This window comes from Manganibacter manganicus, from assembly GCF_002075885.1.
Classification (GTDB): domain Bacteria; phylum Pseudomonadota; class Alphaproteobacteria; order Rhizobiales; family Rhizobiaceae; genus Mesorhizobium; species Mesorhizobium manganicum.
In genome coordinates, this window is record NZ_MDET01000024.1 from 1 (window position 1) to 41,686 (window position 41,686).

The 41,686-nt window shown below is 61.8% G+C and carries 37 protein-coding genes and 1 tRNA gene; 28 read left to right on the plus strand and 10 right to left on the minus strand.

Annotated elements, in window-relative coordinates:
• Positions 1 to 27: 27 nt before the first annotated feature.
• Positions 28 to 1,181 (minus strand): IS3 family transposase gene (locus BFN67_RS15700; RefSeq protein WP_245295242.1). Its coding sequence is split into 2 segments (ribosomal slippage): positions 28 to 929 and positions 929 to 1,181, totalling 1,155 coding nucleotides; the frame shifts between segments, so codons are not numbered across the junction.
• A gap of 185 nt (positions 1,182 to 1,366) precedes the next feature.
• Between BFN67_RS15700 and BFN67_RS15710 the strand changes: the two genes are divergently transcribed.
• Both BFN67_RS15710 and BFN67_RS15715 read left to right on the plus strand, forming a co-directional pair.
• Positions 1,367 to 1,651, plus strand: coding sequence for an usg protein (locus BFN67_RS15710; RefSeq protein WP_080920519.1), 285 nt, complete (start codon positions 1,367 to 1,369; stop codon positions 1,649 to 1,651).
• Positions 1,652 to 1,800: 149 nt separating this feature from the next.
• Complete coding sequence (locus BFN67_RS15715; RefSeq protein ID WP_080920547.1) at positions 1,801 to 2,907, plus strand: branched-chain amino acid ABC transporter substrate-binding protein; 1,107 nt, start codon at positions 1,801 to 1,803, stop codon at positions 2,905 to 2,907.
• Between the two features lie 61 nt (positions 2,908 to 2,968).
• Here the strand turns inward: BFN67_RS15715 and BFN67_RS15720 are convergent, their stop codons facing one another.
• The gene (locus tag BFN67_RS15720; protein WP_080920520.1) at positions 2,969 to 3,364 is read right to left on the minus strand and encodes a hypothetical protein; all 396 of its coding nucleotides are present in this window, start codon (positions 3,362 to 3,364) and stop codon (positions 2,969 to 2,971) included.
• A 109-nt stretch (positions 3,365 to 3,473) separates the two neighbouring features.
• A complete protein-coding gene (locus BFN67_RS15725) occupies positions 3,474 to 4,136 on the minus strand; it encodes a YggS family pyridoxal phosphate-dependent enzyme (protein ID WP_080920521.1) in 663 nt (220 codons plus the stop codon).
• A gap of 143 nt (positions 4,137 to 4,279) precedes the next feature.
• Here BFN67_RS15725 and leuS point away from each other — a divergent pair, with 143 nt between their 5' ends.
• Positions 4,280 to 6,916, plus strand: a complete 2,637-nt coding sequence (leuS, locus tag BFN67_RS15730) for a leucine--tRNA ligase (RefSeq protein ID WP_080920522.1) — start codon at positions 4,280 to 4,282, stop codon at positions 6,914 to 6,916.
• Positions 6,903 to 7,460, plus strand: coding sequence for an LPS assembly lipoprotein LptE (locus BFN67_RS15735; RefSeq protein WP_080920523.1), 558 nt, complete (start codon positions 6,903 to 6,905; stop codon positions 7,458 to 7,460). The genes leuS and BFN67_RS15735 overlap by 14 nt, the downstream gene beginning before the upstream one ends.
• Before the next feature lie 67 nt (positions 7,461 to 7,527).
• Here BFN67_RS15735 and fsa read toward each other — a convergent pair whose 3' ends face one another.
• Positions 7,528 to 8,181: a fructose-6-phosphate aldolase gene (gene fsa / locus BFN67_RS15740; protein ID WP_080920524.1), complete on the minus strand. Its 654-nt coding sequence runs from the start codon at positions 8,179 to 8,181 to the stop codon at positions 7,528 to 7,530.
• A 91-nt stretch (positions 8,182 to 8,272) separates the two neighbouring features.
• On the opposite strand from fsa, the gene BFN67_RS15745 reads away from it, so the two are divergent.
• Complete coding sequence (locus tag BFN67_RS15745) at positions 8,273 to 10,456, plus strand: primosomal protein N' (RefSeq protein WP_080920548.1); 2,184 nt, start codon at positions 8,273 to 8,275, stop codon at positions 10,454 to 10,456.
• 331 nt (positions 10,457 to 10,787) lie between these two features.
• Here the strand turns inward: BFN67_RS15745 and BFN67_RS15750 are convergent, their stop codons facing one another.
• Positions 10,788 to 15,575 (minus strand): NAD-glutamate dehydrogenase, encoded by a 4,788-nt coding sequence (locus tag BFN67_RS15750; protein WP_080920525.1) that lies wholly within the window; start codon positions 15,573 to 15,575, stop codon positions 10,788 to 10,790.
• Positions 15,576 to 15,719: 144 nt separating this feature from the next.
• On the opposite strand from BFN67_RS15750, the gene BFN67_RS15755 reads away from it, so the two are divergent.
• A complete protein-coding gene (locus BFN67_RS15755) occupies positions 15,720 to 16,283 on the plus strand; it encodes a peroxidase-related enzyme (protein ID WP_080920526.1) in 564 nt (187 codons plus the stop codon).
• Between the two features lie 18 nt (positions 16,284 to 16,301).
• Here BFN67_RS15755 and BFN67_RS15760 read toward each other — a convergent pair whose 3' ends face one another.
• A complete protein-coding gene (locus BFN67_RS15760) occupies positions 16,302 to 16,916 on the minus strand; it encodes a LysE family translocator (protein ID WP_080920549.1) in 615 nt (204 codons plus the stop codon).
• 135 nt (positions 16,917 to 17,051) lie between these two features.
• On the opposite strand from BFN67_RS15760, the gene BFN67_RS15765 reads away from it, so the two are divergent.
• The 6 genes from BFN67_RS15765 (at position 17,052) to BFN67_RS15790 (ending at position 22,795) form a co-directional block, all read left to right on the plus strand.
• Entirely contained in the window at positions 17,052 to 17,447 is a 396-nt protein-coding gene (locus tag BFN67_RS15765; RefSeq protein WP_080920527.1) for an AGROH133_08824 family phage infection protein, read from the plus strand.
• Between the two features lie 244 nt (positions 17,448 to 17,691).
• Complete coding sequence (locus BFN67_RS15770; protein ID WP_080920528.1) at positions 17,692 to 18,252, plus strand: F0F1 ATP synthase subunit delta; 561 nt, start codon at positions 17,692 to 17,694, stop codon at positions 18,250 to 18,252.
• Positions 18,252 to 19,781, plus strand: coding sequence for a F0F1 ATP synthase subunit alpha (gene atpA / locus BFN67_RS15775; protein ID WP_080920529.1), 1,530 nt, complete (start codon positions 18,252 to 18,254; stop codon positions 19,779 to 19,781). Before BFN67_RS15770 ends, atpA begins: the two co-directional genes overlap by 1 nt.
• A 35-nt stretch (positions 19,782 to 19,816) precedes the next feature.
• The gene (locus BFN67_RS15780) at positions 19,817 to 20,692 is read left to right on the plus strand and encodes a F0F1 ATP synthase subunit gamma (RefSeq protein ID WP_080920530.1); all 876 of its coding nucleotides are present in this window, start codon (positions 19,817 to 19,819) and stop codon (positions 20,690 to 20,692) included.
• A 66-nt stretch (positions 20,693 to 20,758) separates the two neighbouring features.
• Positions 20,759 to 22,357, plus strand: coding sequence for a F0F1 ATP synthase subunit beta (gene atpD / locus BFN67_RS15785; RefSeq protein ID WP_080920531.1), 1,599 nt, complete (start codon positions 20,759 to 20,761; stop codon positions 22,355 to 22,357).
• 30 nt (positions 22,358 to 22,387) lie between these two features.
• Complete coding sequence (locus BFN67_RS15790) at positions 22,388 to 22,795, plus strand: F0F1 ATP synthase subunit epsilon (RefSeq protein WP_080920532.1); 408 nt, start codon at positions 22,388 to 22,390, stop codon at positions 22,793 to 22,795.
• 287 nt (positions 22,796 to 23,082) lie between these two features.
• Here BFN67_RS15790 and BFN67_RS15795 read toward each other — a convergent pair.
• A tRNA-Ser gene (locus BFN67_RS15795) sits at positions 23,083 to 23,172 on the minus strand.
• 488 nt (positions 23,173 to 23,660) lie between these two features.
• Positions 23,661 to 24,335, minus strand: a complete 675-nt coding sequence (locus tag BFN67_RS15800) for an outer membrane protein (RefSeq protein ID WP_080920533.1) — start codon at positions 24,333 to 24,335, stop codon at positions 23,661 to 23,663.
• Positions 24,336 to 24,796: 461 nt separating this feature from the next.
• Between BFN67_RS15800 and BFN67_RS15805 the strand changes: the two genes are divergently transcribed.
• From BFN67_RS15805 to BFN67_RS15815, 3 genes are all read left to right on the plus strand, one after another.
• Positions 24,797 to 25,420 carry a 50S ribosomal protein L21 gene (locus BFN67_RS15805; RefSeq protein WP_080920550.1) on the plus strand — a complete coding sequence of 208 codons (624 nt, stop codon included), beginning with the start codon at positions 24,797 to 24,799 and terminating at the stop codon, positions 25,418 to 25,420.
• Between the two features lie 89 nt (positions 25,421 to 25,509).
• A complete protein-coding gene (gene rpmA, locus BFN67_RS15810; RefSeq protein ID WP_080920534.1) occupies positions 25,510 to 25,779 on the plus strand; it encodes a 50S ribosomal protein L27 in 270 nt (89 codons plus the stop codon).
• A 121-nt stretch (positions 25,780 to 25,900) separates the two neighbouring features.
• A complete protein-coding gene (locus BFN67_RS15815; protein ID WP_080920535.1) occupies positions 25,901 to 26,494 on the plus strand; it encodes a GNAT family N-acetyltransferase in 594 nt (197 codons plus the stop codon).
• A 21-nt stretch (positions 26,495 to 26,515) separates the two neighbouring features.
• Here BFN67_RS15815 and BFN67_RS15820 read toward each other — a convergent pair whose 3' ends face one another.
• On the minus strand, positions 26,516 to 27,376 hold the full coding sequence (locus BFN67_RS15820) for an endonuclease/exonuclease/phosphatase family protein (protein ID WP_080920536.1): 861 nt from the start codon (positions 27,374 to 27,376) through the stop codon (positions 26,516 to 26,518).
• Between the two features lie 119 nt (positions 27,377 to 27,495).
• Here BFN67_RS15820 and obgE point away from each other — a divergent pair, with 119 nt between their 5' ends.
• The 12 genes from obgE to BFN67_RS15880 all read left to right on the plus strand — a co-directional run bounded on the left by obgE (position 27,496) and on the right by BFN67_RS15880 (position 39,877).
• Positions 27,496 to 28,539: a GTPase ObgE gene (gene obgE, locus BFN67_RS15825; RefSeq protein ID WP_080920537.1), complete on the plus strand. Its 1,044-nt coding sequence runs from the start codon at positions 27,496 to 27,498 to the stop codon at positions 28,537 to 28,539.
• A complete protein-coding gene (proB, locus tag BFN67_RS15830; RefSeq protein WP_080920538.1) occupies positions 28,539 to 29,675 on the plus strand; it encodes a glutamate 5-kinase in 1,137 nt (378 codons plus the stop codon). The genes obgE and proB overlap by 1 nt, the downstream gene beginning before the upstream one ends.
• Before the next feature lie 3 nt (positions 29,676 to 29,678).
• On the plus strand, positions 29,679 to 30,965 hold the full coding sequence (locus tag BFN67_RS15835) for a glutamate-5-semialdehyde dehydrogenase (protein WP_080920539.1): 1,287 nt from the start codon (positions 29,679 to 29,681) through the stop codon (positions 30,963 to 30,965).
• A 57-nt stretch (positions 30,966 to 31,022) separates the two neighbouring features.
• A complete protein-coding gene (locus BFN67_RS15840) occupies positions 31,023 to 31,610 on the plus strand; it encodes a nicotinate-nucleotide adenylyltransferase (protein WP_080920540.1) in 588 nt (195 codons plus the stop codon).
• Positions 31,611 to 31,691: 81 nt separating this feature from the next.
• Positions 31,692 to 32,132: a ribosome silencing factor gene (gene rsfS, locus BFN67_RS15845; protein ID WP_425349790.1), complete on the plus strand. Its 441-nt coding sequence runs from the start codon at positions 31,692 to 31,694 to the stop codon at positions 32,130 to 32,132.
• A gap of 73 nt (positions 32,133 to 32,205) precedes the next feature.
• A complete protein-coding gene (gene rlmH, locus BFN67_RS15850) occupies positions 32,206 to 32,688 on the plus strand; it encodes a 23S rRNA (pseudouridine(1915)-N(3))-methyltransferase RlmH (protein ID WP_080920541.1) in 483 nt (160 codons plus the stop codon).
• Between the two features lie 91 nt (positions 32,689 to 32,779).
• The gene (locus BFN67_RS15855; RefSeq protein ID WP_080920542.1) at positions 32,780 to 34,054 is read left to right on the plus strand and encodes a murein hydrolase activator EnvC family protein; all 1,275 of its coding nucleotides are present in this window, start codon (positions 32,780 to 32,782) and stop codon (positions 34,052 to 34,054) included.
• A 1-nt stretch (position 34,055) separates the two neighbouring features.
• Positions 34,056 to 35,381, plus strand: coding sequence for a S41 family peptidase (locus BFN67_RS15860; protein ID WP_080920543.1), 1,326 nt, complete (start codon positions 34,056 to 34,058; stop codon positions 35,379 to 35,381).
• Between the two features lie 91 nt (positions 35,382 to 35,472).
• Positions 35,473 to 36,645, plus strand: coding sequence for a divergent polysaccharide deacetylase family protein (locus BFN67_RS15865; protein ID WP_080920552.1), 1,173 nt, complete (start codon positions 35,473 to 35,475; stop codon positions 36,643 to 36,645).
• Positions 36,646 to 36,696: 51 nt separating this feature from the next.
• The gene (locus tag BFN67_RS15870; RefSeq protein WP_080920544.1) at positions 36,697 to 37,215 is read left to right on the plus strand and encodes an RNA pyrophosphohydrolase; all 519 of its coding nucleotides are present in this window, start codon (positions 36,697 to 36,699) and stop codon (positions 37,213 to 37,215) included.
• A 182-nt stretch (positions 37,216 to 37,397) separates the two neighbouring features.
• Positions 37,398 to 38,534 (plus strand): alanine racemase, encoded by a 1,137-nt coding sequence (gene alr, locus BFN67_RS15875; RefSeq protein WP_080920545.1) that lies wholly within the window; start codon positions 37,398 to 37,400, stop codon positions 38,532 to 38,534.
• A gap of 86 nt (positions 38,535 to 38,620) precedes the next feature.
• Entirely contained in the window at positions 38,621 to 39,877 is a 1,257-nt protein-coding gene (locus BFN67_RS15880) for a D-amino acid dehydrogenase (protein WP_080920546.1), read from the plus strand.
• A 60-nt stretch (positions 39,878 to 39,937) separates the two neighbouring features.
• On the opposite strand, the gene msrB is transcribed toward BFN67_RS15880, so the two are convergent.
• Positions 39,938 to 40,342, minus strand: a complete 405-nt coding sequence (msrB, locus tag BFN67_RS15885; protein WP_080920553.1) for a peptide-methionine (R)-S-oxide reductase MsrB — start codon at positions 40,340 to 40,342, stop codon at positions 39,938 to 39,940.
• 163 nt (positions 40,343 to 40,505) lie between these two features.
• On the opposite strand from msrB, the gene BFN67_RS15895 reads away from it, so the two are divergent.
• A protein-coding gene (locus BFN67_RS15895; RefSeq protein WP_245295242.1) for an IS3 family transposase occupies positions 40,506 to 41,659 on the plus strand; the annotation gives its coding sequence in 2 pieces (ribosomal slippage) (positions 40,506 to 40,758 and positions 40,758 to 41,659; 1,155 coding nt in all).
• Positions 41,660 to 41,686 lie beyond the last annotated feature (27 nt).

Genomic DNA, 41,686 nt, shown 5'->3' on the forward strand with positions numbered 1-41,686 from the left:
CGATCGTTGGACAGGATCTGGCATAAATTAAGCTACTCTCTGCACCTGCTGATCGGGTTGGGTTTCGTCTTTTCTCAGCCAATAGACCACGGCGGGCGGTCTGCCGCCAAGGGCTGAATGTGGGCGTTGGTGGTTGTAGAAGGTCATCCATTTCCGGATGCCCGCCCTCGCTTCTGATCCGGTCTCCCAGGCATGCAGGTAGACGCACTCGTATTTCAGGGTCCGCCACAACCTTTCGATGAAGATATTGTCGAGGAACCGACCCTTTCCATCCATCGAGATGCGCACGCCGGTGTGGCGCAGGCGATCGGTCCAGGCGAAAGAGGTGAACTGGCTGCCCTGATCGGTATTCATGATTTCCGGCAGCCCGAACTTGTAGATGGCCTCGTTCAGCGCCTCGACGCAGAAATCGGCCTCCAGCGTGTTCGAGATGCGCCAGGCTAGGACCTTTCGGGTGTGCCAGTCCATGATGGCAACCAGGTAGAGAAACCCGCGCCGCATCGGCACATAAGTGATATCGGCGCACCAGACCTGGTTGGGCCGCTCCACGCGCAGTCCCTTCAGCAGGTAGGGATAGGTCTTGTGCCCCTTCGCCGGTCTGCTGGTAGTGGGTTTCTGGTAGATCGGCATCAATCCCATGAGCCGCATCAGCCGGCGTATCCGCTTCTCGTTCACCAGATGGCCGTCGTTGCGCAAATGCCAGGTCATCTGCCGGACACCGAAAAAGGGCGTTTCCAGGAACTGTTCGTCGATCAGCCGCATGAGGGCCAGGTTCTGCGCGGTCTCCCCCTTCGGGGTGTAATAGAAGGACGAGCGTGAGATCGACAGCAGCTTGCATTGCCGAGTGATCGACAATTCCGGATGATCCGGCTCAACCATGCCGCGCCTCACTTCCCGCCCCAGGGCTTCAGCTTTCTTTCCAAAAAAGAGTTGGCCACCGCCAGCTCCCCGATCTTGGCGTGGAGCTCCTTCACCTGCTCCTCGTCGATCTCGGGCTTTTTCCGGCCATTGCGTTCGAACACACCCGAGGCGCCTTCGAGCAGAGCGCGTTTCCACTGGTGAACCATCGTCGGATGAACTCCGAACCGGCTTGCCAGCTCGGCTGCGGTCTCTTCGCCCTTCAAGGCTTCCAGGGCGACCTTCGCCTTGAACTCAGGCGCGTGCTGCTTGCGTTTCGACATCTCTGATCTCCTTTTCGTCGAAGATCAGCAGACCGCAAATCATAGCTTATGTCAGTGTCCGAATTTCGGGGGGTAGCTCAACGCCCTGAAAAGCGAGAGGCGAAAACCCTATGTCAAGATAACGTTAACCATGCGAGCGCACAGTCGTTGAGGGAAGATGATGGGCTGGTGCTTGCGAGGCGGCCATGCGCGATCTTGTTGACGGCAATGGAGAGATGGAGTTGATGCTCCGGGGCTATGGCCTGACCACGGCGAAGATCCTCTATCACTATCCCGACCATCCGCATTTGTTGCAGACTTTCGTCTGGCAAGATTATGATATCGCGCCGAAATTCCCGGCCCTGGTTTCCTTCATCGAATTCTGGAATGCCAGTCTTGATGGACCGCTGCATTCCGTGAGCTATACCCATCAAAGACTGATTGCCCCCAATGAGTGGCGCAAGGTGGACGGCGAATTTCTTCTTCACTGAGTTCTGCATGATCAGGCCGTCATTTGCAGTGGCCGGAATAGCCGGAAGGTTGCCCGGCTCGGCTGGTGGATTGCAAAGGTTGCACAGGGAGGCTATGGCCATTCCAGAGCTTCCGCCTGCCATTACGGTCGGCGGTTATGGAGGATGCCATGAACAAGAAATTCCTGGCGGGTGTTTCGCTCGCCGCAACCCTTGCCTTCACCTCGGCCGCCTGGGCCGACATCACGATCGGTCTGGTCGCACCGCTCACCGGTCCGGTTGCCGCCTATGGCGATCAAGTCAAGAATGGCGCGGAAGCTGCCGTGGACGCGATCAACAAGAATGGCGGTATTCTGGGCGAAAAGGTCGTACTTAAACTGGCAGACGATGCGGGCGATCCCAAGCAGGGCGTTTCGGCCGCCAATAATCTCGTCGGTGACAGCGTACGTTATGTTGTCGGCCCGGTGACGTCAGGCGTCGCCATGGCGGCCTCCGATGTCTTTGCCGAAAACGGCGTTCTCATGGTGACGCCGACCGCGACCGCGCCCGACCTCACCAACCGCGGCCTGACCAACGTGCTGCGCACCTGTGGCCGCGACGACCAGCAGGCGGAAGTTGCCGCACAATACGTCCTCGATCATCTGAAGGACAAGAAGATTGCCATCATTCACGACAAGGGAACCTACGGCAAAGGCTTGGCTGACGCCTTTAAGGCTGCGCTGAACAAGGGCGGTGTGACCGAGGTGTTATATGAAGGCATTACGCCGGGCGAAAAGGATTATTCCGCAATCGTCGGCCGGTTGAAGAAGGACGGCGCCGAGGTGATCTATTTCGGCGGTTACCATCCCGAAGGCGGCCTGATTGCCCGTCAGTTGGCTGATGGCGGTGTGAAGGCACAGATCATCGGCGGCGAGGGTCTTTCCAACACCGAATACTGGGCGATCGGTCGGCAGGCGGCACAGGGCACGCTGTTCACAAACGCTACCGATGCGCTGAAGAACCCTGATTCTGCCGAGGCCGTAGCAGTCCTAAAAGAAAAGGGCGTTCCGCCGGAAGCATTCACGCTCAATGCCTATGCCGCCGTGCAGGTCATCAAGGCAGGGATTGAACGGGTCGGCAAAGCTGATGATTCTGCCGCTGTCGCCACCGCACTCAAGGATGGGAAGACGGTCCAGACAGCCATCGGCCAACTCACTTATGGCGAGAATGGCGATTTGTCTTCGCCTAGCTTCTCCCTGTTCAAATGGGATGACGGCAAGATCGTCTCGGCTGAGTGAACCTGTTTTAATCTACCGAATTTCAAAGGTCGGGTGCTAGCCCGGCCTTTGTATTTTCACGTTAACCGGTCATAACCAGAGCGACGATGGCGAAGCCCATCATGCTGAAGGCAGCGGCGGCAAGTGGCAGCAGTATCTCGATGCAGGCGTCTCTGGCCGGAACTCGGCCGGACCCGGTATCGAAGTCGCCATCGATCCAGTCATCGAAATCCCGAGTGGCCTTCGGCATCCAGATGTGGTGGTCGTGCCATTGCCGGCCAGCTACGGCTTGCAGCGAAATTGCTACGGTGAAAAACGCAGTTATGACGGCCAACAGATAATCGACGCCGCTCGCATCGGCGAACCCTATCCATGTCCATAGGATGAACCAGATCGCCAAGGCGACCATAATCGAATAGATGCGCGGATGCAGCCCGTTGGAAATGTGGTGGCTGTGGGAAGCGGGATGATAACTCATGACGCCCTCCTTTCATTGATGAAGGGGCGGCCATGTCGGGTCGCTCATGGTACTGATGGAATTAGGTCACACCCCTCGCGTGGCAATGCGCCACCACCACACGGGTGCGTTACCTGTGGCCGAAGATGGCGGAGCCGACACGCACGCTGGTCGCCCCGAAGGCAACCGCAAGTTCATAGTCTCCCGACATGCCCATCGACAATTTCGCGAGGCCGGCCTTCTTGGCGAGTTTGCCAAGCAGGGCGAAATGCGGACCGGGATTTTCATCGGCGGGTGGAATGCACATCAACCCTTCGATGGCGAGGCCGTGAACCTCGCGGCAGCGCTGGACGAACGCAACCGCCTCATTGGGCTGAATGCCAGCCTTCTGCGGTTCGGAGCCGGTGTTGACCTGCACGTAGAGCCGTAATGCGCGGCCCTGTTTTTTCATCTCCCTGGCGAGTTCGCCCGCAATCTTTTCGCGATCGACCGTTTCGATCACATCGAACAGGGCGACGGCATCCTTGGCCTTGTTGGACTGCAACGGACCGATCAGGTGCAATTTCGTGTCCGGAAAATCCGTCTTCAGGTCCGGCCATTTCGCCTGTGCTTCCTGCACGCGGTTCTCACCGAAGACATTTTGACCGGCTTCCAGAACCGGACGGATGGCTTCGGCATCGAAGGTCTTGGAAACAGCGACGAGCGCGACGGAACCGGCGGCGCGCGTGGCTTCGTTTTCTGCGGCGTCGATTTTCGCTTTAACTGCATTAAGTCGCTCGACTACCTCAATCATCGTCCGATTCCGCTGTTTTTGATCGTGGTTGTCGCACCATAGTTGACGGGTTCGTCAAACCATGGTGAACACCCAGACCATGCTTCCTGAACGGCCAGGCTGGAAGGCCGCATTTTCCTATGCTTTTAAGTGAAAAACGTCCTATGGCAACCGAACGATACAATGCGCGAACGTCCGAACCCAAATGGCAGAAGGCCTGGGATGCCGAAAAGCTGTTCGAGACGAAGAATGACGATCCGCGCCCGAAATATTATGTGCTCGAGATGTTTCCCTATCCATCGGGGCGCATCCATATGGGGCATGTGCGCAACTATACGATGGGCGATGTGGTGGCGCGTTTCCGCCGCGCCAATGGCTGCAATGTGTTGCATCCGATGGGATGGGACGCGTTCGGCCTGCCGGCAGAGAACGCCGCGCGTGACAACAAGGTCAATCCACGCGACTGGACCCATGCCAATATCGCCACGATGAAAGGCCAGTTGAAGACAATGGGCCTGTCGCTCGACTGGACGCGCGAAATCGCGACCTGCGACCCCTCCTATTACAGGCACCAGCAAAAGATGTTCCTGGATTTCTGGCAATCCGGGTTGGTTGAGCGCAAGGCTGCCAAGGTCAACTGGGACCCGGTCGACATGACCGTGCTGGCCAACGAACAGGTGATCGACGGACGTGGTTGGCGCTCGGGCGCGCCGGTTGAACAGCGCGATCTGACGCAATGGTTCTTCAAGATCACCTCGATGTCGCAGTCGCTGCTCGATGGACTCGACACACTCGATCGTTGGCCGGAAAAGGTTCGCATCATGCAGCAGAACTGGATCGGCCGCTCGGAAGGGCTTTTACTCCGTTGGGCACTGGCGGAGGACACCGCGCCTGCCGGTGAAAGCGAACTGGAGGTCTATACGACGCGCCCCGATACGATCTTCGGTGCATCCTTCATGGCGGTTGCGGCCGATCATCCGCTGGCCAGAAAGGCAGCGGAAACGAACCCGCGGCTCGCCGCCTTCATTGATGAAGTACGGCATATGGGGACCTCGGTTGCTACTTTGGAAACTGCTGAGAAGCGGGGCTTCGACACCGGCATTCGCGTCATACATCCTTTTGACAAGAATTGGACGCTGCCGGTTTATGTCGCCAATTTCGTGCTGATGGATTATGGCACCGGCGCCATTTTTGGTTGTCCGGGGCACGATCAGCGCGATCTCGATTTCGCCAACAAATACGGCTTGCCGGTTACGCCCGTGGTCAAGCCGGAAGGTGTCGATGCCGCCAATTTCCAGGTCACTGAAGAAGCCTATGGCGACGATGGCACGATGATCAACTCCCGCTTCCTCGACGGAATGACACCTGATGCGGCTTTCAACGATGTGGCAACGCGCCTGGCCGGCGTCATAATCGGTGGCCGGCCACAGGCTGAGCGCAAAGTGCAGTTTCGCCTGCGCGACTGGCTGATTTCGCGCCAGCGCTATTGGGGTTGTCCGATTCCCGTGATCCATTGCGACGATTGTGGCGCTGTGCCGGTGCCCAACGACCAATTGCCGGTGGAACTGCCGGTCGATGTCAGTTTCGACAAGCCAGGCAACCCGCTCGACCATCATCCGACATGGAAGCATACGGCATGCCCGAAATGCGGCAAGCCGGCACGACGCGATACTGACACGATGGACACATTCGTCGATTCGTCATGGTATTTCGCCCGCTTCACGGACCCGTGGAACGCGACGGCGCCCACTACCCTGGCGTATGTGGACGGCAAGAATGGATGGCTGCCCGTCAGCCAGTATATTGGCGGCGTCGAGCACGCGATTCTGCACCTGCTCTATTCGCGTTTCTTTACCCGCGCCATGAAGGCGACAGGCCATGTCAACGCGGTCGAAGAACCGTTCGAGGGCCTGTTCACGCAGGGAATGGTGGTGCATGAAACCTATAAGGGACCGAGCGGCTGGGTGACGCCCGCCGAAGTGAAGATCGAGGAGGTCGACGGCAAGCGAAAGGCCTCTCTGCTTGCCGATGGAACGCCGATCGCCATCGGGCCGATCGAGAAGATGTCGAAATCGAAAAAGAATGTCGTCGATCCCGATGATATTATTGCCAGCTATGGCGCTGACACGGCGCGCTGGTTCATGCTGTCAGATTCGCCGCCCGAGCGCGATGTGATCTGGACCGAAGCCGGCGTGGAAGGAGCTCACCGTTTCGTGCAGCGCATCTGGCGCCTGATCTCGGAAGCTGCATCTTTACTGGAAGGTGTCGAACCGGCCGCTGCTGATGCGGGCGCAGGCGCCACGATCTCGCAGACCGCACACAAGATGCTGAAGGGGGTTGGCGAAGACATAGAGCGGCTCCACTTCAACAAGGGTGTTGCGCGCATCTATGAACTTACCAATGTGCTGTCACCTGCGGTAGCCGAGATTGGCACTGGTGTCGGGGATGCGTCCCACAAGGCGGCGGTACGACAGGCGCTGGAATTCCTGGTTGTCATGATCGGGCCGATGATGCCGCATCTGGCTGAAGAGTGCTGGGCCGCTCTTGGCGGCAAGGGTGGCCTTGTGGCCGCTCAATCATGGCCGATCTTCGATCCGACGCTGGTGATGGATAATGAGTTCACCTATCCGGTGCAGATCAATGGCAAGAAACGCGGCGATTTGACAATTGCTCGCGACGCAGATCAAGCTGCGGTCGAAAAGGCCGCGCTTGGGCTCGACTTCGTTCAGAAGGCGCTCGAAGACAGAGCGCCGCGCAAGGTGATTATCGTTCCGCAAAGGATCGTCAATGTCGTTGCCTAGCACCCCAGCGATGCGCCGCATCGCCTTTTTCGGAATGTTTGTCTCTCTCTCGATGGTTTCGGCCTGCACGGTCAGGCCGCTTTATTCCAATACGCCTCTGTCGCCTGGCTCGACCGTGACGCCGGCCGAGCAACTTGCCTCGATTTCCGTGAAACCTGTAACGACACGCTACGCCCAGCAGGTGCGCAATAATCTTATCTTCGGCCTGACCCGCGGCGCCGGCCAACCGGCCGTATCAGCCTATTCGGTCGATCTTGCCGTCAAAGAGCGGATTGAGACGACACTGGTCAATCAGGCAGGCGAGGATGAGGACCAACCGCGTGCCGGCGCGGTGGTGCTGACTGCCACGTACCGCCTGAGCGATGCCAAGTCCGGCAAGCAGATTTCTACCGGCACACGCTCCATGTCGGCCTCGTTCGACCGGCCGCTGCAGGAATACGCCACCTATCGTGCCCAGATCGATGCCGAAAACCGAGCGGCGCGCGAACTGGCAGAAATCCTGCAACTGTCCCTCGCACAGGATTTGGCACGGCACGGAAGCTGAGTGTCGCATCCGATCGGCCTTCGGGGAGGGTGCCGATGCCTCGACCCGGAAGGCCGTGATTTCCATATCAGGCGATCGTCTGGCCAGTCTTGGCCCAGTCGGCGAGGAATTGTGCAAGGCCCTTGTCGGTCAGCGGATGGTGGACCAGTGCCTTGAGTGTTGCCGGCGGAACGGTCGCCACATCGGAGCCGAGCATGGCAACCTGCTTGACGTGGTTCACGGTGCGAACCGAGGCGGCCAGGATCTCGGTCTTGTAGTCATAGTTGTCGTAGATCGTGCGGATCTCGGAGATCAGTTCAACCCCGTCGATGCCCATGTCGTCGATGCGGCCGATAAACGGCGAGATGAATGTGGCGCCGGCCTTTGCAGCCAAGAGGGCCTGGTTGGCCGAGAAACAAAGCGTGACATTGACCATGTGGCCGTCCGAGCGCAGCGCCCGGCAGGCTTTGAGGCCGTCCCAGGTGAGGGGGACCTTGATTGCAATGTTGTTGGCTATTTTGGCCAGAACCTTGGCCTGGGCCATCATCTCGGGATATTCGGTGGCCGTCACTTCGGCGGAAACCGGACCCTTGACGATCTCGCAAATCTGCCTGGTCACGTCGGCGATCTTGCCGCCGGATTTCATGATCAGCGACGGGTTGGTGGTCACGCCATCGAGCAGCCCGAGATCGTTAAGTTCTTGAATTTCCTTGATGTCGGCGGTATCGACGAAAAATTTCATGGTTCAGACTCCTTGGATAATCGATGCGAGCCTCAGGCGAGGGCACCGTTGCTCTTTGCTCTAGACCAAAGTCGGGGCAAGGTCACGCATGATGGATGAAGATTCGCCCAACAATACCGCTGCGCCAGTGTTGATTCCGATGCCGGCAGAACGCGCCTACACCTATGCGGTTCCACCGGGAATGCGTGTCGTGCCGGGCTCGATCGTCCAGGTGCCGCTGGGGCCGCGGCAGGTGGCCGGCGTCGTCTGGGACGGCGCGGGTGAGCAGATCGCCGCAAAAAAACTCAGACCGATCAATCAGTTGTTCGATTGCCCGCCAATCGATCGCCCGATGCGCCGCTTCATCGACTGGGTGTCGCACTACACGCTTTCGCCTCCCGGCATGGTGGCGCGCATGATGTTGCGTGCGCCTGAAGCATTCGAGCCGGAATGTTGGACTGAAGGGCTACAAAGGACGGCATTGTTGCCTGACCGGATGACGGCGGCGCGCTCGCGCGTCCTCGATGTCGCGGCCGATGGGCTGGCATGGACCCGCTCCGGCCTTGCCCATGCGGCCGGCGTGTCCTCCACCGTCATCGATGGCCTGAAGACGCAGGGTGTGTTCGAAACGGTGATGATCCCGCCGCGCCCGGTGGTGGCCGCACCCGACCCGGCCTATGCCCGCGCCGAGCTTGTCGGCGACCAGAGCGAGGCGGCTGCGTCGCTGCGCGCCAGCGTCGCGAAAGGCGCCTTCGACGTCACGCTTCTCGACGGCGTGACAGGCTCCGGCAAGACGGAAGTCTATTTCGAGGCGGTTGCGGCGGCGCTCGAAAAGAGCAAGCAGGTGCTGATCCTGCTGCCGGAAATCGCGCTCACCCACGCATTTCTCGAACGGTTCCAGGACAGGTTCGGCGCCAAGCCGGCTGAATGGCATTCCGATCTCGCGCCGAAGACCCGCGAGCGTGTCTGGCGGCAAGTCACCGAGGGCACGGTCAGGGTGGTGGCCGGCGCGCGGTCGGCGCTCTTTCTGCCGTTCAAGGAACTCGGCCTGATCGTCGTCGATGAGGAGCACGACCCTGCCTACAAGCAGGAAGATCGCGTTTTCTACAATGCCCGCGACATGGCCGTCGTGCGCGCGCACATCGCCGGCTTTCCGGTGGTGCTTGCCTCCGCCACGCCCTCGGTCGAAAGCCGGGTCAATGCCGATCAGGGCCGTTACAGACGCGCCGTGCTGTCCGGCCGTTTCGCCGAGGCGGCGCTTCCGAGTCTTCGGACCATCGACATGCGGCGCACCCCGCCGTCACGCGGCGGTTTTCTTTCGCCGGTTCTGGTCGGCGCGATGAAGGAGGCGCTGGAAAGGCAGGAGCAATCGCTGCTGTTCCTCAACCGGCGCGGCTATGCACCCCTGACCCTTTGCCGGGTATGCGGGCATCGCTTCGGCTGTCCCGTCTGTTCGTCCTGGCTGGTGGAGCACCGCTTTCGCGGCCAACTCGTCTGCCATCATTGCGGCCATGCCGAGAAGACGCCGGAGGTCTGCCCCGAATGCGGAACTTTCGACCATCTTGTCGCGTGCGGGCCGGGCATCGAGCGCATTGCCGAAGAAGTGGTCGGCCATTTCCCCGATGCTCGCACCATCGTGCTGTCGTCGGACATGATGGGGGGCGTGCGGCGGTTACGGCTGGAACTGGAAGCCATCGCCAAGGGCGAGGCCGATATCGTCATCGGCACGCAGCTTGTCGCCAAGGGCCACAATTTCCCCAACATGACGCTGGTCGGCGTGGTCGACGCCGATCTCGGCCTTGCCAATGGCGACCCGCGCGCGGCCGAACGCACTTTCCAGCTTCTGAGTCAGGTGACCGGCCGGGCCGGGCGCACGGGCAAGAAAAGCCTCGGCCTGCTCCAGACCTACCAGCCCGATCATCCGGTGATGCAGGCAATCGTGTCGGGCGATGCGGAGCGGTTTTACGAACGCGAGATTGCCGAGCGTGAGAGGGCGGGCCTGCCGCCCTTCGGCCGCCTTGCCGGTGTGATCGTCAGCGCCGCCAGCCGCGCGGAGGCGGAAGGCCATGGGCGCGGCTTGCGCCGGTCCGCACCGCAGGTTGCGGATATCCATGTTCTCGGGCCTGCCGAGGCGCCATTGTCGCTGATTGCCGGCCGGTATCGCTTTCGCCTGCTGGTGCAGGGAGAACGGCGGGCCGACATGCAGGGCTTCATCCGGCAGATGCTGAGCGAAGGGCCGAAGCCGCGCGGATCGATACGCGTCCAGGTCGATATCGATCCGCAGAGCTTTTTATAAGCCGGCAGGAAAGCAGCGACGAGCTTGTTTTGCGTGGTTCGAGGCTCCGCTTCGCTGCGCACCTCACCATGAGGGACGTGATGCCTGCTTTCCTTGTTCTGAGGTGTGACCGCCCCGCCCACGGAGCCCGCAGGGCGAAGGTGGACGTGAGTCTCGAAGTACGTACTCGTTTCCGCCTCCCAGGCAGTGCAATCGCATATGCGCGACGGCCCTCATCCTGAGGTGTGAGCCTGAAGGGCGAACCTCGAAGGGCGCACTCGTTCTCCCCCTTGCAGGCAGAGCCAGCCTGCCGCGACTGCCTTGCATAAAACGGGGCTTCGAAACGAACCTTCTATAGCGCTGTCAGGTCGCTCATCAGGCCGGACGCAACCGAAAGGCGCGAAACGGTGATGTCGCCGCCTTCGGTCAATGCCTGCAACCGCGCCTTGATGCGCGCCACATGCTCGCCGCCCGCTTCAAGCCATGCCGCGACGGGCTCGGCAGCGCCGGCGTGGGCCGTCAATGCCGCAACCGCTATGCCGCGCCTGGCCGCGTCGATCGTGTCCGTCGCGCGCGACAGGGCGAGCTGGTCGTAATAATCGGCGGTGCTGATCGCGTGCGCCGCGTCCGCAACGCGAGGGATGCGGAAGGCCTCGCTGACGGCAAAGAACGCCTTGGCCGCCTCGATGATATCGGCATCGGCAAGTTTCGCGGTCAGCGCGATGTCCGGGATCAGCTCGGCGATATCGGCCAGCGCCAATTGCTCGGCGAGTTTTTCCGGCGTGCCGCCCTTGAACAGGCCGTGCCGCCTTTCCTCGATGCGTTGCTGGGTGAAGGCAGGCAGCAGCGTGGTGAGTTTAGGCTCCAGCGCCTTGCGGGCTGCCTGCAAGGCGGCAATCCGTTCGGCAAGTGGCGCCCGGCTGGTATCGTTCTTCAGATACCAGCCGCTGGTGACATAGATCAGGCGGCTGACCGTCTGGTAAAGATCAAGCTGGATCTGTCCATCGATCGCATTGTCGAGCGCGTCGATCTCACGATAAAGCGCCGGCAGGGCGAAACCGTCGCGGATCAGCGCAAAGGTGCGCGCCACGTCGGCGGCGCTGCGTCCGGTCATCTCCCGCAGGCGGTTGACGAAGGACGGGCCGCCGCGATTGACCAGATCGTTGGCGACCACGCGCGCGATGATCTCGCGGCGCAGCCGATGGCCGTGGATCTCGGCGGCGAATTTCTTCGCCATCTGGTCGGGGAAATATCCCATCAGGTCGCGGTCGAAATGCGGATCGTCCGGCATGTCGGAGGCAACGAGATCGGTCAGGAGCACGAGCTTGGCATAGGCCATCAGCACGCCGAGTTCGGCCCGCGTCAGCGGCTCGCCGCGCGTCTGCCTTTCAGCAAGCGCGGCTGGCGAAGGCAGGGTCTCGACCTTGCGGTCGAGCAGGTTCCGCTCCTCCAGCGCCGCCATGAAACGGACCTGATGGACGATGTCGGCCAGGCCTTTCTTGTGCGTCAGCGAAAGCGCCAGCGTCTGCTGGTAGTTGTTGGCGAGCACAAGCCGGCTGACCTCGTCGGTCATCTCGCCGAGCAGCTTGTCGCGGGCCGGTCGTGCGAGCGTTTTCTTGCGCATCGCCGAGGCCAGGGCGATCTTGATATTGACCTCGACATCGGAGCAGTTCACGCCACCCGAATTGTCGATGGCATCGGAATTGCAGGCGCCGCCCTTCAGGCCGAACTCGATGCGGCCGCGCTGGGTGACGCCGAGATTGGCGCCTTCGCCGATCACCTTGGCGCGCACGTCCTCGGCATTGATGCGAATGGCGTCGTTGGCGCGGTCGCCGACGCTCTGGTTGCTTTCGCCCGAGCCCTTCACATAGGTGCCGATGCCGCCGAACCACAAAAGATCGACCGGCGCTTTGAGGATGGCGCTCATGATTTCGGCTGGCGTGGCGGTGGTCTTGTCGATGCCGATCGCAGCGGCCGCAGCAGGGGAGAGGGTGATCGATTTCTGCGAGCGCGAAACGATGATGGCGCCTTCGGACAGCTTTGTGCGGTCGTAGTCCTGCCAGCTTGAACGCGGCAGCGCGAACAGGCGTTTGCGTTCCGCCATCGAGACGGCCGCATCGGGCGCCGGGTCGATGAAGATGTCGCGATGATCGAAGGCGGCGATCAGCCGTGTCGCGTTGGACAGCATCATGCCATTGCCGAACACGTCGCCCGACATGTCGCCGACGCCGACGGCGGTGAACGGCTCCTTCTGGATATCGCGGTTCATCTCGCGGAAATGCCGCTTGACCGCTTCCCAGCCGCCCTTGGCGGTAATGCCCATCTTCTTGTGGTCGTAGCCGGCGGAACCGCCCGAGGCGAAGGCGTCGTCGAGCCAGAAATCGTGCTTCTGGCTGATCGCGTTGGCGGTGTCGGAAAATGTCGCGGTGCCCTTGTCGGCGGCGACGACGAAATAGGGATCGTCCTGATCGTGGCGCACCACGCCTTCAGGCGGCACGACGTGATCGATCTCGATATTGTCGGTAATCGACAGCAGGCTCGACACATAATTGACATAGGCCGCGCGCCCGGCCTCGAACACGGCGTCACGATCGCCGCCCGCCGGCAGGCGCTTGGGGTAGAAACCGCCCTTGGCGCCGACCGGGACGATCACGGCGTTCTTGACCTGCTGTGCCTTGACCAGCCCGAGCACCTCGGTGCGGTAATCCTGGGCGCGGTCGGACCAGCGCAACCCGCCGCGGGCAACAGGGCCGAAGCGCAGATGCACGCCCTCGACCTCGGAACCATAGACGAAGATTTCCCGCCATGGCCTGGGCTCCGGCAGCCCCTCGACATGCTTGGGGTTGAGCTTGATCGCCAGCGATTGTCCGCGTTCCTTTTTGCCGGCAACGAAATGATTGGTCCTGAGCGAAGCTTCGATCAGATTGAGGAAACGGCGGACGATGGCGTCGTCGTCGATATTCGGCACATCTTCCAGCGCGTCCTTGATCTTGGCTTTCAGATGGCGTGCATGGACCGAGCCTTCGCCCTGCGCGTCGGGGCCGAAGCGGGCGACGAACAGATCGTGCAGGCCCTTGGCGATTTCCGGATACCGGTTGAGCGTCGCGGCGATGAACCCCTGGCTTTGCGGGATGCCGGCCTGCTGGAGATAGCGGCCATAGGCGCGCAGCACGAGAATTTCGTTGGCCGACAGGCCGGCGGTCTGGGCAAGGCCGTTATAACCGTCATTGTCGATATCGCCGCGCCACACGGCGAGGAAAAGTTCTTCGAACAGTGCGCCGTCGTCGGCAAGATCGATGGGGCGGTCATAAACGTTCTCGAGTTCCATATCGTGAAGGAAGACCTTGGCCGGTGCTTCGCCGATCTCGAAGGTGCGCTCGCTGATGACGCGGAAGCCGGCATTTTCCAGGATCGGCACGCGCCGTGACAGCGAAACCGGACTGCCATGGTGATAGATCTTCAGCGATGCCTGTCCGGCGCTCTGGCTGGCATCCCGGTAGAAGTCGATGGTAATCGGATTGTCGGCACCGATCCTGCCGATACGCTCGGCATCGACCAGCGCCACGGCGGCGGAAAAGGAATCGCGGTAGCTTTCGGGGAAAAGGGCAGCGACTTGTCTGTGTGCCGGGTCGGTGCCGGTTTCTTCGGCCGCCTCGGCCAGCGCGTCGTGCCATGTACGCACGATATCGCGGATTTCCGCCTCGATTTCCGCCTGCTCGATCTTCGGCGTCTTGCCGCCGGATCGGCCGATGATGAAATGAATGCGGGCCAGGCCGCCTTCCGGAAACGCCGGGTAATAGGCCGAGAGCCGGCCGTCGAACACGGTCTTGAGATAGGTGCCGATTTTCTCCCTGACGACCGAATCGTAGCGGTCGCGCGGCACGAAGACGAGCGCGGAGACGAAGCGGTCGAACTGGTCGACGCGCACCAGCGCGCGCACGCGCGGCCGGTCGATCAGGCCGAGAATGGCCTCGGCATGCTTGCGCAGGATCGGCCCCGGAATCTGGAACAATTCGTCGCGCGGATAGCTTTCCAGCACATTGATCAGCGCCTTGCCGGAATGATCGCCGGGGTTGAAGCCGGACTTGGCGATGACGTTTTCCGCCTTGGAGCGCAAATAGGGGATCTTCATGACCGAGCGCGTATAGGCGGTGGAGGTGAACAGGCCGACGATGCGCAATTCGCCTGAAAGCTCGCCCTTTTCGGTGTAAGTCTTGATGCCGATGTAATCGAGGTAGATGCGCCGGTGGACCACCGACTTGGCGTTGGCCTTGGTGACGATGAGCGCCTCGGGGCCATGCAGGAAGGCGCGGATTTCGGGCGTCGTGGTGACGGCTTCCGTACCGCGCCTGAGCACCAGCACGTCCGGATCTTCCAGGACGCCGAGGCCGGGCCGGTCGTCGCGCTCCAGCGTGCCGCTCTTTTCGCCGCCGCGATATTGGTATTCGCGCATGCCGAGGAAGGTGAAATTGTCGTCGCGCAGCCATTCGAGGAAGGCGATCGCCTCGCTCACATGGTCCTTCGCCAGCGGGATCGGCGCATAGCGGAATTCCGAAATGGCACGGTCGAGGCGCGCCAGCATCGGCTTCCAGTCGCGGACGGCGGCGCGCACCTGCGAAAGAATATGGTGCAGCCTTTCGGCAAGCGCCCGCGCCTGTTCTCCATTGAGGCGTGCGACGTGAACCTGGATCACGCTCAGCCGGTCGCCGGCGTCCGCCTTCGCCACGCTGTCGTCGCCGAGGATTTCCTCGACGCCGGCCTTGCCATGGCGCACGCGGAGCACCGGATGCGTGACCAGAAGCGGCTCGCCGGCGCTCTCGGTGATTTCACCGAGGACCGAATCGAACAGGAACGGCATGTTGTCGTTGACGACGGTGATGACGGTGACGGGCCTGCCGTCGCGCTGCACGCCGGCATCGGCCTCGACGGTGACGACGTTCTTGCCCTTGCGATGGCTGTCAACCGCAGCGCCGGCCAGGGCCGCGGCTCGCTGCAGATCGGCGGCATGGTAGGGGGCGATGTCTTCGGCGGGGGTGCGGGCGAGGAGAAAATCGGCCAATGTGCTTTCGGTTTTCGGCGATCCGCCGGCATTCGACGGATTTTCTTTTTTCGATTTGGCTGCGGATTTAAGATTGCCCATGAGAAGACTGCTCCCTGCCGTCACTTGCATTGATGCATCGTAGCCAGATGGCGTGCAATTTGCGACCGGGGTTTGACGGCACGAAAAGAAAAATAACGATTAGATTTTGAAGGCTTGCGGGAAAACCGCCACAGGAGACCGAAGATGACCGCAAAAGTGACCGCGCTCGACCTGCCGCAATCCGAACTCAGCGACGGCACCAGGGCCTATTTCGCCAAATGCGAGGAAAAGCTCGGCCTGGTGCCCAATGTGCTCCTTGCCTACGCGTTCGACGAGAAGAAGCTGCGCGCCTTCACCGACACCTACAACGATCTGATGCTGGGCGAATCCGGCCTGTCCAAGCTGGAACGCGAGATGATCGCGGTGGCGGTCTCGTCAATCAACCACTGCTATTATTGCCTGACCGCGCATGGCGCCGCGGTGCGCCAGCTTTCCGGCGATCCGGAGCTTGGCGAGATGATGGTGATGAACTGGCGCGTCGCCGATCTTTCGGAGCGGCAGCGCGCGATGCTGGAATTTGCGGTGAAACTGACCGAAACGCCGGCGAAGATGGTCGAGGCCGACCGCGAGGCGCTGCGCAAGGCCGGGTTTTCCGAGCGCGACATCTGGGACATCGCGTCAACCGCGGCCTTCTTCAACATGTCGAACCGGCTCGCCTCGGCCGTCGATATGCGGCCCAACGCCGAATATCATACGATGGCCCGCTGAATCAGGGGCCCGGTAGGATCAGGAGCGCGCCGCGATCGCCGCCGCCGCTCCGGCCATGACGCCGGCGCTGATCCGATTGGCGATGCGCATGGCGTGCGGGCTTTTCAACAGCCGGCGCGCCTGGGTCGCGGCCACGACCCATGTCAGGTCCGTCGCCATCAGCACCACGAACATGGTCGCCGTCAGTTCCAGCCAGCCGACCATCGACACCGCGTGCAGGTCGATGATGGTCGGCAGCAGCGCCAGATAGAAGATCATGATCTTGGGATTGCCGAGCGTCACGGCCATGCCGGCCAGGAACAGCCTTGCGGGCGAGTCCTCGCGTGGAAGATCATCCGCCTTTGCCTCGACCGGCGCCGTCCACATCTTCCAGGCAAGATAAGCGAGATAGACGACACCGACCCATTTCACCGCCACGAAGGCGTAGTGGAACGTCTCGGCAATCACGGCAAGGCCGAACACCGCGCAGGACAGCCAGATGCCTTCGCCGATCCACAGGGCGGCGAGGAAGGGCAGCACGTCGCGGTAACCCCTGGAGATCACCCGCGCGACGAGCGCCGCGATCGATGGGCCGGGCGAACCGGCAGCGACGAACAGGGCGGCGGCGAAGATCAGCAGGGAGGAGAAATGCATCGGTGGCGCTCCAACTTTCTGCTCGGCCATCTAGCATATTTGCCTCGTCATGTCGCCCGCCCCGTGTCCGCTCCGCGCTTGACTTCGCCCCGTCGCGCCGTTCAATGCGAGCGAACACAATTCGAGGGGACCGACATGGGATTTTCGTTTCCATGGCCGATGAGCCAGGGCGAGTGGATGGCGTGGATCAGCGCCGTCGTCACGCTGGTTTTCGGTCTGGCGCTGTTTCTCGCGCCGGGTCTGTGTTTCCGCTTGCTGCGCCTGCAGCCCAGGCCGGAAAAGCCGGCCGCGATCGCCGAAGGGCGCGGCCGCATGGCCGGTTTTTACCTCGGTGTCGGCCTGTGCTGCGTGCTTCTGGCCCAGCCGCTTCTCTATATGGCGCTCGGTTTTTCCTGGCTGTTCACGGCCTTCGGGCGGATGCTTTCGATGATGTCGGACAGAGCCGGCACGCCGTTCAACTGGATTTCGCTGGTCGTCGAACTGGTTCTGGCCACGCTCGCATTGCTCTTCGCCTTCGGTTTCGTTGCCTGAAGACGGGTATCCGGGCGTGAGAGCCAGCGTTTGGTTTCGGCATGCGACAAAAGTGCGTGCCAAGCATTGCCATAGGCGGATTGCGGTCTTGGAAGGCGTATGCTAGACGGCAATCGACTTTCGGCGGGGATAGCGGAAGCCGCTCCCTCGCGCTTGGAAAAAACGCACTAAGGTCAAAGATTTAGCCAGAGTTTCCACTCGCGCAAACAATCTGCGGCCTGTCGAAAAAAGAGAAAGACGGACCGTGGCCCAGTCTTCATCGCCGATCTCCGCTGTTGCCGATCGCTATGCGCGTTCCCTGTTCGAGCTTGCGCTCGAGGCGAAATCGCTGCCGAAGGTCGAGAGCGACCTGGCGCGCTTTGAATCCATGCTTGCCGACAGTGCCGATCTGCGCCGCCTGATTGAAAGCCCGGTCTTCTCCTCCGAGGAGCAGGCCAAGGCGATCGGCGCCATTGTCGCCAAGGCGGGAATAGCCGGGCTGGCCGGCAATTTCCTGAAAGTCGTCGCTTCCAATCGCCGCCTGTTTGCGGTCCCCGGCATGATCCGGGCGTTTCGCCGCATCCTGTCGGAGCATCGCGGCGAGGCGGCGGCCGAAGTCACGTCGGCGCATGCGTTGTCGGCGGCGCAGCAGAACGAACTCAAGGCTGCGCTCAAGAGCGTGGCCGGCAAGGACGTGGCGATTTCGGTCACGGTCGATCCCTCGCTTCTCGGCGGGCTGGTGGTGCGTATGGGCTCGCGCCAGATCGATACATCGCTTAAAACCAAACTCAATTCGCTTAAGCTTGCACTGAAAGAGGTCGGCTGATGGACATCCGCGCCGCGGAAATCTCCGCAATTCTGAAGGACCAGATCAAGAATTTCGGCAAGGAGGCTGAAGTCTCCGAAGTCGGCCAGGTGCTGTCGGTGGGTGACGGCATCGCGCGTGTCTACGGCCTCGACAACGTCCAGGCCGGCGAGATGGTGGAATTCCCCGGCGGCATTCGCGGCATGGCGCTGAATCTCGAGGCCGACAATGTCGGTGTCGTTATTTTCGGTAACGACCGCGACATCAAGGAAGGCGACACGGTCAAGCGCACCGGCGCCATCGTCGACGCCCCCGTCGGCCCCGGTCTTCTCGGCCGCGTCGTCGATGCGCTCGGCAACCCCATCGACGGCAAAGGCCCGATCAAGGCGGTCGAGCGCCGCCGCGTGGACGTCAAGGCGCCCGGCATCATCCCGCGCAAGTCGGTGAACGAGCCGATGTCCACCGGCTTGAAAGCCATCGACGCGCTGATCCCGGTCGGCCGCGGCCAGCGCGAGCTGGTCATCGGCGACCGCCAGACCGGCAAGACCGCCATCATTCTCGATACGATCCTGAACCAGAAGTCGGTGCACAAGAGCGGCCCAGAATCGGAAAAGCTCTATTGCGTCTATGTCGCCGTCGGCCAGAAGCGTTCGACCGTCGCGCAGTTCGTCAAGGTTCTGGAAGAGCGCGGCGCGCTGGAATATTCCATCATCGTCGCCGCCACGGCTTCCGACCCGGCGCCGATGCAGTTCCTGGCGCCTTTCACCGCCTGCACCATGGGCGAGTATTTCCGCGACAATGGCCAGCACGCGCTGATCGGCTATGATGATCTTTCCAAGCAGGCCGTGGCTTATCGCCAGATGTCGCTGCTGCTGCGCCGTCCGCCGGGCCGCGAAGCCTATCCGGGCGATGTTTTCTATCTGCATTCGCGCCTGCTCGAGCGTGCCGCCAAGCTCAACGATGACAATGGCAACGGCTCGCTGACGGCGCTGCCGATCATCGAAACGCAGGCCAATGACGTGTCGGCCTATATCCCGACCAACGTGATCTCGATCACCGACGGCCAGATCTTCCTGGAAACCAATTTGTTCTTCCAGGGCATCCGTCCGGCCGTGAATGTCGGTCTTTCGGTGTCGCGCGTTGGGTCCGCCGCCCAGATTAAGGCGATGAAGCAGGTTGCCGGTTCGATCAAGGGCGAGCTTGCGCAGTATCGTGAAATGGCGGCCTTCGCGCAGTTCGGCTCCGATCTCGATGCCGCCACGCAGCGTCTTCTCAATCGCGGCGCGCGCCTCACCGAGTTGCTCAAGCAGCCGCAGTTCTCGCCGCTCAAGACGGAAGAGCAGGTGGCGGTGATCTTTGCCGGCGTCAACGGCTATCTCGACAAGCTGGCTGTCGCCGATGTCGGCCGCTTCGAGCAGGGCTTGCTCGCCCATATGCGCGCCGACGGCAGTGCGATCCTCGATGCGATCCGTACCGAGAAGGCGTTGTCGGACGATCTGCGTGCCAAGCTCAAGGCGGAGATCGACACCTACGCCAAGACCTTTGCCTGATTGGGACGAAGGCACGCGGGATTAGAGTTTGAAGCATGGCGTCACTAAAAGACCTTCGTAATCGCATCGCCTCGGTCAAGGCGACGCAGAAGATCACCAAGGCGATGCAGATGGTCGCCGCGGCGAAGCTGCGCCGGGCTCAGGAGGCTGCGGAGGCGGCGCGCCCGTATTCCGAGCGTATGGGCGTGGTGCTGGCCAACATCACCCAGGCGATCGGAGACGATGCACCGGCGCTGATGACCGGCACCGGCAAGGACGATGTGCATCTGCTCGTCGTCTGCACGGCGGAGCGCGGCCTGTGCGGCGGCTTCAATGCGCAGATTGCGCGTGCGGCCCGCGACCATGTGCGCAGTCTCCAGGCCGATGGCAAGACCGTGAAGATCATCTGCGTCGGCAAGAAGGGTTTCGACATCCTGCGGCGCGATTTCGCCAAGCTTATCATCGAACGAATCGATCTGCGTGAAGTCAAGCAGATCGGGTTCACCAATGCGGATGCCATCGCCAAGAAGGTGATCCAGCTTTTCAACAAGGGTGAATTCGACGTCTGCACGCTGTTTTATTCACAGTTCAAGTCGGTGATTTCGCAGATTCCGACGGCGCAGCAGCTTATTCCGGCGGCAGCCCCGGCGGCTGAGGGCGAATCGGCCAGCGAAGGCGCGGTTTATGAATACGAGCCGGAGCCGGGCGAGATCCTCTCCGATCTCATTCCGCGCAACATTTCGGTGCAGATATTCCGTGCGCTGCTGGAAAACGCGGCTGGCGAAATGGGCGCCAAGATGAGCGCGATGGACAATGCGACGCGCAATGCCGGCGACATGATCAATCGGCTGTCGATCACGTATAACCGTCAGCGTCAGGCGCAGATCACCAAGGAACTGATCGAGATCATTTCGGGCGCCGAGGCGCTCTAGCGCGAACGCCGCCGGCCGGCCGGCGAGTGGACCGCGTTGAAACCAAAGGACGAGAAGGGCAAGACAATGGCGAAAGCAGCGACCCCGAAAAAGGCAGCCCCGGCGAAGGCCGCAGCAAAGGCTCCGGCGGCGGCCAAGGCAACGAAGGCGGCAGCGCCGGCAAAGAAGACTGCCGCTGTTAAGACCGCCGCGGCCAAGGCGGCAACGCCAGCCAAGGCGGCAGGCGCGCGCACCGCTTCCAAGGCCCAGGGTGCGGTCGGCAAGGTTCGGCAGGTCATCGGCGCGGTCGTCGACGTTCAGTTCGAGGATCATCTGCCAGCCATTCTCAACGCCATCGAGACCGAGAATGTCGGCCATCGCCTGGTGCTCGAGGTTGCCCAGCATCTCGGCGAGAACACGGTGCGCTGCATTGCCATGGACTCCACCGAAGGTCTGGTGCGTGGTCAGGACGTGCGCGATACCGGTGCGCCGATCACGGTTCCCGTCGGTCCGGGCATGCTCGGCCGCATCATCAATGTCATCGGTGATCCGGTGGACGAAGCCGGCCCCGTCGATGCCGCGGAAGAGCGCGCGATTCACCAGCCGGCCCCGGCCTATGTCGATCAATCGACGGAAGCCAGCATCCTGATTACGGGCATCAAGGTCATCGACCTGCTGGCGCCTTATGCCAAGGGCGGAAAGATCGGCCTGTTCGGTGGCGCCGGCGTCGGCAAGACGGTGCTGATCCAGGAACTGATCAACAACATCGCAAAGGCGCATGGCGGCTATTCGGTGTTCGCCGGCGTCGGTGAGCGCACCCGCGAGGGCAACGACCTGTATCACGAGTTCATCGAGTCGGGCGTCAACAAGAAGGGCGGCGGCGAGGGTTCCAAGGCGGCGCTGGTCTATGGCCAGATGAACGAGCCGCCAGGCGCGCGTGCTCGTGTCGGCCTCACCGGCCTGACGGTTGCGGAATATTTCCGCGACCAGGGCCAGGACGTGCTGTTCTTCGTCGACAACATCTTCCGCTTCACCCAGGCGGGTTCGGAAGTGTCCGCCCTGCTCGGTCGCATTCCCTCGGCTGTGGGCTATCAGCCGACGCTGGCGACCGACATGGGCGCGCTGCAGGAACGCATCACCACCACCAACAAGGGCTCGATCACCTCGGTGCAGGCCATTTACGTGCCGGCCGACGACTTGACCGACCCGGCGCCGGCGACCTCGTTCGCCCACCTCGACGCAACGACGACGCTGAACCGCGCCATCGCCGAAAAGGGTATCTATCCGGCCGTCGATCCGCTGGACTCGACCTCGCGCATGCTCGACCCGATGGTCGTCGGCGAGGAGCACTACGCCGTCGCCCGCCAGGTGCAGCAGACCTTGCAGCGCTACAAGTCGTTGCAGGACATCATCGCCATCCTGGGCATGGACGAGCTTTCCGAAGAGGACAAGCAGACGGTGGCGCGCGCCCGCAAGATCGAACGCTTCCTGTCGCAGCCCTTCTTCGTCGCCGAAGTGTTTACCGGTTCGCCGGGCAAGCTGGTCGATCTCGCCGACACCATCAAGGGCTTCAAGGGCCTCTGCAATGGCGACTACGATCATCTTCCCGAGGCCGCCTTCTACATGGTCGGCAATATCGAGGAAGCGATCGAGAAGGCGCAGAAGCTGGCTGCGGAAGCGGCTTAAGACGGCAATCGGCAATAGGGCCTGAAAAACATGGCTGAATCTTTCCAGTTCGATCTCGTTTCGCCCGAACGCCTGCTGGTGTCCGAGCAGGTCGAATCGGTCATCATTCCGGGTGCCGAAGGCGAGATGACCGTCATGGCCAAACACGCGCCGGTCATGACCACGATCCAGCCGGGTGTCGTGACGGTAAAGAGCGCCGGTGGCGGCGAGGAACGCTATGTGGTGTTCGGCGGCTTTGCCGATATCCTGCCTTCGGGCTGCACGCTGCTGGCCGAATCGGCTGTCGCGGTGAAGGATATCGACCGCGCCGACATCACCCGCCGCATCCAGGAGGCGAAGGAAGACGCCGCCGACGCCGAGGACGACGAGACGCGCACCAAGGCGGAGCAGTTCCTGCACCAGCTCACCACGCTGGAAGGCGCGATCCTTCCGGCCTGACTGGAACTGGGCCGAGGTCGAATCTTTCATTCGGAATCGAAATTTTTGAACATCGCGCGGCGCTTGTCGCGCGATTGCTTTTTGCGCCCCGTGCCGCATGAAGAACCCGCGCCTCTGTCGAGACGCGGGTTGTTGCCTGGACGCTTGCGCGTCGCGGTACTCATTACGGGGCCGCAGACCATTCGACCATGCCGGTCGATGGTGAAGATCAGCTTAACGGGTTTCGAAAAAAGTGCTTCGGTGTAGCCACGCGCCGCAGGGATTATTTCAATAAAATCAGCGGTTAATGGCGGAGAAGGAGGGATTCGAACCCCCGATACCCTTGCGAGTATGCCGCATTTCGAGTGCGGTGCATTCGACCACTCTGCCACTTCTCCGAACCGCAGGATTCCGCCGTTTTCCACGTGTGTGGGACAGAACGTTCTGCAAACAAACCAGTACCTTGGACCAAACTTGGACCAAATAGGGGGCCGACCCGGTTTGAGCGAGCGGGTTGTAGCCGTCTCAGGTCCGTTCGACAAGGGGGAAATGGCGCCGAGACACTAGAGACATGGAAGGGTAGTCAACGCTTTTCGGTCGCCCCTATGGGTTCGGTTTCCACCATTGGAAATATGGGGCGCAATATGGGCGATGGATCAGGTACACTACGCGGCTACCGAAGTTGTTCGGAACGGTGAAGTCATTTTCCTGGACGGCGCGAAGGGCCGGAAAGCGGGTTACTATCCGCCGGACAGCGCGCATGAGCTTGTACGCGAAGCTTATGAAGCGGGCGTCAGGAAGGACTGAGTAGCCCGATTTTCAGGCCTGACGTAGAGCACCGGCTCGGGCCAGATAGAACGGCCTGACTGACAATCTGGAAGCGAGATCAGAACTTGTAGGCGATTCCTAAGCGGAGATCGTGAGTTTTCAAATCGAATTTGGCGGGAAACGCAAAGGCAGAGAATTTGTCGCTGCCGAGGTCGGTAAATCGATATTCAGCCCTCAGCGTCACGTTGTCGGTAACGGCGTAACCCAGGCCGGCACCGATGTTCCATCCCACGAGCGTTGAGCGATGAGTGGAAACCCCCTTGTCTTCGAGGCTAATTTTGTACCCGCCAAACGAGACACCGCCGGCGATATATGGGAGAAAGCGGCCGACCGCGTATCCAATTCGGCCGCGCACCGCGCCATTCCACGACATTTTGAACGAAGTGGGAATGAAGTTGCTCAGAGTCCCAGACGTACCGCCGATGGAAAGTGTCCAGTCGTCCGAGGCGTCCTTGACATTGGTGGCATTGATATCGGCCTCGATCCCAAGGACCACCTTATTGCTCATCTGGTAATTGTAGCCGGCATAAAGGCCGCCCAATACGCCGGAGTCGTCAAGGTCTATGTATGTTTTCCAGGGCGGCACGATATCCGCATTGGTGGTGGATTTGCCCCAGCCGTACCCGATCTGTGCGCCAACGTAGGCACCTGACCAGTCATAAACCGCATCCTGTGCGGCGGCTGGCCCGGCGCTGAGAGCAAGCGCGGCAGCGACAGTACCCAGCTTCTTCATGATTCCCCCCAAGCAACCTGTCCGGTTAAATTAGCACTCACCCGGTAACCTTGAAAGGGTCGTTCAAGCGGCCGATTCGACTCGAGCGGCGAAGCTGAAACAGCATAGTTTGACGATATATGTTGGCGTCTTTCAGGTTGTTTTGTTGCTTGGTTGCTCAGCTTCTGGGTGTCGGAAAAGGCTGAACGATGAGGTTACAAGGCCCAATCTGCGGTGCGTTGGAGCTACTTTTGAAGGCAGGTGCAAGGCGCCCAGGGCCGGCTTGCGGACAAGGTCGCCGGCAGCGCCGCATTCCTTGACTCTGCGCATCGTTTCGGCTACGGACGGCACGCAATCGGCGTGGAAATTTCCGCGCCGCTTGTTTTTTGAACCCGCAGACTGACAAAAAGACGGCCGGGCCACCTTCTCGATGCGAGAAGGGCACAGCCCAACAAGGCCGACCGAACAGCGAAAGGCAAAAAATGTTCGCAGTCATCAAAACGGGCGGCAAGCAGTATCGCGTGGCCGCCAACGATCTCTTGAAGATCGAAAAAGTTTCAGGCGAAGTCGGTGACATCGTCGAGATTGCCCAGGTTCTGGCGCATGGCGAAGGCGACAAGGTCGTCATCGGCGCGCCCTTCGTGGATGGCGCCACGGTCACGGCGGAAGTGGTCGAGCAGGGCAAGAACCGCACGGTCATCGCATTCAAGAAGCGCCGCCGCCAGAATTCGCGCCGCAAGATCGGTCATCGCCAGTTGCTGACGACCGTGCGCATTTCGGAGATCCTGACCGACGGCGCAAAGCCTTCGAAGAAGGCCGCCGCCAAGCCGGCCGCGAAGGCAGAGGCCGCGCCGAAGAAGGATGCCGGCGAGGCCGCCGCGCAGCCGTTGTTCAAGGCGCCGAAGGGCGAGCCGGATGACCTTACCGTCATCAAGGGCATCGGCCCGGTCGCCGCCAAGGATTTGACCGAGCAGGGCATCACGACCTTCGCGCAGATCGCCAAGCTGAGCGACAAGGACATCGCCAGGATCGATGAGGCCATGCCGTTCAGCGCCGACCAGATCAAGGACTGGCGCGAGCAGGCCAAGGAACTGGCGAAGAAATAGAGCGTCCGGTCACTGGCCGGGCTTGAAACGGAACGCGAACACGTTCATAGAGATCGCAGGCGTCCTTCGCGGCGCAAAGGAGCAGTAAGATGGCACACAAGAAAGCTGGCGGTTCGTCGCGCAACGGTCGCGATTCGGAATCCAAGCGCCTTGGCGTGAAGAAGTTCGGCGGCGAAGCCGTCATCGCGGGCAACATCATTATTCGTCAACGCGGCACCCAGTGGCATCCCGGCACCAATGTCGGCATGGGCAAGGATCATACCCTTTTTGCGCTCGGAGCAGGCGCGGTCACCTTTAACAAGAAAGCCAACGGCCGAACCTACGTATCGGTGAACCCGATTCAAAAAGCAGCGGAGTAGCCGGTTCCGCACCACAACACCGGCGCCCCATCTCGGGAACCGGTGTCTGGACAGGCCAGAAAAAGGATCAGGGGAGATGGGGTCGCCATCTCCCCTTTTTCTTTGTCTGGAGGACATTTCCATGGTTGCCGAAAAGGAAGACGTCGAAGACGGCAGTTTTCGGATCGATTGCCCGGTGCTGATCACCGAGCGGCTGGTCATGCGGCCACCGCATGATGAGGATCTCGATGATCTCGTTGTGCTGGCCGACAATCGCCGTATCGCCGAAATGCTGGCGCGCATGCCCAATCCCTATGGCGCGAACGAGGCACGGTCCTTCATCGCCAACAGCAAGGCAAGCGTGCTCGGCAGCGCGATTTATGCGCTGACTCTTTCCGAGACGGGCGCCTTCATTGGCTGCGCCGGGCTTAACCAGACCGAGCGCGGGCTGGAACTGGGCTATTGGATCGGTGAGCCGCATTGGGGCAGCGGCTATGCCACAGAAGCCGCGCATGCGCTGGTCGATCTCGCCTTCCGGGCGACGACGATCACAGCCCTGCACGCATCCTGCCGGGTCATCAATCCGGCATCGCGGCGGGTCATCCACAAATGCGGGTTCCAGTATGCCGGGCAGGGCATGTTGAATTCGGTGGTTGCCGGCAAGGTGCCGGTCGAGCGCTACCGGCTCGACCGCCGGACATGGGCGAGCCTGAGAAGCTGGTCAACGCATAATTGATACGAGAACTGATGGCCCGGCTCATTCCAGAACCGTCCAGACCGGCTGGTGGTCCGAGCCGTCGGCCTCGTTGTCGATCCAGCAATCCGTGACGTGGGCCGCCAGACCCGCCGAGACGAAACAGTAGTCGAGGCGCGAATGTTGTCCGGCGCCGGAAAGATCGAGCCGACTCATGCCTTCTTCCGGCGGCAGGCCGGCCAGTCGCGAGGCATCGACGGGATGATGGGCGACGATGCGCCGTCCGAAGAGGCGGTCGGCGGCACCGGTCATCTCGTCATATTCGGGTTCGTTGGGACGCATGTTGAAATCGCCCATCAGCACGAAATCCTCCGGGCAGGGCGGCTCGGGGAAACCGTATTCGCCGGAGCCGGTGACAGCGCCGCCTTCCAACGGAAAGGCAAGTATACGCTCCTTGAGATGGCGGATCTGCATGATGCGCTCGTCGCGGTTTACATGATCGAGATGGGTGCTGTAGAGGCGCAGCGGGCCGAGCGGCGTAACGATCAGGCCCTCAAGTGCCGCGCGCTGGAGATTGGCGCGGTCATAGGTTCGGCTGCGCGGCAGGAGCAGGTTGCGCACCGACACGATCGGCCAGCGCGACAGCAGCATGTTGCCGAACTGGAAGCGCAATTCAGGTGTCGCGGCCTTGGGGTTCATCGCACCGAAATCGATGTCCATCGCCGCGCCGTAGGCATGGCGATGGCCGGGCAGGAGGCCGCCAAGCCCTGCCACCATGTCGATGCCGCCATTGGTGGGATAGTTTCGCGTGACCTCCTGCAGTGCAATGATGTCGGCATCGGCAATGCTGGTTGCGATGCGTGGGAGATCGACCTTGCCGTCGCGGCCAACACCGAACTGGACATTGTAAGTCACCAGCTTCATTGCGACATCTCCCTCACACCGCCCAAAAACGGTGCGGCCGGCCCTCGCGCTTGGCCGCACCATGGGGTAGTGAAGGGCCGATCCATGAAACGCAAGAGCCGCAAAGGCTGTGCCGTCCGATGAAATTCCTCGATCAAGCCAAGGTATATGTCCGCTCCGGCGATGGGGGCGCCGGCTCCATGTCGTTTCGGCGTGAAAAGTTCATCGAGTTCGGCGGGCCGGATGGCGGCGACGGCGGGCGTGGCGGCGATGTCTGGGTCGAAGTGGTTGACGGGCTGAACACGCTGATCGACTATCGCTATCAGCAGCATTTCAGGGCCAAGACCGGCATGCATGGCATGGGCCGCAACATGACGGGCGCCAAGGGGGCGGATGTGGTGCTGAAAGTCCCGGTCGGCACGCAGGTGATGGCCGAGGACAACGAGACGCTGATCTGCGACCTTACCGTGGTTGGCCAGCGTTTCCTGCTTGCCAAGGGCGGCAATGGCGGTTTCGGCAACCAGCACTTCAAGACCTCGACCAATCAGGCACCGCGCCGCGCTAATCCCGGCTTGCCGGGCGAGGAGTTGAGCATCTGGCTCAGGCTGAAGCTGATCGCCGATGCCGGGCTGGTCGGCCTGCCCAATGCCGGCAAATCCACGTTCCTCGCTGCGGTGACGGCGGCCAAACCGAAGATTGCCGATTATCCCTTTACCACGCTGCATCCGGGGCTTGGCGTGGCGCGCATCGACGCGCGTGAATTCGTCATCGCCGATATTCCGGGCCTGATCGAAGGCGCGCATGAGGGCGTCGGCATTGGCGACCGCTTCCTCGGCCATGTCGAGCGCACGCGGGTTCTGCTGCATCTGGTGTCGGCCTTGGAGGACAATCCCGGCAAGGCCTACAAGACCATCCGGCGCGAACTTGCCGCCTATGGCAACGGGCTTGCCGAAAAGCCGGAAATCGTGGCGCTGAGCCAGGCCGACACGCTCGATGCCGATGCGCGCAAGAAAAAAATGACGGCGTTGAAGAAGGCTGCCGGCCGTGCGCCGCTGCTGCTGTCGGCTGTTACCGGGGAAGGCGTGGAAGCGGTTTTGCGCGGGCTGATGAGCGTGGTGCAGGAGGCGCGAGGGGATACGGCGGCGGCCGCAGCCACTGTCGGCGAACGGTGGAAACGGGACTGATGACGGCCCTCTCGCTGAAAAAGTATCGCCGCATCACCGTCAAGATCGGCTCGGCGTTGCTGGTGGATCGCGGCGCCGGCCTCAAACGCGACTGGCTTGCAGCACTTGCCGACGATATCGGCAGGCTGACGGCGAACGGTTCGGAAGTCCTCGTCGTTTCTTCGGGCGCCATCGCGCTTGGCCGCACCATGCTCGGCCTTGGCAGGAAGGCGTTGAAGCTGGAGGAAAGCCAGGCGGCGGCGGCCGTCGGCCAGATCGCGCTTGCCGGTGCATGGGCGGATGCGCTCGGCCGCCACGCACTGAAATCGGGGCAGATATTGCTGACGCTGGGCGACACCGAGGAGCGGCGGCGCTACCTCAATGCGCGCGCGACCATCTCGACGCTGGTCAAGATGAAGGCGGTGCCGGTCATCAACGAAAACGACACCGTCGCCACCTCGGAAATCCGCTATGGCGACAATGACCGGTTGGCCGCTCGCGTCGCCACCATGATGGGCGCGGATCTTCTGGTGCTGCTTTCCGACATTGACGGGCTCTACAGCGCGCCGCCGGCGCTCGATCCTGCGGCTGAATTCATTCCGGTTGTCGAGCACATCACGCCGGACATCGAAGCCATGGCGGGGGCAGCGGCCTCCGAACTGTCGCGTGGCGGCATGCGCACCAAGCTCGATGCCGGCAAGATCGCCACCCTTGCCGGCACGGCGATGATTATCGCCGCCGGCACGCGGCTTTCGCCGCTTGCGGCAATTGAGGAGGGCGCGCGCTTCACCCTGTTCAAACCGAGCAATCATCCGGTGAAGGGCTACAAGACCTGGATCGCGGGCCAGCTTGAGCCGACCGGCCGGCTGACGGTCGATGGCGGTGCGGTCAGTGCGCTGATGTTCGGAAAGTCGCTGCTGCCGGCCGGCGTGAAGCAGGTTGCCGGCAATTTCGCCCGCGGCGATACTGTGGCCATACTGTCGCCGGAAGGGCGCGAGGTGGCGCGCGGGCTGGTTGCCTATGATGCCGCCGATGCCGTAAGGATCGCAGGTCTGAAGACCGCCGAGATCGAGGCGGTTCTCGGTTATGAAGCGCGCTCGGCGATGATCCACCGCGACGATCTGGTGGTGAGCCATGCCGAGCGGGTAGGAGAGTGAGCCATGCTGAAGCTCAGTGAGACGGCCGGGCAGGACACGGCGAGTTTGATGGCAGGGATCGGCCAGCGTGCCCGCGTGGCGGCGCGGCCGCTCGCAATTGCCACGACCGCGGCGAAGAACGCCGCTCTGGAGGCGATGGCCGTTTCCATCCTGCGCAACGAGGCGGCCATCCTGGATGCCAATGCCGCCGACCTGGCCAATGGCAGGGATGCCGGCCTGTCGTCGGCGATGATGGATCGGCTGAAGCTCGATCCGGCGCGCATTGCCGCGATCGCCAGGGGCATTCGCGACATTGCGGCGCTGCGTGATCCGGTCGGCGATGTTGTCGCTGCGTGGGACCGCCCGAACGGCCTGCACATCGAGCGGGTAAGGACACCGCTCGGTGTCGTCGGCGTGATCTATGAGAGCCGCCCGAATGTCACCGCCGATGCCGGTGCGCTGTGCCTCAAGGCCGGTAATCCGGTGATCCTGCGCGGCGGCTCGGACTCGCTCAATTCCTCGGCCGCCATCCATGCCAGCCTTGTCGAAGGGCTGAAGGCCGCTGGCCTGCCGCAAGACGCCATCCAACTCGTGCCGACGCCCGATCGTGCCGCCGTTGGCGAGATGTTGAAAGGGCTTTCCGGCAATCTCGACGTCATCATCCCGCGTGGCGGTCGCAGCCTTGTCGAGCGCGTGCAAACGGAGGCGCGGGTGCCGGTCTTCGCTCATCTCGAAGGCATCTGTCATCTCTATATCGACAAATCCGCCGATCTCGCGATGGCGGTGAAGATCGCCGTTAACGCCAAGATGCGGCGCACCGGCATTTGCGGCGCTGCGGAGACGCTTCTGGTGGACCGTGCTGTCGCATCGAGCCATCTCGTGCCTATGCTCGAGGCGCTGCGCGCCGCCGGTTGCACGGTCCGTGCCGATGCAGATGCGCGCACCGTGTTTCCTGCCGCCGAACCGGCGGATGACGCCGATTGGCGCACAGAATATCTCGACGCGATCATTGCAGTGAAGCTGGTGGACGGCATCGAAGGCGCCATCGACCATATCGAGACCTTCTCCTCGCATCACACCGAGGCCATCGTGGCGGAAGAGGGGGCGGCGGTCGAAAAATTCTTCAACGAGATCGATTCGGCGATCCTGCTCCACAATGCCTCGACCCAATTCGCGGATGGCGGCGAGTTCGGCATGGGCGCCGAGATCGGCATCGCCACCGGCAAGATGCACGCGCGCGGGCCGGTGGGCGTCGAGCAACTCACCTCGTTCAAATATCGCGTGCGCGGCTCCGGGCAGGTGCGGCCGTGAGAGTTGCCGGTCAGGTGTAGGGTGCAGCCAGCATCGGTCCCGCCCCGCTATCTGCGCATGCCCCATGTCGAAAAAGGCATGCAGGTCGGCCTGTTCGGCGGCTCGTTCAATCCGCCGCATGCCGGCCATGCGCTGGTCGCGGAGATTGCGCTGCGGCGGCTGGCGCTCGACAGGCTGTGGTGGATGGTCACGCCCGGAAACCCGCTCAAGAGCACGCGCGAACTGGCGCCGCTTGCCGAGCGTATAGCGCTTTCGCAGCGTATCGCGACCAACCCGCGCATCCAGGTCACGGCTTTCGAGGCGGCGCATCGTGTGCGCTATACCGCCGATACATTGGCGCTTATACGCGCCAGAAACCCTGGCGTCGATTTCGTCTGGATCATGGGCGCCGATTCGCTGCGTGATTTCCATCGCTGGCAGCGCTGGCGCGAGATAATGCTGACCTTTCCAATCGCCGTTATCGACCGGCCGGGTGCGACGCTCTCCTTCCTTTCTTCCGTAGCAGCCAAGACCTTCGATTATGCCCGTATCGACGAGCGTGACGCACAGTTGCTGGCGCGTAAGTCCGCGCCGGCCTGGACCTTCATCCATGGCCCGCGCTCTTCGCTCTCTTCCAGCGCCATTCGGGCGGGAACACGGGCCTGACAGGGGCATGCAATGATGCAGTCTTGAAACTGCAATGCGACTCTGCCTATCTTTACGGTGTCATCCGCTTATGAGGATGGCTTGGTTGTTCTTGCTGCGAAAGGAAAGACACTGAGAACAGCACTACAGAAGAAGGCCGATCTCGTGCCTTCGCCGGCCGGAATCAGCGGAAATGCCACTGCGTCCCGCGCCATCGAAACGGTCCTTGCCAGTCTGGAAGACTCCAAGGCCGAAAACATCGTCTCCATCGACATTCAGGGAAAATCGAGCCTTGGCGATTACATGGTCGTCGCCTCAGGCCGGTCGCACCGTCATGTGTCGGCTGTCACCGACCATCTGCTCAAGGCGCTCAAGGATGCCGGATTCGGCAATCCGCGCGTTGAAGGCCAGGCCAGTGCGGATTGGGTCCTGATCGATGCGGGCGATGTCATCGTCCATGTCTTCCGACCCGAGGTCCGCGACTTCTACAGCCTTGAGAAAATGTGGCAGGCGCCGGACCTTGAAGAGGAAACGCTGCATTAATTTCGGACATTGTCCGAAAACGGCCTTGTTTTTCGCCGAGGCGGAAATCCCGATGTAGCGCTTCAGGGCAGGAATGAAGATCATTGTGCATGCCGTGGGCCGGATGAAGGCCGGTCCCGAAAGAGATTTGGCTGGCCGTTACTTTGAACGGTTCGCCCGCAGTGGTCCGGCGGTAGGGCTCGATTTCTCCGGGGTCACGGAGATCAGCGAAAGCCGCGCGCAGACGGGCAGTGAACGGCGGCGTGAAGAAGGCCGTGCGTTGCAGACACAATTGCAGCCCGGCTCGGCGCTGCTTCTGCTGGACGAGCGAGGCCGCAACTTTTCCTCGGAAGAATTTGCCGGGCGCCTCGGCCTGATGCGTGACGACGGGCGAAAGACGCTTGTCGTGGCCGTCGGCGGGGCCGACGGGCACGATCTGTCGCTGCGTGACCAGGCCGAACTGGTGCTTTCTTTCGGCGCGCTCACCTGGCCGCATCAACTGGTGCGCATTATGTTGGCCGAGCAGCTTTATCGGGCCGCCACGATCCTTTCAGGCCATCCCTATCATCGCGCTTGACAGGTATTGCCGCAGGTTCGTGCAACGGGCCTGGCGACAGTAAACATGGTTGATCGTTCGTTAACGAAGCGGCCGCTAATATTGGGCTTCCATGTTTGAGAACCGCAAGCCACGACGAAACGCCTTGGACGGCTTGCGCGCCGCCATTGTTGTCGTTTTGTTGTTACCGGGCATGGTGCATGCGGAAAACGGCACGGACACCACGCCCGATTCCGAGCAGAGTCGGATCGAATATGAACGCATCTCGAACGAGATCACGCTGTCATCCGAGCGGATGGCCAAACTCGCTGCCGACATCGCTTCGATACGCAAGGATTACGCCAGCATTACCGCGGCCCTTATCCAGTCCGCCAAGACCGAACAGAAGCTTGGCCAGGACATTGAGGACATAGGGGCCAAGCTCGACGAACTGAAAGCCAAGGAGAAAGCAATACGCCTCTCTCTGGCAGGCCGTCGCGACGTGTTGGCCGAGGTGCTCGGCGCCCTGGAGCGCATCGGCGTCAATCCGCCGCCGGCAATTCTCGTCAAGCCGGAAGACGCGCTGTCGTCGGTGCGCAGCGCCATATTGCTGGGCGCGGTGGTACCCGAACTGCGTGCCGAGACCGAGGCGCTGGTGGCCGACCTCAAAGCGCGCGCGCGTGTGACGGCCTCCATAGAAGCCGAGCGGGCGCGATTGAAGACGGCCGTCACCGATCAACTGGCGGAAAAGCAGCGGCTCACCTTGCTTCTGGAGGCCAAGAAGAAAGTGCAGGCCGATACCCAGACAGCGATGGAGGAAGAGCAGAAGCACGCTGCCGATCTGGCCGCGAGGGCCAGGAGCCTGAAGGATCTGATAGCCGCGCTCGACGAACAGGCGGAAAAGGACCGTAAAGCTCAGGATCTGGCCATGCAGCCGATACCGGAGGCCAACCGGTTGATCGAGCATCCGCCCTTTGCGGCGCTCAAGGGACAGGTGGCGCTGCCGGCGATAGGCAAGATCAAGCGCCGCTTCGGCGCGAAAGACGAGAGCGGCGCGATAATGCGGGGCGACATGGTTGCGACACAATCGGGCGCCATCGTGACGGCGCCGGCGGATGGACATGTACTTTATGCGGGGCCGTTCCGCTCTTACGGACAACTCTTGATCCTTGATGCCGGCGCCGGCTATCATATCGTGCTGGCGGGGATGGGCAGATTGAGCGTCGTGTCCGGTCAATCCGTGCTTGCAGGCGAGCCGATCGGCTCGATGGGTGAGGCGAGACTTGCGAGCAATTCGGCCTCGTCGAACGGAAATGCGACACCGGAACTTTACGTCGAGTTCCGCAAGGATGGAAAACCCGTCGATCCGACCCCGTGGTGGGCGGACCGTTTCTCTGGAAGGACTTGAAATGATGCGGAAATTTTCGCTCCTGCTCGCCGGCGTGCTGATGGGCGCCTCGGCCATGAGCCTGGTTTACGGGGTGCCCGGCTCGGCAGCGAACGCGGCGAGTTCGGATACTTATAAGGAACTCGCGATCTTCGGCGATGTCTTCGAGCGGGTGAGGGCGCAATACGTCACGCCGCCGGACGACAAATCGCTGGTGGAGAATGCCATCAATGGCATGCTGACCTCGCTCGATCCGCATTCCTCCTACATGAATGCCGAGCAGGCGCAGGACATGCGGGTTCAGACCAAGGGCGAATTCGGCGGCCTCGGTATCGAGGTCACGATGGAAAATGACCTTGTCAAGGTCATCACGCCGATCGACGACACCCCTGCCGCCAAGGCAGGTGTGCTGGCCGGTGACTATATTTCCAAGATCGACGGCCAGGAAGTGCGCGGCATGACCCTGAACGACGCGGTCGACAAGATGCGCGGGCCGGTCAAGACGCCGATCAAGCTGACCATTCTGCGCAAGGGCGCCGACAAGCCGATCGAAGTGTCGGTGGTGCGTGACATCATCAAGGTCAAGGCGGTGAAGTTCCGGGTCGAGAAGGACATCGGCTATATGAAGATCGCCTCCTTTACCGAGCAGACCTATGACGACCTCGAAAACGCGATCAAGAAGATCCAGGAGGAGGTTCCGAAGGACAAGCTGAAGGGCTACGTGCTCGATCTCAGGCTCAATCCGGGCGGCCTGCTCGATCAGGCGGTGAGCGTTTCCGATGCTTTCCTCGATCGTGGTGAAATCGTTTCGACGCGTGGCCGCGATCCCAAGGACGTGACGCGTTTTGACGCCAAGGCTGGCGACGATATCAACGGCAAGCCGCTGGTGGTATTGATCAATGGCGGCTCAGCGAGTGCTTCGGAAATCGTCGCCGGTGCCTTGCAGGACATGAAGCGCGCGACGCTGGTGGGTACGCAGTCGTTCGGCAAGGGTTCTGTGCAGACGATTATTCCGCTCGGCGAGAACGGTGCCTTGAGGCTTACGACGGCGCTCTATTACACGCCTTCGGGCAAGTCGATCCAGGGCAAGGGCATCACTCCCGATATCGAGGTGGATCAGCCCTTGCCGCCGGAATTGCAGGGTCGCGACGTGACGCGCGGTGAATCGGATCTCAAGGGCCATATCAAGGGAGCGGACGAAAACTCGGATGGCTCCGGTTCTTCGGCCTATGTGCCGCCGGATCCGAAGGACGATCTGCAATTGATCTATGCCGAGCAGCTTTTGCGCGGTGAAAAGACCAATCCGGCTTTCCCACCTAATCCGAACAAGGTGGTGAACAACCAATAGGCCGCCAGATAGTCCTGTTTTTGCCGGTATCTATGCCATGCTGCCGGGGCCGAAAGGTTCCGGCAGTTTGATTCGAGCGGCGGGGGTGCGCTTGGCTGAATTGAAGGAGATCGATCGCCCGCTGGGTCAAGATGGGCCGCCCGCAAGGCGCGGCGTGACCCTCGACCGCGGGTCGATCATGCTGGCGGCGGCCGCTGTCGTGCTGGTCGTCGTCTCCGCTGCGATTGCCTTGCGCGACAGGCCATTCCGTCATCCCGAGACGACCGCCGTCACGACGCCGAAAATCGTCGCGGAGGTCAACCCCGTCGCGACGGAACCGGTCAGACCGGCGCCCTCTGCCAGCGGCGCCGCGAAGCCGACCGACGGACCGAAGATCATTCATATCGAAGGCGAGGGGCCGGCCAGCCAACCGGGCGGCGCAATCGTCATCCGCGATCCTTCGGCCGTCAGCCAGGATCTACGGGTCGCGCACCTGCCTGACAGGGCGCTGATCGAAGACAGTCCGACCGGTCCGCTGCCGATTCGCTCAGTCGACGGGCGCAGGCCGTTCGACGTTTATGCACGGCCATGGTCCGGGGCGCGCGGCGCGCGGATTGCCATCGTCATCGGCGGGCTTGCCGTTTCGCAGACGACCACGCAGGCGGCGATCGCCAAATTGCCGGCAGAAGTCACGCTGGCCTTTGCACCGCAAGGCAATTCCATTGGCCGCTGGATGCAGGATGCGCGCCACCGGGGCCATGAAATCGTCATGCAGGTGCCGCTGGAGCCGTTCGGCTATCCTTCGGTCAATCCGGGCCGCAATACGCTGACGATTGCCGCTTCACCGCCCGAGAATCTGGAAAAGCTGCGCTGGGCGTTGTCGCGTATGACCAACTACGTTGCGGTGATGAATTATATGGGCGCGCGGTTCAGTTCCGACGCCGATGCCTTGCAACCGGTCATGGACGAACTCGCCAAACGCGGCCTTGGCTATATCGATGACGGCACCTCGGCGCGCAGCCAGGCTCCGGAATTGGCGCTCAAGGACAGCGTGCCGTTCGCCGTCGCCGATACCACCATCGATCAGGTGCAGGATCGCGGCGCGATCCTGAAAAAGCTCGATGAACTGGAAGCGACGGCACGCGCCAAGGGGTTCGCCGTCGGCGTCGGATCGGCCTTCGATGTGACGGTGGATACCGTCGCCTCTTGGGTGGAGGAAGCGAAGAAGCGCGGTATCGAGATCGTGCCCATTTCCGCCGTGGCCAATGATCCCCAGAAGGGGTAGCAATTTTTTCCGGTGTTTTCGCACCTACATTCCCGAGCGATAGGCAAGCGCATGATTGGAAAACGAATCGATCCCGAAACGCTGCCCTATCGCCGCTGCGTCGGGGTGATGATACTCAACCCGCAAGGGCTGGTCTGGTCCGGCCGTCGTATCGCCGAGCCGGACAGCGAAACGGCCGGCACCGCAAGGCTCTGGCAGATGCCGCAGGGCGGCATCGACAAGGGCGAGGCGCCGCTGGTGGCGGCCTATCGCGAGGCTTTTGAAGAGACCGGCATGAAAAGCCTCGACCTGATCGCCGAGGCGCCGGACTGGATCAATTACGATCTGCCCCGTGAACTGGTCGGCATCGCGCTCAAGGGCAAATATCGCGGGCAAACGCAAAGATGGTTTGCCCTCCGCTTCACCGGTGATGAAAGCGAAATTCGCATCAATCCGCCGCCGGCCGGCAACGAGGCCGAATTCGATGCCTGGGCGTGGCGGCCGATGCAGGAACTCCCTGAACTGATCGTGCCGTTCAAGCGCAAGGTCTACGATGCGGTCGTGGCCGCTTTTCGCCATCTTGCACCGTAGGGTTTTCGCGATTTCATAGCCTATCGCGGTTCCGTGCGATTTGGCTTGGCTGAATCTGGTTTTGTGAAAGAATCCACCAATGATTGCCTTATAATAGGGAAGATTGTGCGCGTTTGCCGTGGTAGAAGCACAGTTACGTGGCCCAAGGCGGCGTTATGTGCAAGAATCTCGGATCTGGCGACATGGACAGGAATTTTGAACAGACCGATATGCTCCGGCAGCCATCCCTTGCTGCTGCCGGCGCGGTGCTGACCATCGATCTCGGCGCCCTGCGTGAGAACTATCGGCGGCTCAATGCCCGGTTGACAGGCGGTGCGCGGGCGGCCGGTGTGGTCAAGGCCGACGGTTACGGGCTCGGCGCTGTGGCCGTAGCTCACGCCTTGCAGGCGGAAGGTTGTGACCGGTTCTTTGTCGCGCATGTCGAGGAAGGCGTTTGCCTGCGCTCAGCGCTTGGCGACGGACCGGCGATTTTCGTCCTGAACGGCCTGCCGCCCGGCGCGGAGGGCGAAGCCATGGTTTCGCGGCTGACGCCGGTTCTCAACAGCGTTGAACAACTTGCAGCCTGGCGGGCAGCCGCGCACCGCGCCGGCCGATCGCTGCCAGCGGCGCTGCAGGTCGATAGCGGCATGTCGAGGCTCGGCATGGCCGCAGCCGAAGTGGAGGCGGTGGCCGGTGATGCGGCCAGCCTCGATGGTGTCGATGTCGTGCTGGTGATGAGCCATCTGGCTTGTGCGGACGAGCCGCATCATCCGGCCAATGCCGCGCAATTGCTTGAATTCGAGCGACTGCGCGCCATGCTGCCGGCTGCCCCCGCTTCCTTCGCCAATTCGTCGGGTATTTTTCTCGGGTCCGCCTATCATTTCGATCTCGCGCGTCCGGGGGCTGCGCTCTACGGCATCAACCCGACGCCTGGCCATACGAATCCGATGCTGCCGGTGGTGCGGCTGGATGCCAGGGTGATCCAGACGCGCACCGTCGAAGAGGGGGCAGGGGTTGGCTATGGCCACATCTATTTCGCGGCAGGCAGCCTGCGAACGGCCACCATTTCGCTCGGCTATGCCGATGGCTGGCACAGGCGTGGCGCGGCCGCTGCCTTCTTCGGCGGCAAGCGGTTGCCTTTTATCGGCCGGGTGTCGATGGATTCGATCATCCTCGATATTTCGGCACTGCCGGAAAGCCGGTTGCAGGCCGGCGATCTTGTCGAGGTCATCGGGCCATCGCAGGATGTGGATCAAGTGGCGGCGCTGACCGGCACGATTGGCTACGAGGTGCTGACAAGCCTCGGCAACAGGTTCCATCGGCGCATTGTGAACGGCTGAAGGCTGAATTTTAAATCAATTGCGCGGGTGCGAGGCCGGTGCGGATTATGGTGGCTCGGGCAACGAGTGCCGCGGGGAGTGAACGAATGAAAGTATTGATACTGGGCAGCGGCGTGATCGGCGTGACGAGCGCCTATTTTCTCGCCGAGGCGGGGCATGAGGTTACGGTCATCGACCGCCAGCCCGGCCCGGCATTGGAAACCAGCTTCGCCAATGCGGGCGAGATTTCACCTGGCTATTCCTCGCCATGGGCTGGCCCCGGCGTCCCGGTCAAGGCGCTTAAATGGTTGACGATGAAACACGGGCCGCTGGTAATACGGCCAGGCTTCGACCGGCATATGTGGTCGTGGATGCTCAAGATGCTGCGCAATTGCACGGCCGAGCGCTATGCGGTGAACAAGTCGCGCATGGTGCCGGTCGCCGAATACAGCCGTGATGTGCTGAAGGCGCTGCGCTCCACCACCAATATCGCCTATGATGAGCGCGCCAAGGGCACGCTGCAGCTCTTCCGCACGCAAAAGCAATTGGATTCCATCGGTGGTGACGTCGAGGTGTTGAAGCAGACGGGCGTGCCGTTCGAGGTTCTCGACCCCGAAGGCTGCATCGCCGCCGAACCCGGCCTAGGTGCGGTGCGTGAGAAATTCGTCGGCGGCCTGCGCCTGCCCGGCGACGAAACCGGCGATTGCCAGATGTTCACCGAGCGGCTGGCCGAAATCGCCACCGCTGCCGGGGTCAAATTCGAATATGGCGTCACGCTGACCGGCATCGAGACGGCGCAGGGCAAAGTAACCGGCGTGACCACAAGCGCCGGGCCGGGCCGCGCCGACGCCTATGTGATGGCGCTCGGTTCTTATTCGCCGATCTGGATGCGCAAGCTCGGTCAGCCGATACCGGTCTATCCGGTCAAGGGTTATTCGATCACCGTGCCGATTGTGAATGCATCGGCGGCGCCGGAATCGACGATCATGGACGAGACCTACAAGATCGCCATTACGCGCCTCGGCGACCGCATCCGCGTTGGCGGCACGGCCGAGATTTCCGGCTACAATCTGAGCCTCAACGATGCGCGACGCGACACGTTGATACATTCGGTCACCGATCTTTTCCCCGCTGCCGGAGACATCAGCAAGGCAACATTCTGGACCGGCCAGCGGCCGATGACGCCGGACGGGCCGCCGATCATCGGCCTGTCGAAATATGCCAATCTTTATCTCAACACCGGCCATGGCACGCTGGGCTGGACAATGTCCTGCGGCTCGGCCCGTGTCTTGGCCGACATCATGTCCGGCCGTGCGCCCGATATTGACGCCAGCGCGTTGGGGCCGCAGCGCTACGCGGCGTGACGCCAAAACAGAAACGCCCGGTTTGGGCCGGGCGTTTTCATTCCGAACGCGGATTTGACGTTACGCGGCCGGTTCGAATTTGAGCGCCACGCCGTTGACGCAATAGCGCAGGCCGGTCGGCGGCGGGCCGTCCGGGAAGACATGGCCGAGATGGCTGCCGCAGGTGGCGCAATGCACCTCGGTGCGCGTCATGCCGTGGCTGCGGTCGGTCGTGGTCTCGACGGAGCGGGGCAGGGGATCGTTGAAGCTCGGCCAGCCGGTGCCGCTTTCGAATTTCAGCGAGGCCTCGAACAGCTTGCTGTCACATCCGGCGCAATGGAAAGCGCCGGCGCGATGCTCATGCAAAAGGGCGCAACTGCCGGGCCGCTCCGTGCCGTGGCCGCGCATGACGGCGTATTGCTCCGGCGAGAGCAAGGCTCTCCATTCGGCGTCGGTGCGGGTGACGGGATAGGTTTGGGTATCCATGTTCATCTCCTGCCTTTGCGGCTTGTCATTAATGTCGTCGGGCAATTCGTTTCAACATAGGTATTTGTTACGGTGCTGACCACTGAGCTACCCCCCGAAATTCGGACACTGACATAAGCTATGATTTGCGGTCTGCTGATCTTCGACGAAAAGGAGATCAGAGATGTCGAAACGCAAGCAGCACGCGCCTGAGTTCAAGGCGAAGGTCGCCCTGGAAGCCTTGAAGGGCGAAGAGACCGCAGCCGAGCTGGCAAGCCGGTTCGGAGTTCATCCGACGATGGTTCACCAGTGGAAACGCGCTCTGCTCGAAGGCGCCTCGGGTGTGTTCGAACGCAATGGCCGGAAAAAGCCCGAGATCGACGAGGAGCAGGTGAAGGAGCTCCACGCCAAGATCGGGGAGCTGGCGGTGGCCAACTCTTTTTTGGAAAGAAAGCTGAAGCCCTGGGGCGGGAAGTGAGGCGCGGCATGGTTGAGCCGGATCATCCGGAATTGTCGATCACTCGGCAATGCAAGCTGCTGTCGATCTCACGCTCGTCCTTCTATTACACCCCGAAGGGGGAGACCGCGCAGAACCTGGCCCTCATGCGGCTGATCGACGAACAGTTCCTGGAAACGCCCTTTTTCGGTGTCCGGCAGATGACCTGGCATTTGCGCAACGACGGCCATCTGGTGAACGAGAAGCGGATACGCCGGCTGATGCGGCTCATGGGATTGATGCCGATCTACCAGAAACCCACTACCAGCAGACCGGCGAAGGGGCACAAGACCTATCCCTACCTGCTGAAGGGACTGCGCGTGGAGCGGCCCAACCAGGTCTGGTGCGCCGATATCACTTATGTGCCGATGCGGCGCGGGTTTCTCTACCTGGTTGCCATCATGGACTGGCACACCCGAAAGGTCCTAGCCTGGCGCATCTCGAACACGCTGGAGGCCGATTTCTGCGTCGAGGCGCTGAACGAGGCCATCTACAAGTTCGGGCTGCCGGAAATCATGAATACCGATCAGGGCAGCCAGTTCACCTCTTTCGCCTGGACCGATCGCCTGCGCCACACCGGCGTGCGCATCTCGATGGATGGAAAGGGTCGGTTCCTCGACAATATCTTCATCGAAAGGTTGTGGCGGACCCTGAAATACGAGTGCGTCTACCTGCATGCCTGGGAGACCGGATCAGAAGCGAGGGCGGGCATCCGGAAATGGATGACCTTCTACAACCACCAACGCCCACATTCAGCCCTTGGCGGCAGACCGCCCGCCGTGGTCTATTGGCTGAGAAAAGACGAAACCCAACCCGATCAGCAGGTGCAGAGAGTAGCTTAATTTATGCCAGATCCTGTCCAACGATCG

What these genes read in the sequence shown, in the direction of transcription:
- BFN67_RS15710 (WP_080920519.1), top strand. Translation starts at nt 1,367, where the DNA reads ATGCGCGATCTTGTTGACGGCAATGGAGAGATGGAGTTGATGCTCCGG.
- BFN67_RS15715 (WP_080920547.1), top strand. Translation starts at nt 1,801, where the DNA reads ATGAACAAGAAATTCCTGGCGGGTGTTTCGCTCGCCGCAACCCTTGCC.
- BFN67_RS15720 (WP_080920520.1), bottom strand. Translation starts at nt 3,364, where the DNA reads ATGAGTTATCATCCCGCTTCCCACAGCCACCACATTTCCAACGGGCTG.
- BFN67_RS15725 (WP_080920521.1), bottom strand. Translation starts at nt 4,136, where the DNA reads ATGATTGAGGTAGTCGAGCGACTTAATGCAGTTAAAGCGAAAATCGAC.
- leuS (WP_080920522.1), top strand. Translation starts at nt 4,280, where the DNA reads ATGGCAACCGAACGATACAATGCGCGAACGTCCGAACCCAAATGGCAG.
- BFN67_RS15735 (WP_080920523.1), top strand. Translation starts at nt 6,903, where the DNA reads ATGTCGTTGCCTAGCACCCCAGCGATGCGCCGCATCGCCTTTTTCGGA.
- fsa (WP_080920524.1), bottom strand. Translation starts at nt 8,181, where the DNA reads ATGAAATTTTTCGTCGATACCGCCGACATCAAGGAAATTCAAGAACTT.
- BFN67_RS15745 (WP_080920548.1), top strand. Translation starts at nt 8,273, where the DNA reads ATGGATGAAGATTCGCCCAACAATACCGCTGCGCCAGTGTTGATTCCG.
- BFN67_RS15750 (WP_080920525.1), bottom strand. Translation starts at nt 15,575, where the DNA reads ATGGGCAATCTTAAATCCGCAGCCAAATCGAAAAAAGAAAATCCGTCG.
- BFN67_RS15755 (WP_080920526.1), top strand. Translation starts at nt 15,720, where the DNA reads ATGACCGCAAAAGTGACCGCGCTCGACCTGCCGCAATCCGAACTCAGC.
- BFN67_RS15760 (WP_080920549.1), bottom strand. Translation starts at nt 16,916, where the DNA reads ATGCATTTCTCCTCCCTGCTGATCTTCGCCGCCGCCCTGTTCGTCGCT.
- BFN67_RS15765 (WP_080920527.1), top strand. Translation starts at nt 17,052, where the DNA reads ATGGGATTTTCGTTTCCATGGCCGATGAGCCAGGGCGAGTGGATGGCG.
- atpA (WP_080920529.1), top strand. Translation starts at nt 18,252, where the DNA reads ATGGACATCCGCGCCGCGGAAATCTCCGCAATTCTGAAGGACCAGATC.
- BFN67_RS15780 (WP_080920530.1), top strand. Translation starts at nt 19,817, where the DNA reads ATGGCGTCACTAAAAGACCTTCGTAATCGCATCGCCTCGGTCAAGGCG.
- atpD (WP_080920531.1), top strand. Translation starts at nt 20,759, where the DNA reads ATGGCGAAAGCAGCGACCCCGAAAAAGGCAGCCCCGGCGAAGGCCGCA.
- BFN67_RS15790 (WP_080920532.1), top strand. Translation starts at nt 22,388, where the DNA reads ATGGCTGAATCTTTCCAGTTCGATCTCGTTTCGCCCGAACGCCTGCTG.
- BFN67_RS15800 (WP_080920533.1), bottom strand. Translation starts at nt 24,335, where the DNA reads ATGAAGAAGCTGGGTACTGTCGCTGCCGCGCTTGCTCTCAGCGCCGGG.
- BFN67_RS15805 (WP_080920550.1), top strand. Translation starts at nt 24,797, where the DNA reads ATGTTCGCAGTCATCAAAACGGGCGGCAAGCAGTATCGCGTGGCCGCC.
- rpmA (WP_080920534.1), top strand. Translation starts at nt 25,510, where the DNA reads ATGGCACACAAGAAAGCTGGCGGTTCGTCGCGCAACGGTCGCGATTCG.
- BFN67_RS15815 (WP_080920535.1), top strand. Translation starts at nt 25,901, where the DNA reads ATGGTTGCCGAAAAGGAAGACGTCGAAGACGGCAGTTTTCGGATCGAT.
- BFN67_RS15820 (WP_080920536.1), bottom strand. Translation starts at nt 27,376, where the DNA reads ATGAAGCTGGTGACTTACAATGTCCAGTTCGGTGTTGGCCGCGACGGC.
- obgE (WP_080920537.1), top strand. Translation starts at nt 27,496, where the DNA reads ATGAAATTCCTCGATCAAGCCAAGGTATATGTCCGCTCCGGCGATGGG.
- proB (WP_080920538.1), top strand. Translation starts at nt 28,539, where the DNA reads ATGACGGCCCTCTCGCTGAAAAAGTATCGCCGCATCACCGTCAAGATC.
- BFN67_RS15835 (WP_080920539.1), top strand. Translation starts at nt 29,679, where the DNA reads ATGCTGAAGCTCAGTGAGACGGCCGGGCAGGACACGGCGAGTTTGATG.
- BFN67_RS15840 (WP_080920540.1), top strand. Translation starts at nt 31,023, where the DNA reads ATGCCCCATGTCGAAAAAGGCATGCAGGTCGGCCTGTTCGGCGGCTCG.
- rlmH (WP_080920541.1), top strand. Translation starts at nt 32,206, where the DNA reads ATGAAGATCATTGTGCATGCCGTGGGCCGGATGAAGGCCGGTCCCGAA.
- BFN67_RS15855 (WP_080920542.1), top strand. Translation starts at nt 32,780, where the DNA reads ATGTTTGAGAACCGCAAGCCACGACGAAACGCCTTGGACGGCTTGCGC.
- BFN67_RS15860 (WP_080920543.1), top strand. Translation starts at nt 34,056, where the DNA reads ATGATGCGGAAATTTTCGCTCCTGCTCGCCGGCGTGCTGATGGGCGCC.
- BFN67_RS15870 (WP_080920544.1), top strand. Translation starts at nt 36,697, where the DNA reads ATGATTGGAAAACGAATCGATCCCGAAACGCTGCCCTATCGCCGCTGC.
- alr (WP_080920545.1), top strand. Translation starts at nt 37,398, where the DNA reads ATGGACAGGAATTTTGAACAGACCGATATGCTCCGGCAGCCATCCCTT.
- BFN67_RS15880 (WP_080920546.1), top strand. Translation starts at nt 38,621, where the DNA reads ATGAAAGTATTGATACTGGGCAGCGGCGTGATCGGCGTGACGAGCGCC.
- msrB (WP_080920553.1), bottom strand. Translation starts at nt 40,342, where the DNA reads ATGGATACCCAAACCTATCCCGTCACCCGCACCGACGCCGAATGGAGA.